The sequence below is a fragment of the Actinoplanes subglobosus genome, assembly GCF_042650585.1.
Lineage (GTDB): Bacteria > Actinomycetota > Actinomycetes > Mycobacteriales > Micromonosporaceae > Actinoplanes > Actinoplanes subglobosus.
Genome location: NZ_JBHSBL010000003.1, coordinates 226803 through 269730, shown reverse-complemented (window position 1 = coordinate 269730; position 42928 = coordinate 226803). Strand labels below are relative to the sequence as shown.

The window sequence follows — 42928 nt, the reverse complement described above, 5'->3', positions numbered from 1 at the left end:
CTAAACATTATTCTTGCGTCCACTGTGTGATTCACAGCAAACGAACAACCACCCCGCCCGGGAGATCCGGGGCTGAACGGGTTGCTGGTTGCACGTGAAGCTGATGGCTGTTTCGGTGGTCATAGCGGAGGGGAAACGCCCGGTTACATTCCGAACCCGGTAGCTAAGCCCTCCAGCGCCGATGGTACTGCACTCGGGAGGGTGTGGGAGAGTAGGACGCCGCCGGACTCAACGTATGGAAAGGCCCACCCGGGCAATCGGGTGGGCCTTTCTGTTTTTCTGGGCTTCTCTGAAACGAACTGAGACGAAAAGGCCGGGCCTCTCCGTGAGAGACCCGGCCGTTGTTGTTTCCGCGTCAGGAGGGCAGGCCCAGCGAGCGCCAGTCGACGTACTTGAAGTTGGTGCTGGTGCGGCCGTCGTTCGGGGTGTTCTCGCCGTCGTGGAGGACCAGGAGGCCCTTCGGGTAGCCGGGTAGGGCGACCGCGGTGACAGCGGCTCCGTCGGAGTGCTGGACGCCGTCGGCGGTGCGGCCGTCGGTGACCGAGAAGATGGTCAGCGGCTTGTTGGTGCGACGGTCGTAGACGAAGAAGCGGCTGTCGCCCTGGCTGGAGACGATCAGGTAGCCACTGCGCCTGCCGGTCGGGTAGATCGTGGCGCCCTCGACGTCGGCGGTGATGCGGCCGCCATAGCCGTTCACGTACTCGACGGTGCACTCCTCCGTCTCCGGGTCGTAGGTGGCGGGCTGGCCGAACTCGCGGACCCGCTCGACGACCCGCGGGATGCTGCTGAACGTGCCGCCGGCCAGGTTGATGCGCCAGAGGGCGACGTCCTCCTGGGCGGCGTAGAGAACGCCCGCCTCCGCGTCCACGACCATGCCCTCGACCTGCGGGTCCTCGCCCGGCTCGGCGCACGGTGACCAGGTGGTGCCGTCCGGCAGGCGGAACTCGCGCGGCAGGTCCAGGGTGTCGGTGGTGCGGTAGGTGACCTTTCCGTTCTTCTCCTCGAGCCGGAAGATGCCCAGCCGGGTGCTGTGCCGGCGGCTCACCACCGCGTAACGGTCGTAGACGGCGATGCCGTAGCCGGTCGCCTGCTCCTCGACCTCGGCCTCGTCCTTCGAGAAGAGCAGCGGGACGTCGGCCGAGGTGATGTCGGTGAGCCCCTTCGCCTCGATCTTGTAGATACGCAGCTTGTCGAGCCCGCGGTCGGTGACGACGGCGATGTCGATCTTCTTCTTGCCCAGCTTGAAGCCGGTCAGGACGTCGACGTTGTTGAAGCGGCCGCCCTCGGGGGTGACGATCGACTGGATCTCGCGACCTCTGAGGTCGTAGACGCGCAGCCCGCCGTTCTTGGCGGTGCCGATGACCAGGCTGCGGCCCTTGTCGGCCGGGTTGATCCAGACGGCGGGGTCGTCGGCGTCCGCGTCACCGCCGGCCTCGTCGTCGAAGAGGCTCGGAGTCTCGACGGTGGCGGTGATCTGCCGAGGCGGGCGCTCCGCCGCGTACGCCGGGAAACCGGCGGCCAGAGTGGTCAGGGCGACGAGCGCGGCAATGCCGGTGGTCCGTTGCATGACCGGTGACGATTCCCGATCCACCTGACCGGGGGATGGCTGGTTGTTGAACACCGAATCCCCCGTTACCTATCCGTGACCATGAATCCCGAACTTTGTTGCCGGGGCGCGCATCGCACCTGATGACGGATTGAACAGTAGCCGAGAGTAGGTAACTAGAGATGCGACGCATGATCGTCTCGATCGTGACCATCGCCGGGGTCGCCCTGATCAGCGGCTGTACCGACAGCCCGCGACGAGTCGACGGCCAAGCGGCGCCGGTGGGTGGCGCCAAGTCTGGTCCGTCCGCCTCCAGCGCGTCGTCGCCCTCCCCCTCGCTCGCTCCCTCCAGCGCCCCGCCGAGCTCGTCGTCCTCGCCCTCCTCCCGTCCTTCCGCCTCCTCCACTTCGCCCAGCCGTGCGCTCGTTCTGGGCCCGGCCGGGCTCGGTCGGCTGAAGATCGGGATGAGCCTGCAGGCAGCCCAGGCGACCGGCGAGCTCACGAATGTCCAGGGCACCGGCGGTGGCTGTGGCTCGGCTGTCGTGAAAGCGGCGAGATCGGACGCCGCGGTGGTGATCTGGTCGTCGACGAAGGGTCTGGTCTCGATTCCCGCTTACGGCCGGATCGCCACCCCGGAAGGCGCCCGGGTGGGCAGCACCACGGATCAGGTGCAGAAGGTCCACCGCGACTTCACGGTGCGGGACACCGCTGACGGATGGGTCGACGGGACCGGGACCGGATACTCCGGATTCAACGACGAATACAAGAACGTCCATTACCGGTTCGCGTTCAAGAACGACAAGGTCGTCGAGATGTGGCTCGAACACGACACCCAGAACTGCTACGAGTGACCCAGGCGCAGTGTGCGGAGGACGTCATCGGTGTGGTCGGGGGCGTGGCCGGGCCGGCTGATCTGTAGATACACGCCCGGGGCACCGGGCCGGGTCAGCAGCACCTCGCTGTACGCCACCGGGCAGCCGGTCCACGGCTGCACCAGGCCGGACAGGCCGGCGACCGCGACCGGGCGGTCCCGGCCCCGCGTGCAGCCCGGATGTGCCGGCAGCACGGCCGGGGACCCCGGGACCAGCCGGCGGCTCACGCCGACGAACACGCCCGGAGCGTCCGTGGACGTGAGATCAGCGCCGACCTGCAGGCCCGGCTCCCGGCCGGCCGGGAGACGAAGCGCCGCGGGATCCCAGCCGGTGTCCCGTAGCTGGCGGGCCCACGACCCCGGCACCGCGACCGAGACGGTGCCCCCGTCGTCGGTGACCCGCACCCAGCCGGCCGGAACCCCGTCCGGGACGGTCGCGCCGGCTGTGAGAGCCAGCGTGGCCGTGGCCAGCAGGGTGCCGGCACCACGGCGCAGAACCCGCAGCGTCCGGCTCGGCGTGGCCGTCGCTGACGCGTCCAGGGCCCGGGCGAACGCCTCAGCCGTCGGCCAGCGCTTGTTGCGGTCAGCGTCGATCGCGCGCAACACGACCCGGTCGACCTGGCGAGGAATGCCCGGGCGCAACCTGGACGGGGCGGCCCGTCCAGGTTGCGGGGGACGGCCGGTCAACATCTGATAGGTCATCGCGCCGATGGCGTGCACGTCAGCCCGTACATCCAGATCGCCGCCCGGAAGTTGTTGCTCGGGTGCCATGTAACCGGGAGTGCCGGCGGCCACCGTGAAACCCGAGGCGTGGGCGATCTCCTTGGCCAGGCCCAGGTCGGCGACGAGGACCCGTTCGGCGCCGCGGACCGTGTCGAAGAGGACGTTCGACGGCTTCAGGTCCCGGTGCAGGATTCCCGAGTCGTGCAGGACGCCCACCGACTGCGCGATGTCGCCGGCCGTACGCAAGGCGGTCCGAACCGGCATCGGACCCCGGGCCAGTCGCTCGGCCAGGGTGCCACCGGACGCGTACGTCATCACCTGGTAGGGGCGGCCGTCCGGCAGCTCGCCGAAATCGTGCACCCGCACCAGCCGCTCCGAATCGGCGCGGCGCAACACCTGCGCCTCCTGCTCGAAACGGGCCCGGACGTCCGGGTGATGCGACCAGTTCTCGGCCAGCACCTTGATCGCCACCTGGGACTCCAGAACATCGTCCGAGGCGAGCCACACGGTCGCGAAGGCACCGGAGCCGAGACGGCCGATCACCCGGTAGCGACCGATCCTGGTTGGCGCTTGCACGTTCGTATTATCAATGTCGATGTGGCTGGTAGCGGGGGCGCACATGCACGACGAACATGAACAACTGGCGGTGCGGGCGGCGGCCGGTGATCGTGCGGCGCTCGACGCGCTGCTCGCCGCGATCCAGCCGAGTGTGTTGCGGCGGTGTGCGCGGTTCCTGCCCTGCTACCAGGACGCCGAGGAAGCCTGCCAGGACGTGCTGATGCAGGTGGCCCGCAACATCGGCGGGTTCGAGGGGCGATCCCGGTTCAGCACCTGGCTGCACGTGGTCATCGCCAACGGGGCGCGGCAGACGTACCGGACCCTCAAACGGCGTGCCGCCGAACAGGGTTACGCGGAGATTCCGGTGGAGGTGCCGGACGCACGCACGACGAGCGTCATCGCCGGGTCCCGGCTCGATCTGCTCGACGCCCTGGAGAAACTGGAGTCCACCCGGCCCGAGCTGGTGGCGCCGATGGTGCTGCGTGACATCTGTCAGCTGGAGTACCGGGAGATCGCCGGCCATCTGGGGATCCCGGAGGGCACCGTGAAATCGCGGGTCCACCAGGCGCGGGGCCAGGTCAGAGGCTATTTGCTGGCCGGTCTCTGACGCGGAATCTCGGAGGCGGACCCACAGCGGTGGGTGCGATGATTGCGTGACGGAGCAGGGTCGGTAATCTTGCATCCGCGGGCTGCTAGCTCAATGGCAGAGCTGTGGACTTTTAATCCATAGGTTCAGGGTTCGAGTCCCTGGCGGCCCACTGTTACAACTGGCCAGTGCTGGATCTCCGGCGCTGGCCAGTTTTGTGTGTGAGGGCTGTGGGTGGTGAGCCGCTCGAGGGCTTGGGTGAGCCTGCGATTCGGGCGGTGACGGGCGTGGTTGGTCTGATGTTGTGGCCGTCGCCGGGTGGGTCGCCTGGATTGGCGCGGGTACCGAACGTGGACGAGCCGTACCGGATGCTCCTGGTCGAGTTTAAGTCGGAAATTTCGGGCTCACCTTTGGGGTGTATTCGCTTGGGGTGGGGGGCTTTGCGTGCCAGGGTCGGAGGCGGGCCGCACGGTGCGGTCTTCAGATCGGAGACAGTTTTGTCGGTTTACGACCCTGGGCAGCTTCTGGCCGGCTATCGGTCCATGAGAATGCTGGCCGGCCTCGTCGAGCGGGGTGGCCGGCCGGCTGCGGTCAGTCCGACGGTCCCGTTGTGGGCCGGTGAGAAGCAGTATGGATGGTTCCCGGTCGACGTCATCGGCGGTGGCCGGCGGCTCGCGGTGATCACCAGCCAGCGGCTACTGCTGGACGACGAGTCGTTCGCGCTGCGGGCGGTGACCGGGCTGCGGCCGCGGCCCGATGAGTGGGCGCTGGCGTTCGACGTTCGCGGGCGCGGGACGGTGGAGATCGTCGGGCCGTGGGTGCCGTGGCTGTCGGTGGTGCTCTGCACCGAGATCCACGGAGCGGCGTGGCCGCCCGGATATGCGCCGATGATTCCCGCGCCGCGGCGGGCCCGGCGGCTGGAAACGGTGCGGTGAACCGCTCAGTACACCCAGACCTGCGTTTTCAGGGGAATGGCGTCGTTCTTCCACAGCCAGTTCATCGCGGAGACGGAGACACGGGCGCAACCGTGTGAGGCGGGATAGGGCGGAACGCTGGGTGCGCCGTGCACCGCGATGCCGCCGTTGAAGTATTTGGGGCGCCACAGCAGACCCAGCGGTGCATTACGCCAGCCGTCGATCTGGCGGCCCACCTTGAACTTCCCACGCGGGGTGTCGGCCAGGTAGGTCACACCCTCCTGCTGGTAATACTCGTTCGATCCGGTCGACGTGTTGAAGGTCTGGGTGACCTGACCGTCGGTCACCAGGAGCAGCAGCTGCTTTTTCAGATCGATCTCGACCATTTTTCCGCTGGTGGAGCGCGCCTCCGGGCGTACACCCTGGTCCAAAGCTTTTTGGGTTTTGGGTCCGACGGTGCCGTCGCGATTGATGCCCGCCGCCTTTTGCAGCGCGAAGACCGCCTGCTGGGTGGTCGAGCCGAATTTGCTGTCGGCCTTGCCGTTCCAATAACCCAGCTCGGTGAGGCGTTGCTGTAGCGCCAGGACGTCGGCGCCCTTGGCGCCGGACTTCAGTTTCCGTTTCGGCTGCGGCGATGCCGGGGCCGAGGAGACAGTGGGTTCGGGAGCCGGCGGCGACGGCGATCCGGTGGGCGCGGCAGGCGACGCCGATGACGGTACGCCCGGAGTCGGCCCCTTCGCAGTCGGTGTCTCCGACTCGCAACCGGCGGCGAGGGTCATCGCCGTCGCGGCCGCAATCGTGATCGCCAGAGCTCTACGCACAGGTGAAGTCTAGAGACTCATTCACAACCGTCCACCGATGAACGGCTTCCGTCCACTCGCGCGGGTGGCGTTCCGCGCAGGTCGGAAAAAGAGCCGAGTAGGGTTTGTTTATGTCATGGAAGGCCAGCGCGCGGCACGGCGTACGGGAGGCGCCGGGCGGATTCGCTCTCATACAGGAGTTGTTGAACACTCGTCCAGCGATGTCGTATGCGCCGGACCTGCTGGCCGGGGTGGAGGACGCCCAGTGGTGGGTGACCGACGCGCTCGGTCTGTGGTCGCATGTCTCGGGGTTGCCGGTGCCCACGCTGTTGCTTTCCGCCGCCGATCTGCGGTCGATGCGCCGCCTGCGCACCGCTTTCGAGCATGTGGTGACGGCGGGGGCGAGCCCGGAGGTCGACGAGGCCCTGCTGCCGCCGGCTGACGTCCAGGTGAGCCTGGTGCCCGACGGGACTGGCTGGGTGCGGGTGGTGCCGACCGGCCGCGGTGTGCGGTGGCTGGCGTCGGCGCTGTGGGCGGAGGCGCTGCTGGCCCAGCAGGCGGGGATGTGGCCGCGGCTGAAACTGTGCAACAACCCGGCTTGCCGCGCCGCCTTCTTCGACACCTCGCGCAACAACAGCGGTGTCTGGCACGACGTCAGCACCTGCGGCAACACGGCCAACCTGCGTGCTTTCCGCGAGCGGCGGCGGATGCTCGGCCACGAACCGCAGTAACCCGGTGGGAACTCGGGCGGCCTCACAGACGACTATCAGGGCATGGCATGTGAGCGGTGGCGCGAGATGCTGTCCGCGCAGCTGGACGGCGAGGACGACCCGGTGCTGCGCCCGCTGGTCGACGAGCATCTCGCCGGGTGCGCGGGCTGCCGGGACTGGCTGGACCGGGCTGCGGTGGTGAACAGGCTGACCAGGACCGCCGCAGTGCCCGAGGTCCCGGACCTGACGGCCGCGATCCTGGCCGCGCTGCCATCGCCGCCGACGCGGCGCAGGTGGCGCCTGCGGATGCCGGCGGCCACGCTGCTTTACGTCGCGTTGGCCCTGGTCGGCGCGGTGCAGCTGATCCTCGGGCTGACGCAGGTCGGTGGCGGGGCGACCGTGGAGCACGCGCACAACGGGCTGGGCGCCACCCAGGGGCACCTCTGGCACGAGTCGGCGGCGTGGAACGTCGCTGTCGGCGCCGGCTATCTCTTCATTGCGCTGCGGCGGACCCGCCCGACCGGTCTGGTGCCGATGCTCACCGCTTTCGTCGGGATGCTGCTGCTGATCTCGGTCAACGACCTGACCGGCGGCCGCGTCGACGTCGGCCGGCTGGTCGGGCACGGCTTCGTGATCGTCGGATATCTGCTGGTGGTGGCCTTGTCCCGGGGGGCCGGCGGTGGAGAGGTGCGGCCGCCCGGCTCGCGGATGGGCGTCGGCTGGCGAGCACGTTTCGACGCGGAGGAGCCTCCCCGGCCGGGCCTGCGGCTCCTGCCGCCGCCACGAGGCCCGCTGACCGCGCGGCATCGGGACGATCACCGGGCCGCCTAGCGGTCGGCCGGGCGGACGGACAGCTCACGCCAATCGTCGGGACCGGAGAGCAGACCGCGGACCATGTCGAGGGCGGCATCCTCGCTGTCGTACTCGAAGAAGTGCGAGACCCCGTCCGAGCCGCCGGCGCGCTGCTCGACATACCACTGATCACCGCTGGTGCGTAAGTAGACGTCCTTGCGGGCCAGCCGCCCCCACTTACTGTTCCACCAGTGCTTACGCTGCTCCATCCCGGCACTGTATCGAACATCTGTTCGAACAGTGCCGGGAGGGCGGATCTTTTCGGCTTTTCAGCGGGGCTGGTCGGGGTGGGAACGCTTGAGGACCTCGTCGAGAGCGCTGTTGGGGACCTGGTTGCCCTGGCCGCGCAACAGCGCGTCGCGGATCTCGGTGAGCAGCTTGACCTCTTCGCTGGGGGCCTTGGGCGGCGGCTCCTCGCCCCGGCGGCGGCGCTCGGCCAGCACATTCAGTGGCATGACCACTAGGAAGTAGAGCACTGCGGCTGTCAGCACGAAGGTGATGACCGCGTTGATGAAGGAGGCGTAGTCGAAGTCGACCTTGTTGACAGTGAAGACGCCGGCTTTGAGGCCCTCACCACCACCCATCAACTGGATCAGCGGCTTCAGGAACGCGTTGGTGAAGCTGGTGACGACAGTGGTGAACGCGGCACCGATGACGACACCGACCGCCAGGTCGACGACGTTGCCGCGCATGATGAAGTCTTTGAAGCCTTGGAACATCTTGCCCATGGGCACACTCCCTGAGAGCCGGGTTCACGATCCGGCGACGGGGTGCCCGTCACCGGTCGACGACAAACTACGCCGACCGGTGCCTCAGTCCAGGGCAGGCTCGTCGGCGGCGACCGCTTCGTCGACGGTGGGGTAGGTGTGCAGTACCTCGACGAGACCACTCACCTCGAGGATGCGGAGCACCCCTCGCTGCGGCGCGGCCAGCCGGACAGTGCCGCCGGCGTCGTCGGTGCTGTTCTTCGCGCGGACGAAGACCGAGAGGCCGGTCGAGTCGCAGAAGGACACCTCGGCGAGGTCGAAGACCAGGCGGGTCCGGCCCTTCTCCAGCAGGTCACTGATCTGATCCTGTAGCTGGGGGGCGGTTGCCATGTCGAGCTCACCAGCGACCGACACGACCACCATGTCGTCGCGTTGTTCCGTTTGTACCGTCAGGGACATTCGCCGACCTCCAGTTATTGCTGAACGGTACTCCACGTACCCGGTGGCGCGCAGAACGGGACGCACCTTTTGGTCTCGGTCCGTTACTTGGCTTACGGCAACTATCGGACCCCCTGATGGTAAAGTCCGGCCGTTGTGCAGGATCGCTGTAGTTGGGGGAGGCACTGATGCCGCTCAGTCCGGACGAGGCGAGACGCTTCGCCGAGCTGTTGGAGGGTCAGGCTGAGCAGTTGGTGGACCGGTGGACCCAGCTGGTCACCGCGAGTCTCCGGGGCCGTCTGAGCAGTGCGGAGCTGCGGCGGCAGACCGCGGATCTGCAGCGCGGATTCCAGCAGGCGTTCGGCGGTGGGGCCGTCGATCTGAGCCACGAGTCGGCCGCCGAGTTGCGTGCCCAGCTCAACGAGTTGTCCAGCCACCGGGCCCGGCAGGGGTTCACCGCCACCGAGACCGCGGTCAGCGTCTACGCCCTCAAGGAGGCGGCGCTGGAGGTGCTCGGCGACCAGAGTGACGCCGCCACCCTGCGTGACTATGTCGCCTTCTCGACCTTCGTTGACCACGCCGCGTTGTTCACCTTCGACAGCTATGTGCGGATTCGTGAGTCGATCATCGCGGATCAGGCCGAGCAGCTGCTCGAGCTGTCCACCCCGGTGGTGAAGCTGTGGGAGGGCGTCGTCGCGGTGCCACTGGTCGGCACCCTCGACTCGGCGCGGGCCCAGGTGGTGATGGAACGACTCCTGCAGACCCTGGTGGACACCGGTTCGCCGTACGCGATCATCGACATCACCGGTGTGCCGGCGGTCGACACCCAGGTCGCGCAGCACATCCTCAAGACCGTGGTGGCGGCCCGCCTGATGGGCGCCGACTGCATCATCTCCGGCATCCGCCCGCAGATCGCGCAGACCATCGTCGCTCTGGGCATCGAGTTCGGCGACATCGCCACCAAGGCGTCACTCGCCGACGCGCTGCGCTACGTGATCAGCCATAACAAGCGGGCAGGACGCTGACGTGGAGCGGGTCCCGGTCCTGAAGATCGGCGACATCCTGCTGGTCTCCATCCAGATCGACATGGAGGACCAGGTCGCCCTCCAACTGCAGGAGGACCTCGCCGACCGGATCGTCGCGACCGGTGCACATGGTGTGATCATCGACATCAGTGCGCTCGACATCGTCGATTCGTTCGTCGGCCGTACCCTCGCGACCATCGCCTCGGTCTCCCGGGTCCTGGACGCCGAGACCGTGGTGGTCGGCATGCGCCCGGCGGTCGCGATCACGCTGGTCGAGCTCGGTCTGTCGCTGCCGGGCATCCGGACCGCCCTCAACGTCGAGCTGGGCATCGCGATGCTCGGCAACCGCGCTGACGGTGACGACGCGCTGTTCGACGACGACGACGAGTCCGGCCCGGCAGTGGTCACCACGCCGTGAACGACGACAGCCAGCGCCTTCCGGTCGTGACGGACCAGGACGTCGTCCGGGTCCGGCAGCTGGTGCGTACTGTCGCGGTCGCCGTCAAGCTGTCCCTGGTGGACCAGACCAAACTCGTCACCGCGGCCAGCGAGCTGGCCCGCAACACGCTGGTCTACGGCGGTGGCGGCGAGGTCGAGGTGACCCGTGTCCACAACGAGCGACGGGCCGGCATCCGGATCGTCTTCGCCGACCAGGGGCCGGGCATCGTCGATCTTCAGCTGGCGCTCACCGACGGCTACACCACCGGCGGTGGTCTCGGCCTCGGACTCAGTGGCGCACGTCGCCTGGTCGACGAGTTCGAGATCGACACCGAGCCGGGCAAGGGTACGACCATTACGATCGTCAAGTGGTGTCGATGAGCATCGCCAACACGGCCTTGTGCCGATGAGCGGAGGCGCGGTGGCGTCCCTACCCGAAGGACTCCTGGACGGAGGAGTCTGGTTCCGGGTGGAGGAGCCGGGGACAGCGTCGGCCGTGCGCCGGGCCGCCGAGCGACTGGCCGAGACCCTCGGCATGCCCGGGCAGCGCATCGCCGATCTCTCCATCGTCGCCACCGAGGCCGCCGGCAACCTGGTCAAGCACGCGGCCCAGGGCACGATCCTGGTGCGTGTGGTCCGTGTCGCCGACCAGGCCGGGGTCGAACTGATCGCGGTCGACAGCGGGCCCGGCATGATCGACGTCCAGCACTCCATCGGCGACGGGCACTCGACGGCCGGCACGCTCGGCATCGGGCTCGGTGCCATCCTGCGCCAGGCCAGCCGGTGGGACCTGCACTCGGTGCCGGGCAAGGGGACCGTGCTGAGCATGCAGGTGTGGCCCGACACGGTGCCGGAGCGCGGCTGGGTGGCGGGGTTGACCCGGCCCCTCACCGGGGAGACGGTCAGCGGGGACGCCTATGCGTTCCGTGAGATCGACGGCCGCCGGCAGGTCCTGCTCAGTGACGGGCTCGGGCACGGCGGCCTGGCCGCGGCGGCTTCGCATGAGGCGGTACGTGGGTTCCACGGTGCTCCGGCAGTGCCTCCGGCCCAGGTTGTGGAGGCACTGCACCGTACCCTCGGGCACACTCGCGGCGCCGCGCTCGCCGTCGCCGAGCTGGATCCGGAATCCGGGGTCGTCCGTTACGCGGGTCTCGGCAACATCTCCGGCACCGTGCTCCTGCCCGAGGGAGGCCGGCGAGGCCTGGTCTCCATGCCCGGCATCGCCGGGCATCAACGACGGCAGATCCGGGAGTACGACTACCCGTTCACGCCCGGTGCGATCCTGGTGATGCACACCGACGGGCTGGTCGACCGGTGGAATCTCACCGACTATCCCGGCCTGATCACCCGTACGCCCGAGGTGATCGCGGCCACCCTCCTGCGAGACGCGGGCACCCGACGCGACGACGCCGGTGTGCTGGTGGCGCGGTTCTCATGACCGCTGAGCCGCTGATGCGTATGCGCCTGCGGGTCGAGCAGGACATCTTCGTGGTGCGGCAACTCGGGCGCGAGGTGGCCCGATCGGTCGGCTTGGAGACGCAGGATCAGACCCGGGTGGCGACCGCGCTCAGCGAGGTGGCCCGGGTGCTGCTCACGGTCGGACACACCGATGTCACGTTCACCATTGAAACGATCGGGGTACCTACCCTCCACGTAGCCATGGCGCACCCCGGAGGCGGGGATACGGCCCGGCTCGCTGAACAGCTGCAGCAGGTCGGCCGCCTGGTCGATACGATGGAGGTCGATGATGACGGGACCGGCACAGTCGTCCGGATGGCCCGGCGGTTGCCGTCGGGCACTTCTCTGCTGACCCCCGACCGTATGGATGAGATCCGTACCGGTCTGGCCCAGCATGTGCCCGGAACTCCGCTGGACGAGCTGGCGGTGCAGAACCAGCAGCTGATCTCCGCCCTCGACGAGGTGCGCGCGCAGCGTGACGACCTGGCCCGGCTCAACGCCGAGCTGGAGGAGACCAACCGCGGCGTGATGGCCCTCTACAACCAGCTCTCCGAGGAACTGGAGGAGACCAACCGCGGTGTCGTCGCCCTCTACGCCGAACTCGACGAGAAGTCGGCGCAGCTCGCGGCGGCCAGCGAGGCGAAGAGCCGCTTTCTCGCCAACGTGAGCCACGAGTTGCGAGCCCCGGTCACCGCCATCATCGGTCTCGGCCGGCTGCTCACCGACTCCGGCTCCGACGATCTCACCAACGAGCAGCATCGCCAGGTCGACCTGATCCGTGGCTCGGCCACCGACCTGCTGACCCTGGTCAACGGTCTGCTCGACCTGGCCAAGGCGGAAGCCGGCCGGATCGAGCCGACCTGGTCCGAGGTGGACCTCAAGGCGGTCTTCGGGCAGCTGCGCGGCACCCTGCGCCCGCTCGCCACCCGGCCCGAGGTCGACTTCATCGTCGAGGAACCGGGTGTGCCCACGCTGCGCTCCGACGAGGTGCTACTCGCCCAGGTGCTGCGCAATCTGCTCACGAACGCGATCAAATTCACCGAGAGTGGATCGGTGCGGCTCAGCGTGCATCAGACCGACGGCGACGCCGAATTCGTCGTCTCGGACACCGGTTACGGCATCCCGCCGGAGCTCCAGGAACGCGTCTTCGAGGAGTTTTACCAGGTCCCGGGCAGTAAGCCGGTGAGCGGCAAGGGCACCGGGCTCGGCCTGCCCTATGCCCGGAGGCTCGCCGGGATCCTCGGTGGCGCCCTGCGGGTCGACTCCACCCCCGGCGAGGGCAGCACCTTCACCCTCCGGCTCCCCCTCACGTCATGACGCCCGCGATCGTCCTCGTCGTCGACGACAGCGCGCCCAAGCGTTACCTCCTGGTCAGCTGGCTGAGCAGGGCCGGTTTCACCGTGATCGAGGCGGAGACCGGCGGCTCGGCGCTCACCCGGCTCCTGGAGACCGAGGTCGACCTGGTCGTTCTCGACGTGAAACTGCCCGACATGAGCGGATTCGACGTCTGCGAGACGATCAAGAGCGATTCCCGGTACGGCGTACTCCCGGTGATCCACGTGTCCGCGCACGCCGTCGACGTCGGTGACCGCACCCAGGGACTGAACCGGGGGGCCGACGCCTACCTCGTCGAGCCGATCGAACCGGACGAGCTGATCGCCACCGCCCAGGCCGTGCTCCGCTATTACCGCGCGCGGCAACGCGCTGAACTGCTCGCCGAACGGATGGTCCGGCTGGCCGAGACCACCCTGGCGATCAACTCGGCGTCCACCCTGCCCGCCCTGCTCGCGGCGGCCGCCGAGGGTGCCGGCAACATCTTCGGCGGACCGGTCGTCGTGGTCGCCGAGACATCCGAGGGCGAGAGCCTGGCCGCGACCGGTAGGCCCACCACCGTCCGGCCCTGGGCCGTCCCCGGGCATCGGGTGGCCGTCGGATCGCTGGTGCGCAGCGACGAGCCGGCCGACTGGGACGTCGTCGACTGGCCGGCCGATGAGAGCGTCGCCGTCGCCGCGGCCCGGCTGCGCATCGACCGGCCACCGGTTTACGTCGCCGTGCCGGGCAGCTCGCAGACCCCCGGTTTCCCCGTCCTCCGACAGCTCTCCCAGGCGGTTGCCGCGGCCGTGGAGGCCCAGCGCTCCTTCGACGAGGAGCACCGGATCGCGGTCACCCTCCAGCGGAGTCTGCTCCAGTCGCGCCTGCCCGAGGTGCCCGGTGTCGACCTGGGGGTCCGCTATGAGCCGGCCGGTGCGCAGACCGAGGTGGGCGGCGACTTCTACGAACTCACGGTGCTCGGGGACCGGCTCCTCGTCGCGATCGGTGACGTGGCCGGGCACTCGCTGCACGCCGCGACGGTGATGGCCGAGATCCGGCACGCCGTGCGCGCCTATGCCGTCGAGGGACACTCGCCCGGAGCGGTGCTGGAGCTGGTCAACAGATTCATGCGGACCGTGCTGCCGGCCGAGTCGGCGACGCTCTGCCTGCTCACCCTGGAGCCGGCCACCGGCCTGATCAGGATGGCCAGCGCCGGGCACCTGCCACCGCTCGTGCACATCGACGGCGAAGTGCGCTATCTCCAGCCACGCGGTGCGCTGCTCGGTATCGCCGCACCACCCCGGGCCGAACTCGAATTCGCCCTGCCGCCGGGTGGCACCCTCGTGCTTTACACCGACGGCCTGATCGAGCGCCGGGACGCCGACCTCGACCAGGGCATGCGCGCGCTCGCGGACTGTGCCGCCCACGTCGACGGCGACCTCGACGCCTTCTGCCGGCGGCTGCTCACCCAGCTCACCGGGACCCGGGAGCAGGCCGACGACATCGCCGTCGTCGCGCTGCGGCGCTCGATCTGACATCTCGTCCTCCTCGAGGTGGTGGCTTGACGACTGCTATTCACTGAGTGAATAGTAGCGCTCATGTCCACGGCGCATGTGCTCCTCGGGTTGCTCGCCGGTGGGCCGCGGCACGGTTACGACCTGAAGCGGGCCCACGACGAGCGGCTGCCACAGGCCAAGCCACTGGCGTATGGCCAGGTCTACTCCACGCTCGGGCGGCTGGAGCGCGACGGGTTCGTCGAGCAGTCCGGCCACGAGCAGGAGGGCGGGCCCGAGCGGACGGCATATGTGCTGACCGGCTCCGGCCGGGACCGGCTCGACCAGTGGCTCACCGAGATCGAGCCGCCCGCGCCCTACGTGACGAGCACTCTCTTCAGCAAGGTGGTGGTGGCGTTGCTCGCCGCTGATGCCGACCGGGCCAGGGATTACCTCACGGCCCAGCGGATCGCCCACATGACCCGGCTGCGTGAGCTGACCGCCGTCAAGTCCGCCCCCGGCGCCACGGTCGGCGATGTCGTCGCCGCCGACTACGCCATCGGCCATCTCGACGCCGACCTGCGCTGGTTGCAGACCACGCTGGCCCGCGTCGCCGACCTACAGAAGGAAGTGACCGCGTGACTGCTCCGCTGCTGACCGGGACAGCGATCACCAAGGACTACGGCGCCACCCCGGCGCTGCGCGGCGTCGACCTCAGCGTCGCCGAGGGCGAGATCGTGGCGGTCACCGGGCCGAGCGGGTGCGGCAAGTCGACCCTCCTGCACTGCCTGGCCGGGATCCTCCGTGCCGACCGGGGTTCGGTCGTCTTCCGCGATCAGGACATCGGGCTGTGGTCCGAGGCGGCGCGGTCCCGGCTGCGGCGGACCGAGTTCGGCGTCCTGTTCCAGTTCGGGCAGATGGTCCCCGAGCTGACCGCTGCGGAAAACGTGGCGCTGCCGTTGCTTCTCGCCGGTTCGGGGCGGCGAGACGCACGGGTGGCGGCGCTCACCTGGCTCGACCGGTTCGGTGTCGCCGACGTCGCCGACCAGATGCCCGGCGCGATGTCGGGCGGGCAGCAGCAGCGATGCGCGGTGGCCCGGGCCATGGTCACCGGGCCCCGGGTGCTCTTCGCCGACGAGCCCACCGGCGCGCTCGACCAGCTCAACGGTGAGCAGGTGATGCAGGCGATCGTGCGAGCGGTGCGCGAGGAGGGCACGGCCGTCGTGCTCGTCACCCACGAGGCGCCGATCGCCGCCTACGCCGACCGCGAGATCGTCCTGTGTGACGGTGCCGTCGACCCGACCGGTCTCGGGGTGGCTGCGCCGTGAGAGCGGGCACCCTGTTGCGTCTCAGCACCTCGGGGACCAGGACGGACACCCTGCGGACCGTGCTCACCGCGGTGAGCTCGTCGCTCGCCACCGTGGCGTTGCTCGCCGCCGCCACGGTGGCCGCCGTCCGGGGCGGAGAGCCGGTCGAGCAGTCCGACGGGAGCACCTGGCTGGCGCCTGGTGCGGAGCAGTACACCAGCCCACTGCTGCGGGAGGCCGGCCTGCGTCCCGGCGTGATCTTCGCCCTTCTGCTGCTCACCCTGCCGGTGCTGGCCCTGGCCGGGCAGTGCATCCGGCTCGGCGCACCGGCCCGTGACCGGCGGCTCGCCGCCATCCGGCTGGCCGGGGCCACCCCGGGGCAGGCGGTGCTGATCGCCGTCGCCGAGACGATCGTGGCCAGTGTCCTCGGCTCGATCGCCGGCTTCGGACTCTTCCTGGCGCTGCGCGAGATCCTGCACCGGCCCGGGCCGGACGGGGCGTTGACGCTGCCCACCGACGCGTTCCCCAACCCCGTGCCGCTGATGACGGCCATCGTGGCGGTGCCGGTGCTGGCGGGCCTGATCGGGCTGATCCTGATGCGCGGAGTGGCGGTCACCCCGCTCGGGGTTGTCCGCCGCCAGCGCAAACACGGGCCCCGGCCGTGGCCCGGGCTTGCCATCGCGGTCGGCGTCGTCCTCTTCAACGTGCCGGTGTGGCTCTCCGAGCGGATGGTGCTGTCCGGCTACGTGTTCGGCGTGCTCATGCTGCTCGGCACGACGCTGGTGATGGTCGGGGTGGTCGTCGGCACCGGCTGGATCTCGTATGCGGCCGGCTGGCTGCTGCACCGATTCGGGCGCGGGCCGGTCACCCTGCTGGCCGGGCGGCGGATGATGGCCGATCCGTGGAACGGTAGCCGGACCCTCGGCGCCCTGCTCGGGGCCGCGGTGATCGGAGGGGCGGCCATGGGCTATCACGCTCTCTTCGTGACCCAGGGGATGGCAGAGGACCGGTTCGGCGCCCTGATCGGGATGCCGCCCGACCCCGGGCATGCCGCCTTCTATGTGAACACCGCACAGCTCGTGCTGGTCGCCGTCGGAGTGGGTGTGGGTGTGTCGGCGGCGGGCATGCTGGTGGCGCTGGCGGAGAGCATCGTTGCTCGGCGGCGGACCTATGCGGCGCTGACCGCTGCGGGTACGCCTGGTCGAGCCCTCTCCGGGACGTTGCTGTGGCAGACCCTGGCACCGCTCGTTCCCGCGCTCGGCCTCGCCATCGTCTCCGGGCTGGTCCTGGTCCGGTCGATCTACAACGAGGTGACGGTCGGCGGGGGACGGACCGAGGCCTGCATCGATCCCGCGGCCGACATGGCGACCTGCGCGCGGACAGTCACGACCGACCCGGTCGTCACCCTCCCCGTGCCGGTGCCGTGGGAGCAACTGACGGTGCTCGGCGCTGGGACCATCCTGGCCATGATGCTGGTGGCCGGGGTCGGGATGCTCGTGCTCCGCCGTAGTACCGACCTCGAAGAGATCCGGACCGTCTGACCATGCCGGTGACTCCTGGAAGAAGTGACACGTCGACCGACTCCCCGATCCGGCCGGCAGTGCTGTTGCGGCTGGCCACGGCCGGTGGACGCAGTGATCGGATCCGGACGGCGCTGACCTCGGTGAGTTCGGCGCTGGCCACGGTGACTCTGTTGGCCGCGGCCACGGTGGCGGCGATCCCCGACGGTGACGCTGCCTACCGGGTCGAGATGATCGCCCGTGGTGAGCAGCGGGCGGCGGTGATCGCGGCTCTACTGCTGGTGGCGGTGCCGATTCTCGTGCTGGCCGGGCAGAGCATCCGTTTCGGTTCGCCCGCGCGGGATCGGCGGTTCGCGCTCCTGCGGCTGGTCGGCGCCACGCCCGGGCAGGCCGTTCAGCTGGCCGTCTGCGAGACGGTGCTGGCCGCGCTCCTCGGGTCGGTGGCGGGGCTTGCGTCCTTCCTGGCGTTGCGGGTGGTCCTCGGCCATCCGGTGTCCGACGGGGCTCCGGCCCTGTCAGCCGATGTGGCCGGTGCGGGCTTGGATCTACCGGCGGGTGCGGACCTTGTGCTGTCAACCGGTGTGTCGGGGGCGGGCTTTGCCTTGCCGACCGGTGTGTCGGGGGCGGACCTTGCCTTGCCGACCGATGTGCTGCCGCCGGTTGTGGTCATGATTCTGATCCTGCTGTTCGTCCCGGTGAGTGCGGCGATCGTCGCGGCGGTTCTGCTGCGGCCGGTGATCATGACGCCGCTCGGGGTGGTGCGACGCGTGCGTGACCGCCGGCCCGCCGGCTGGCCCGGGCTGCTGATCATCGGGGGCGTGCTGGCGCCGGTGATCGTCAATCCGTTCGGCGGCTGGCTCCTGGAGAACGCGGATGAGGCCGAGCCCAGTCCAGGCCTGGCGGCGCTCACCCTGGCCGCGGTCGTCCTGCTGGCCACCGCCGGGGTGCTCCTCGGGTCCGGCTGGATCGCCTACACCTGTGGTGAGCTGCTGCAACGGTTCGGGCAGCGGCCGGGCATGCTGCTCGCTGGGCGGCGGCTGACAGCCGATCCATGGAGTGGCAGCCGGTTGCATGCCGCGCTGTTCGCCGCATTGATCGTCGGTGCGGGTGCCAGCGGGGTGCGCTCCTACGTGGTGGCCATGCAGACCGCCGGGGACCGGATGGCCGACCTGAGCGGCCGTGGACCGGTGCCCGGCGGGGAGTATCAGCTGAACCCGATCACACTGGTCGACCTGGCCGTGACCGCCGTCATCGGGCTGGCCGCGGCAGGGATCCTGGTCGCCCTCGCCGAAGGCATCACTAGCCGGCGGCGGGTCTATGCCGCACAGGTGGCGGCCGGGGTGCCACGCCGGGTGCTGAGCGAGGCGATCGCTTGGCAGGCGCTCGCCCCCGCGGTGCCGGCCGTGCTGATCTCCTTGACGCTCGGGTGGTCGATCGTGCGGTCGCTGGGATCGACGGTCACGGTCGGTGCGGTCGAGGAGCAGGGATTGCGGGTGACGATGCCGATCGCGGTGCCGTTCGCTGACCTGGTGATGCTCGGTGGCGGCGCGGTGGTGGCGTTGGCCGCGGTGGCTGGGATGGGGGCTCTGCTGCTGCGGAGCAACACCGACTTGGAGGAGATCCGGGTGGGCTGAGTCGACCGGGCCGGGACCAGCGTCAACCCGAGGCTGCGACGGGGGTTGCTTGCCTAGGCTCAGGTCTGGGGTGGCCTTGAGTTCGCATCAGCCCGGATGCGGGCGCTGCGGTCCGGTGTGCCGGCTGCGTCGCCTGTAGAGCGGGACGGCCTGGGGTTTCGGGACTGGCTGGCCGTACAACTGGATTGGCTTTGGTGGACGGTGGCGCCGCGGCATCGTGAGAAAGCGGATGCCGCGGCGGCCGGGTCGGTCAGGGGGTTTGAAGGACGTCCAGGATCCAGGCGATGTTGAAGGCCTCTTCCTTCCAAGCGTCGTAGCGGCCGCTCGGGCCCGCGTGGCCGGCGCCCATCTCGGTCTTGAGGAGGTAGGTGCCCTCGGGAGTCACCGTGCGCAGCCGGGCGATCCACTTGGCCGGCTCGTGGTAGAGGACCCGGGTGTCGTTGAGGCTGGTCACCGCGAGGATGCGGGGGTAGGACTGCTTGGTGACGTTTTCATAAGGGCTGTACGCCTTCATGTAGGCGTAGACCTCGGCCGAGTCGATCGGGTTGCCCCACTCCTCCCACTCGGTGACCGTCAACGGCAGCGACGGGTCGAGGATCGAGGTGAGCGGGTCGACGAAGGGGACCTCGGCGAGGATGCCGGCGAAGGCCTCCGGGGCGATGTTGGCGATCGCGCCCATCAGCAGGCCACCGGCCGAGCCGCCGCGTGCGACCAGGCGGTCGGCGGATGTCCAACGGCTGCGGACCAGGGCCTCGGCGGCCGCCACGAAGTCGGTGAACGTGTTGCGCTTGGTGAGCATTTTGCCCTGCTCATACCACTGCCGGCCCATCTCGCCGCCGCCGCGCACGTGGGCGATCGCGAAGACGACGCCACGGTCCAGAAGGGAGAGGCGGGCGATCGAGAAGTACGGGTCGATGGAGTGCTCGTAGGAGCCGTAGCCGTAGATCAGCGCGGGAGCCGAACCGTCCCGCTTCACGCCCTTGCGCGCCACGATCGAGATCGGCACGCGGGTGCCGTCGGGAGCGGTCGCCCACTCGCGGAACTGCTCGTAGTCGCTCGCCTGGTAACCGCCGAGGACCGGTTTCTGCTTACGCAACGTCAGGGACCGGGTGATCAGGTCGACGTCGTAGACCGAATCCGGGGTGACCAACGACGTATACGTGATCCGGACGGAACTCGTCTCATACTCCGGGTTGCCGGCCAGACCGACGCTGTACAGCGGCTCGGGGAACTCCATGTCGTAGGAGGCCGTGCTGCCGTCGGCGATCACCCGCAGACCGGTCAGGCCGTCACGACGCAGCGAGATCACCAGGTGGCGGGAGAAGGCGTCGACCGACTCCAGACGCGTGCCAGGCTGATGCGGGATCATCTCGATCCACTCGCCGGGATTGTCCACCGAGGTCCAGGCCACGGCGAAGTCCTCGGCATCCCGGTTGTGCAGGATCAGGAACCGGTGGCCGTGGTGCTCGATCGAATACTCCACGCCCTGGCGGCGCTCGGCGATCAGGACCGGCTCGGCATCGGGCATGTCCGCCGGGATCACCCGCACCTCGGAGGTGATCTTGCTCTGGGTGTCGATGACGATGAACTTCTCACTCCGGGTGAGGTCGACGCCCACCCAGAAGCGCTCGTCCGGCTCCTCGAAGATCAACGTGTTTTCCGTGGTGCCGACGGTGTGCCGCCACACCCGGTAGGGGCGCCAGGCCTCGTCCACCGTGATGTAGAACAGCGTGCTCCCGTCGGCCGACCAGGCGCTGCCGTAGAAGACGTCGGTCACCTCGTCGGCCAGCACCTCGCCGGTCACCAGGTTTTTGACCCGCAGGGTGAACCGCTCGTCGCCGTCGAAGTCGGTCGAGTAGGCCAGCCAATTACCGTCGGGGCTCACGTCGAACGTGCCGAGCGCGAAGAAATCCTTGCCCTCGGCCAGCACGTTGCCGTCGAGGAGGACCTCCTCGCCGGGCTTGTCGGCATCCATCGGCGGGTCGGTCTCACCTGGGCGCACCGGCACGCGGCACGAGATCCCGTACTGCTTGCCCTCCTCGGTGCGGGTGTAATACCAGAACCCGCCCTTGCGGCTGGGGACCGACAGATCGGTCTCCTGGGTGCGGCCCTTGATCTCCTGGAAGACTGTCTCGCGGAGGCCCGTCAGATGCGCGGTCGCCTGCTCCGTCCAGGCGTTCTCCGCCTCCAGGTGCGCGATGGTCGCCGGGTCCTCCTTGGTCATGAGCCAGGCGAACTCGTCGACAACCGTGTCGCCGTGGAAGGTGCGCTCGGTGGGCGCCTGGCGAGCGGTGGGTGGGCCTTCAATCGTCACCGGAAACACGTTACCGCCCGGATTTCATGGACACACGAACCTCGGTCATTCGAACATGTGTACTATATGCCAGAGTGGACGATCTTCGTTGTGGGGAGGCATCGGAGTGAGCGGTTCCCTGCTTTCTGAGCTCGTCGAGATCTGCGGTCCCGGTGCTGCCCGCGTCGCGCGTGGCGACGATCGGGTCGCCGGGCGCCACGCCGACTACGTCGCCGCGCCGGCGACCTCCCAGGCCGTCTCACGGTTGCTGCGCTTGGCGGCTGAGCGCGGCCTCGGCGTCCGGCCGCGAGGTTCAGGCAGCAAAATCGATTGGGGTACGGGGCCGGAGCGCCTGGACATCATTCTCGACACCGTCCGTCTCCACGGGATGTGGGATCACGACGGATCGGCAGCGATCGTCGCCGCCGGCACCCCAGTCGACGCGGTGCAGGCCGCCCTCGCCCGCCACGGCAGACGTCTCGCTCTCGACCCGCCGTCGCCCGGCGCGACCATCGGCGGTGTGCTCGCGGTCAACGAGACCGGGCCGCTGCGGCACCGGTTCGGGTCGCCGGCCGGGCAGGCCGTCAGCGTCGCGCTTGTCGACCCGCTCGGCGAGACCGTCGACCTGGCCGAGTGGGAGAGTCCGGCCGCCGGGGTGATCACGTCGGCGGTGCTACCGGTCGAGGAGCTTCCCGAGGCGCAACGCTGGGTGATCGGCCCGGTGTCGACGCCGACCGAGGTCAATGACCTGGCCACCCGGGTGGTGGCGCAGGAGTTCGCGTTGAGTGCCGTCGAGGTGGATCTGCCCGCCGTCGGTGCCGGATCGTTCGCCATGCTCATCGAGGGGGCCGCCGGATTCGTCGCGGCCGGCGCCGGGCGACTCGCCCGAGAGCTGGGGTCCCAGGCGATGATCCGGGCGGAGGCTCCGGAGTGGTGGGGGCGATATCCGTTCCGGTCGTCCGATGTGGCGGTCCGGCTCCGGGTTCGGTCGCGTGACCTGCACGCGGTCGGTTTCGTTCTGCGTGACGCCGTCGGATCGGCGGTGTCCGTGCGCGGGTCGGTCGGGGCGGGCGTGGTGCACGCCGTGCTGCCGCGCGGGTTGAGCGCGGCCCGGATCAGCGACATCGTTGCCGGGCTCGAGCAGGTGCTACTTGCTCGGCGTGGGCAGGCGATGATCGTGACCGCTCCACCTGACCTGGCTGAGCGAATACCGATGGCCCGGCCGGAAGACCTGTTCTGAGGTCGGCTGGGGCGGGGGTTGCGAGTTTGGTTCGGCCTGGCGTTGTGGGCCCGCATCGGGTGGACGCCGCGTCGTGGTGGGCCGCGGTGAAGTCAGAAGCGGGTGGGGTTCGAAGTGGGTGGGATTTCGCGGCGGGTGGGTTCGAAGCGGGTGGGACTCCGCAGCGGTTCGACTTCGCGGCGGGTGGATCAGAAGCGGGTGGGACTCCGCGGTGGTTCGACTTTTCGGCGGGTGGGACAGAAGGGGGTGGATCAGAAGCGGGTGGGGATCAAGGCTGCGGTTTCGGAGGCCAAGTGGCGGCCCATCCGGGCTACGTCGCCTACCGCGTAGGTCAGGTAGGCGAACTGGCCTACCTCGTTGACGCCGGTGAGGATGAGGTCGTCCACCAGTAGGCGGCGGCGCAGCATGGGGGTTCCCTCGCCGAGGATGGCGGGGGCGATGCCCAGGATGATCTCGTCCAGCAGGCCCTCGGCTACGAATTGGCTCACCAGATTGCCGCCACCGGCCAGCCAGACGTTCTTGCCCTGGGCGGCGACGATCATGGCTTCGTGCACCCGCCGGACGTCGCCACTGATCATGAACACGTTGGCGTCCGGCACCGGCGGCAGGTCGCGGTGGGTGAAGACCCAACAGGGGACGTCGCCGTACATGTCGTGCCAGTTCTGGGGTTCCTCGAGCAGGTTGTCGTGCTTCAGAACCCATTCGTAGGTGGTCGCGCCCATGGCGAACGCGCCGACACCCTCGAAGAACTCACCGAAGGGGTTTTCGGTGCCTTCGTCGACCTCGAAGAGCCAGTCCAGCGAGTTGTTCTCGTCGGCGATGTAGCCGTCGATGCTGGTGGCGGTGTAGTACTGCGTCTTCGCCATGAGGAACACCATGCCACGCCGGGCTCGGCAAAAAGGGCAGATCGATCAGGACGGGGTTGGCCTTCCGTGGCCGGTGTCGGCTCGTGTCGGCTCATGATGGCCTTGATCGACAAGTCCGCCGGCTCGGTACTCGGGCTGGGCCGGTCTGGCCGTCGCCGTTGTCGGCCCGGTAACTGCCCCCTGTAACTCGTTTCGCATGCCGCCGAGAGGCCTCATACGTCGACTCGACTTGGGCTGGTTCGTGGATGCGGCGCGCCGTGAGGCGTGGCCGTGGGCCAGCGCGGGGTGGGGGCGCGGGCGCTGGGGTGGTGTGGCTTCGGTCCTGCGGGTTGGTGGGAGCGGGGTGGGGGCGCGGGGCGCTGGGGTGGTGTGGCTTCGGTTCTGCGCACCACCCGAGCGTCAAGGAGATCACCGCGATCGGCATCGTCACCCGCAATCCCTGCTCCTCGACCGCACCGACCGTGACCGTCGATCCCAGGTGGTGGGAGTGCGGGGTGCTGGGGCGAGTGGCTTTGACTCGCGGGGTGCTGGGGCGTGTGGCTTTGGATCTGCGGGGTGGTGGGAGTGCGGGGTGCTGAGGCGTGTGGCTTTGGATCTGCGGGGTGGTGGGAGTGCAGGGTGCTGGGGCGTCTGGCTTTGGATCTGCGGCGTGGTCGGAGCGCGGGGTGCCGGTGGCGGGTCGGGCGTTGCCGCACCCAGCCCGCCACCGTCACCGGCTCGACGCCGCGGCCTTGGGAATTCTGGCTGCGGGGTCCCACACCGTACTCCAACGGACGGGGCTGCGGGACCGACTCTCACATCTCGGATCGGCTTCGTCAGGCGCCGAGTCCACACTGCTCAGACGCATGAGAAGAAGGCTGTGCCGGACGGGAGCGGCATAGGTGTCGACGGGCTACGCCCGCCAGGAGAGGAGGCGGGCATGACGCGGCGGGTCGGCGGCGGAACGTTGCAACGGCCGCGGGTTCATGGATCCCGGATGTGGAGGGTGCGCTGGGCGGACCGGACGGATACAGGAAAGGCGACACGCCGCGGGCTGGCCATGTGGAAGTCGGGGAGGTGAGAGCTCAGGCAGGCGGGGGCGGGACGGGCCGATGAGTTCGGGGCAGGTGAGAGCAGGGCGGTGATGCGGTGCCGTGGCTCAGGAAGGCGGTCAGTTCAGAGGGCCACCGGTCGGACAGAGCGGAGCGGTGATGCGGTACCTAATGCAGAAGAGCAGCGGTGGCCAGCGCAGAAGGGCAGCGCTGGGTCTGGAAGGTGGGCGGGTGGCGCGTTGCGGGTGCCGCGGCGCGGTGTGGGCAGGTCTGGGGTGGGTTTGGAAGGTGTGCGGGTGCCGCGTTGCGGGTGGTGCGGCGCGGCGTGGGTAGGCCTGGGGTGGGTCCGGAGGGTGGGCGGGTGGCGCGTTGCGGGTGCCGCGGCGCGGTGTGGGCAGGTCTGGGGTGGGTCCGGAGGGTGGGCGGGTGGCGCGTTGCGGGTGCCGCGGCGCGGTGTGGGCAGGTCTGGGGTGGGTTTGGAAGGTGTGCGGGTGCCGCGTTGCGGGTGGTGCGGCGCGGCGTGGGTAGGCCTGGGGTGGGTCCGGAGGGTGGGCGGGTGGCGCGACGCGGGTGGCGCGGTGCGGCGCGGGCAGGTCAGGATGGTGGGTGGACGTCGTATGTGAGGTAGGCGAACTGGCCCAGCTGGCGGACGCTCGTCAACGTGTATCGGGAAGACGTGATGCGACGGGGCAGGACGGGTGCTCCGGCGCCCAACGTGACCGGGGCGACGCCGAGGATCACCTCGTCCAGTAAGCCCTCGTCGGCGAACTGGCCGACCAGGTCGCCTCCGCCCACCAGCCAGATGTTCTTTCCGGCGGCGGCCGACGTCATCTCGGTGTGGATCGGGCGCACGTCGCCCCGTACGAAATGAAGGTTTGCTCCTGGAATGACCGGCAGCTCACGGTGAGTGAAGATCCATGCGGGTGTGTCGCCGTAGGGCTCCAGCCAGGAGGACGGATGCTCCAGTGCCTTCTCGTGCGCGACCACCCACTCGTAGGTCGTCGCACCCATCGCGAACGCGCCCACGCCCTCGAAGAACTGCGCGAACGGATTCTCGCCGGCCTTGTCGTCGACCTCGAAGAGCCAGTCCAGGGAGTTGTGGTCGTCGGCGATGTAGCCGTCGATCGTGGTCGCGGTGAAGTACTGCGTCTTCGCCATGCCGAACACCCTGCCACGAGGGTCCGACAGAAAATCGGCTCAGGCGTCGTTGCGCAGGACGAGGATCGCGATGTCGTCGCGTGGCTCCTCGACCGAGAAGTTGATGGTCGTCGAGCGGAGCCGGGCCGCCATCACGTCCGCCGGGTAGCCGGCCAGCGGGGCCGTCGCCTCCCGCAGCCGGGCGGATCCGAACAGCTCACGGCCCCTGCGGCGCTCGGTGACGCCGTCGGTGTAGAAGATCAGCGAGTCGCCGGAGCCGAGCGTGATCGTCACGTCCGGTGAGGTGATGGTCTCCAGCAGGCCGAGGGCGGTGCCGCCCTCGCCGACGAACGAGGTCTTGCCGTCGGCACGGACCAGAACCGCCCGATCGTGGCCGGCCAGGTGCAGGCAGACGGTGAGCACACCGCTCGCCTGCCGGGTCACCGAGGCCATCGCGAGCGTGCAGTACCGTCCGCCGCCGCGCTGCACGAGTGTCCGGTTGACCCGCCAGAGGATCTCGCCGAGCGCCTTGCCGTCGTCGACCAGGATCCGGATCACGTCACGGACCAGGCCGGTCACGGTGGCCGCCTGCACACCTTTGCCGGAGACGTCACCGACCACGACTAGCCACTGGTTCTCGCCGGACGGGACCACGTCGTAGAAGTCGCCGCCGACCTCGGAGCCGGTCGGCACATACTCGGCGGCGAAGCCGATGCCGTCGACCCGGGGCAGCGCCGGGGGCAGGAGCGACGCCTGCAGGGTCCGGGCCACGGTGCGCCGCTCGTCGTGGATACGCGCGTTGTCGATGGCGAGCGCCGCCCGGCGGGCCACATCCTCCAGGACGGCGACCTCGTCGGCGTCGTGCCGATGTTTCGGATGCCGGCCGACGGCCAGGGTGCCGAGGCGGGCGCCACGGGCCACCAGCGGCACCGCGTAACCCTCCAGCGGCGAGGTGAACATCACCTGGGTGCCGAGGCGGGACGACTCCTCCAACCGGGACAGCAGCGACTCCGGGCCGGACTCGGCGAGTGTCGCGTGCAGCTGGGCCAGCGCGGACTCGTCGGCGTGGGTGGCGGCGGCCAACTGGAGACGGCCCCACGCGTCGGTGGTGTGCACGGCGCACCACTGGCCGAGCCGGGGCACCACGAGCTGCGGGATCAGGGCCATCGTCAGGTTGACGTCGAGGGACTGGGCGAGCAGCTCGCTGGCCTCGGCGAGGAACGTGATCCATGTCTGGCGGCGGATGTCGGCGCGGCGCAACCGGTCATTTTCCAGGTGCAGGGCGAACCGCTCGGCGACCATGGTGGCCAGGGCCAGGGCGTACCCCTCGGGGGCGGCGTCCAGCTCCAGCTCGCCCGCATAGGGGCGGTGCACGGCCAGGGGCACCCGAATGGTGTCGGCGTTGTCACGGGGCGCCCGCCCGTACCGCGCGAGAAGTTGCCTGCCCATGCCGTCGCCCCGGTCGAGCCGGACCACACCGCCGGCCGCGCCGGTCAGGCGCGCCAGCCGGGAGAGGAGGTCGGCGGCCAGGTCGGCGAGGCCCTCGTCGGAGTGCCGGTCGGTGCCGCTGCGCAGCAGCCCGGTGAGCGCGCCGAGGCTGGGGGTCTCGGAGACGTTGGGCAGGCGCACCGGGACGCCGGCGCCCTCCCGCTGGTCGAGCCGGAACCAGACACCCTTGCCGTCGCCCTCGTGAACGGTGCCCCACCGGCTGGCGAAATGGTCGACGAGCAGCAGGCCGCGCCCGCGCTCGGCGACCTCGCCTATCTCGGAGCTCTCGTTCTTGGGGCCGATGGTGAGCTGCTCGACCGGGCCGGAGGCGAAGTCGGTGACGGTGACGGTGAGCCCGCCCGGGTCGGCCGAGACCTCGATCTCCAGCTCGGTGTTGGCGTGCACCACGGCGTTGGTGGACAGCTCGGTGGTGAGCAGCAGCGCCTCGTTGAGCAGACCGACCAGACCGGTCTCCTCCAGCACCGACCGGACCAGCGCGCGGGCCGCCGCGGGGGTCCGCCGATCGTTGGGCAGCCTGGTCCGGCGCACCAGCGCCTCGGACGGGGCTCCCGACGGGATGCTCGTCCTGGTTCCGACCTCGGCTGGCACCCATGCATCCTCTCCCGTCGAAGGGTGGATGCACAAAGTCGTGTCTCGCATTGACCCGGTCGAGCGAGAGAGGATAGGGAGCCCAACCGGGAGTCGACTGCGAGTGAGGACAGCATGACTGCGGCGAAAGAGGCCAGCGTCGGCGTTCCCGACGAGACCGTTCTGCTCGGCGAGCTGACCGATGCGTTGCGTCGCGTGCGCCGTGGTGATCTGAAGGTGCGGCTGCCCCGGCGCAGTGGGATGGCCGGCGCGGTCGCGGAGGCGTTCAACGAGGTCGTCTCGCTGCAGGAGCGGCAGAACCTGGATCTGCGCCGGATAAGTCGCATCGTCGGGCGCGACGGCCGGCTCACCGAGCGGCTCGACGAGGAGGGTCTGGACGGGTCGTGGGAGGACAGCGTCCGGTCGGTGAACTCGCTGATCGACGACCTGGCCCGGCCCACCACCGAGATCTCCCGGGTCATCGTGGCGGTGGCCGAGGGTGACCTGTCGCAGCACATGGCGCTGGAGATGGACGGCCGGCCGCTGCGCGGTGAGTTCCTGCGGATCGGCCGGACGGTGAACACGATGGTCGATCAGCTGTCGTCGTTCGCCGACGAGGTGACCCGCGTGGCCCGTGAGGTGGGCACCGAGGGTGAGCTGGGCGGCCAGGCCGACGTGCGAGGTGTGGCCGGCACCTGGAAGGACCTCACCGACTCGGTGAACACGATGGCGTCGAACCTGACGCACCAGGTGCGGTCGATCTCGCAGGTGGCGACGGCGGTGGCCCGCGGTGACCTGTCGCAGAAGATCACGGTGTCGGCCCGGGGCGAGGTCGCCGAGCTGTCCGACACCATGAACGGGCTGACCGACACCCTGCGGCTCTTCGCCGAGCAGGTGACGAGGGTGGCCCGCGAGGTGGGCACCGAGGGCAAACTGGGCGGCCAGGCCGACGTGCCGAACGTGGCGGGCACCTGGAAGGACCTCACCGACTCGGTGAACTCGATGGCCTCCAACCTGACGAGCCAGGTCCGCAACATCGCCCAGGTGTCGACGGCGGTGGCGAAGGGTGACCTGTCGCAGAAGATCACGGTGGCCGCGCAGGGCGAGATCCTGGAGCTGAAGGACACCGTCAACACGATGGTCGATCAGCTGTCGTCGTTCGCCGACGAGGTGACCCGGGTGGCCCGTGAGGTGGGCACCGAGGGCCGGCTCGGTGGTCAGGCCCAGGTCCGCGGCGTCTCCGGCACCTGGCGCGACCTCACCGAGAACGTGAACCAGCTCGCCGCCAACCTGACCGCCCAGGTGCGGAACATCTCGCAGGTCTCCACCGCCGTGGCGAAGGGTGACCTGTCGCAGAAGATCACGGTCGACGCCCGGGGCGAGGTCCTGGAGCTGAAGAACACCGTGAACACGATGGTGGATCAGCTGTCGTCGTTCGCCGATGAGGTGACGCGTGTCGCGCGCGAGGTCGGCTCGGAGGGCAAGCTCGGCGGACAGGCCCAGGTCAAAGGCATTTCTGGTACGTGGCGCGACCTCACCGACAACGTGAACTACATGGCGTCGAACCTGACCAGCCAGGTCCGGAACATCGCCTCGGTCACCACGGCCGTCGCGAAGGGTGACCTGTCGCAGAAGATCACCGTCGACGCCCGAGGCGAGATCCTGGAGCTGAAGTCGACCGTCAACACGATGGTCGACCAGTTGTCGTCGTTCGCCGACGAGGTGACCCGGGTGGCCCGTGAGGTGGGCACCGAGGGCAAGCTCGGCGGTCAGGCGCAGGTGCGCGGGGTGGCCGGCACGTGGCGTGACCTGACCGACAACGTCAACTCGATGGCCTCCAACCTGACCAGTCAGGTCCGCAACATCGCCCAGGTGTCGACGGCGGTGGCGAAGGGTGACCTGTCGCAGAAGATCACGGTCGACGCCCAGGGCGAGATCCTGGAGCTGAAGAACACCGTCAACACGATGGTCGACCAGCTGTCGTCGTTCGCCGACGAGGTCACGCGAGTGGCCCGTGAGGTGGGCTCGGAGGGCAGCCTCGGCGGTCAGGCCCAGGTGCGCGGGGTGGCCGGCACGTGGCGTGACCTGACCGACAACGTCAACTACATGGCGTCGAACCTGACCGCCCAGGTCCGCAACATCGCGTCGGTCACCACGGCCGTGGCGAAGGGTGACCTGTCGCAGAAGATCACGGTCGACGCCCGAGGCGAGATCCTGGAGCTGAAGAACACCGTCAACACGATGGTCGACCAGCTGTCGTCATTCGCCGACGAGGTGACGCGTGTCGCGCGCGAGGTCGGCTCGGAGGGCAAGCTCGGCGGACAGGCCCAGGTCAAGGGCGTTTCCGGTACGTGGCGCGACCTCACCGACAACGTGAACCAGCTCGCCTCCACGCTGACCATCCAGCTGCGCGCCATCGCCGAGGTGTCCACCGCCGTGACCCGTGGTGACCTGACCCAGAGCGTGGCGGTCGAGGCGATGGGCGAGGTGGCCGACCTCAAGGACAACATCAACCGGATGATCGTCACGCTCCGCGACACCACGAAGGCGAATGCGGAGCAGGGCTGGCTCGACTCCAACCTGGCCCGCATCGGCGGCCTGCTGCAGGGCCAGCGTGACGTCGGCGAGGTCTGCCGCATGATCATGACCGAGGTGACGCCGCTGGTCGACGGTCAGCTCGGCGCGTTCTTCCTGGTCGACAACGAAGAGGCGGTCATGCGCCTGCGGCTCAACGCCGCCTACGGCTATGTCGCCCGGGACCACGACGTGATCTTCGGGCCGGGGGAGGGCCTGGTCGGCCAGGCCGCGGTCTCCCGCCGGACCATTCGGGTACGAGCCACCCACGACGGAATACTGACGATGCGGTCGGGGCTGCTCGCGATGCCGCCGAACGACCTGGTGGTGCTGCCGGTCCTGTTCGAGGGCGAGATGCTCGGCGTGATCGAGTTCGCGTCGGTCGCGACGTTCTCCGGGCTGCACCTGACGTTCCTGGAGCGCCTGGTCGCCACGATCGGGATCGCCCTCAACACCATTCAGGCCAACCGGCGTACGGAGGAGTTGCTCGCCCAGTCGCAGCGGCTGGCCCGGGAGATGCAGGACCAGTCGGCCGAGCTGCAGCGCACCAACGCCGAGCTGGAGGACAAGGCGAAGCTGCTCAGTGACCAGAAGGCGAACATCGAGCTGAAGAACCGGGAGATCGAGCTGGCCCGGCTCGGCCTGGAGGAGAAGGCGCAGCAGCTGTCGCGGGCGAACACGTACAAGTCGGAGTTCCTGGCCAACATGAGCCACGAGCTGCGGACCCCGTTGAACTCGCTGCTCCTGCTGGCCCGCCTGCTCGCCGACAACACCGAGCGCAATCTGACGGGTAAGCAGATCGAGTTCGCCAAGACCATCCACAGTGCCGGTTCCGACCTGCTGTCGCTGATCGACGACATCCTGGATCTGTCCAAGATCGAGGCCGGCCGGATGGACGTCGAGGCGGACGTGGTCGACTTCGACGGCATCCGGAGCTACGTCGAGCAGGCGTTCGTGCCGCAGGCGGACATCAAGGGCCTGGACTTCCGGGTGGAGGTGGCGCCCGAGCTGCCCGACTCGATCGTCACCGACCCGCAGCGCCTCCAGCAGATCCTGCGCAACCTGCTGTCGAACGCGGTCAAGTTCACCGACAACGGTTCGGTGACTCTGAGCATCTACGCGACGCCGTTGTCCTCCGACGTCGACGCGCCGCCGATGCTGCACTCGGCGCAGCAGGTGGTGGCGTTCGCCGTCACCGACACCGGCATCGGCATCTCCGACGAGAAGCTGGCACTCATCTTCGAACCGTTCCAGCAGGCCGACGGCACCACCACCCGCAAGTACGGCGGCACCGGCCTGGGCCTGTCGATCAGCCGCGAGTTCGCCGCGCTGCTCGGTGGCACGATCGCGGTGTCCTCGGTGCCGGGTGAGGGCTCGACGTTCACTCTCTACATGCCGGAGGCGCTGACACCGGACGCGATTCCGATGCCGGTGCTGCCGCCGGTGCCGGCGAAGGCCGTTTCGGTGCGGCCGGCGGCGTCGTTGGGCCTCCCGCTGATGGAGATGCCGCCGCGCGTCGAGGAGAAGCCGCCGGTGAGCCCGGCCGGCCGGAAACTGGAGGGTGTCACCGTCCTGATCGTCGACGATGACGTGCGTAACGTCTTCGCCCTCACCAGTGCCCTCGAAATGCATGGACTCCACGTGCTGTACTCGGACAACGGGGTGGACGGTGTTCGGATCCTGGCCGAGCATCCGGAGATCGACATCGTGCTGATGGACGCGATGATGCCGGACCAGGACGGCTACGAGACGACTCGGGGTATTCGGCGCAATCAGCGTTTCCGGGACCTACCGGTAGTCTTCCTGACGGCGAAGGCGATGCCGGGGGACCGGGAATCGGCCATCGCGGCCGGTGCGAGTGACTACATCACCAAACCGGTCGATCTGGATGAACTGATCGAGCTGATGGACCGCTGGGTGAACGCGGAGGGAACCGGAGCCCCGAAAGAAGGCTGAAGACGGCCGGAACGGGGTAGCGCCATGGGAGGGAACTACCGGTGGGTGAGGTGAGCACGGGTGGGTGAGCGTGCCAAGGCGCTGCTGGTCGACGACCGGCGGGACAACCTGCTGGCCCTGGAGGCGATCCTCCAGGGCCTGCCCGTCACGCCGGTGGCCGTGGAGAGCGGCGAGGCCGCCCTCAAACAGCTGCTCACCGACGACTTCGCGGTGATCCTGCTGGACGCGCACATGCCCAACATGGACGGTTTCGAGACGGCGAGCCACATCAAGCGGCGTGAGCGCACCCGGCACGTACCGATCCTGTTCCTGACCGCCGCCGACCGTGACGCCCAGCTGGCCCTGCGTGGTTACGCCGTCGGGGCCGTCGACTACCTCACCAAGCCCTTCGATCCGTGGGTGCTCCGGGCCAAGGTCTCCATCTTCGTCGAGTTGTGGACGAAGAATCAGCAGCTCAAGGCGCAGGCTGAGGCGTCCAAGGAGCGCGAGGCCCAGTGGCAGCGGCTGACCACGACGGTCGACGAGGCCGCCCGTGTGCTGCGGTCCGGCGGCGATCAGGCCGCTACCGAGGCGCTCGACCTGCTGGAAAAGGCCCGCTGGGGGGACTGATCCGCACTCAAATGTGACCTGGGTCACGCCCGGCAACCTTGCCGGGCAGCCGCACCACTACCGGGGCGTGATCGCTTGATCATGCGACGTCATCCCCCGAGTAGGAGCAACATGCGGCACGCAATGCCCAACCCGACCCCGAGCCGGCGGCGCCGTCGTCTGGTCATGGGTCTCGGTGCGGCCGGTGCGGCCGGCGCCGTCACCGCGCTGGTCGCCGTTCTCGTCCCGTCGGCCTCGGCCAGCACCCTGTTCAGCGACGACTTCGAGAGCGGCGCGAGCAACTGGTCGAAGTCGGGTGGTACCTGGTCCGTGGTCTCCGACGGCTCCAAGGTCTACAAGCAGGCCAAGGCCGACAGCGAGCTCGCCCGGGTCTTCGCCGGCGACGCCTCCTGGACCAACTACTCGGTCGAGGCCAAGGTCAAGGGGCTCGACCTCAGCAAGGGTCTGGCCGGTGTCGCGGCCCGGGCCAGCGGCTCCTCCACGATGTACCGCCTGGCTCTCACCTCGGCCGGTAAGGCCGAACTCCAGTCGGTCAAGGGCAGCACGATCACCGTCCTCGGCTCGGCCGTGGTCAGCGACCCGGCCGCCTGGCACACCCTCAAGGTCGACGTCTCCGGCAGCGGCATCACCGGCTACGTCGACGGCGCCAAGGTCGCCTCCGGTACCGGCTCGCTGGCCGGGACCGGCCGGATCGGCCTGGTCACCAGCTTCGCGTCGGCCGAGTTCGACGACGTGTCGGTGAACCCGCTGGGCGCCGCCCCGGCCACCTCGGCCACCGCGTCGGCGACCCCGACCGCGACGAAGACGGCGACGGCGAGCCCGACCGCCACCAAGACGGCCACCGCCAGCCCGACCGCCACCAAGACCGCCAGCGCGACCCCGACCGCGACGGCGACGGCGACTCCGGCCCCCACCAGCTCGTCCACCGCGTGGCCGAAGGCGACCGGCGAGAAGGCCGTCACCGCGACGATCGCCGTCTCCGGCACCCTCGACGGCGGCAACGTCCGCTACTTCGGCAGTGGCGCCCTGGGCAGCGACTCCCAGGACGAGTCGCAGGACCCGATCTTCAAGCTCGCCGACGGTGCGGTCCTGAAGAACGTCATCCTCGGCGCCCCGGCCGCGGACGGCGTCCACTGCTCCGGTTCCTGCACGCTGATCAACGTGTGGTGGGAGAACGTCGGCGAGGACGCGGCCACCTTCAAGGGCGGCACCTCGGCGACCTACACGGTGGACGGTGGCGGCGCCAAGGGCGCTGACGACAAGGTCTTCCAGCACAACGGCGGCGGCACGCTGACCATCAAGAACTTCCAGGTCGAGGACTTCGGCAAGCTCTACCGCTCGTGCGGCAACTGCTCGACCCAGCACAAGCGCGCGGTCGTCGTGCAGAACGTGGTCGCCACCGCCCCGGCCGGCAGCCTGGTCGGCATCAACGCCAACTTCGGCGACACCGCCAGGATCTCGGGCGTCACCGTGGTCGGCAAGAAGAGCCTGGACATCTGCGTCAAGTTCACCGGCAACAGCTCCGGCAAGGAGCCGACCAAGATCGGCACCGGCCCGGACGGCGTCAACTGCATCTACAACGAATCCGACATCACCTTCAAGTGATCGCCGGTGGCCGCCGGGGGCCTCCTCCCGGCGGCCACGGCCCGGAAAGGGATGCCGATGCGCGACGCCGCCTTCCGCGAGTACTTCGAGCGGCACCACGACTCGATGTCACGGCTCGCCTATCTGATGACCGGTGAGGCGGAGATCGCCGACGACCTGGCCGCCGACGCCCTCACCGAGGTGTGGCGGCACTGGGACCGGGTCACCGCGGCCGACGACCCGGGCGCCTACGGGCACGGCATCCTGATGAACCTGGCCCGCAACTGGGTCCGGCGGCGCAGCCGGGAACGACTGCTCACCCTGGAACCCCTGCGCCGGGCCCTCGACCCGGACGTGTCGGCCGTCCTCGACGTGCGCGGCGCGTTACGGCGGCTCCCGCACCGGCGGCGGGCCTGCGTGGTCCTCCGCTACTCCCTCGACCTCTCCGAGAAGGAGGTCGCCCAGATCCTCGGCATCTCGGTCGGGGCGGTCAAGAGCGCGACCTCGCGCGGTGCACGGCAACTCGCGGAACTACTCGGCGGCAGCACTGTCGCCCTCGCACGAATCGACGGTTGGGAGGCGGCGCGATGACGCTCATCGAATCAGAGCTGCGCGCGGCACTGCGCGCCGAGGCGGCGGCGCACCGTCCCGATCGGGAGGCGATGCTCGACCGGATCACCCGGACCGCGATGCGCCACCAGGGCGCGCAGGCCCGGCCCGGCCCGCGCCTGCGGATCACCGGTGCCGCCGTCGCGGTCGCCGCGGTCCTCGGTGGTGGGGGCTTCGCCCAGTGGGCGGTGGCCGGCGACGATGCGCCCCGGCCGGAACCCACGCCGACCGTTGTCGTCTCGGTGTCACCGGCCCCGAGCGTCGCGCCCTCACCGAGCGCGACCGGGCCCACGGTGAAACCCAGCCGGTCGCAGCGGTCGCGGCCGCCCAGCCCGTCGGTCTCGACCGGTGGCACGACCACGGAACAGGGGGCCCTGTGGTCCGACGGTTCGGTCGCCACCGACGGCGACTCCCAGGCCAGCAGCGTCGTGACGGTACGGACGAGTGAACGGCTCACCGCACTCGACGTGACGATCCGGCTCCGGCGCACGGACGGCCTGGCGGCTCGCGGTGGCAGCCAGCAGGTGCCGGGCGCGAGCGTGACCAGCACGGTCACCGAGGATCCGGAGGCGTACGTCTACCGCTTCGTGCTCTCGTCCGGGGACACCCTCGACCCGGGGACGTACACGTTCTACGCGCGGTACACGTACCCCGAGGGCGGGCGGGACGCCGGTGGTGACTCCTACGCGGCGACGGCGGCCACCGAGGGTGGCGCGGCACCGAAGGTCGCCGGCGACTTCCGCTGAGTCGTCCGTCATGACTTCCCCCGGCCGACGGGATCCGGCCGGGGGTTTTCTCTCAGTTGGGGCTGATCATCAGAGCGGACCGCAGGCCCGTGATGTCGAGCACACGCATGAGAAAGTCACCGACGTTGGCGAGGGCCAGAACGATCTGCGCATGCTGCGCCTTACGGCTCAGGACCACCAGCGTGCCGAGGCCCTGAGAGTCACAGAACGTCACCCCGGACATGTCGAGCACGATGCGATTGAGCTGGTCATCGACCACCAACTCGTTGACGACCGTGGACAGCTCGGTGACCGTGAGCACGTCGATCTCCCCGGCGAGCTGAATCGTCACCTCGTCGGGTGCGCGCTGAACCGCGATGGACAGCTCGGGTCGCTCCACGCCGGTCAGCCTATCCTCTTCGGGGCGAATCAGCCCGTCCGGCGCGGTCAGACCGGGTGCGGGAGGGACATCATCCGATGACGTGAAGAACCCTCTCGCAATACTCGTTCCATGCCGCTGACAGAATGGGGACTGCTGTGACCACGACATATCCCACCGTCGGGCTTCCGTACCCGGAGGACGCCCCGGTCTCCCAGGCCCTGTTCGACCGCGCCCAGGCCATCGTGCCGGGCGGGGTGAATTCACCTGTGCGTGCGTTCCGCGCGGTCGGTGGAGTTCCCCGGTTCATGGCCTCGGGCTCCGGCCCCTGGCTCACCGACGTGGACGGGCGGCGCTATGTCGACCTGGTCTGCTCCTGGGGACCGCTGATCCACGGACACGCCCACCCCGAGATCATCGAGGCGGTGCAGCGGGCGGCGGCCCTCGGCACCAGCTTCGGCACCCCCACGGCCGGTGAGGTCGACCTGGCCGAGGAGATCGTCCGGCGGACCGCGATCGACGAGGTCCGGCTGGTCAACTCGGGCACCGAGGCGACCATGACCGCGATCCGGCTGGCCCGTGGCTACACCGGCCGGTCCAAGGTGGTGAAGTTCGCCGGTTGCTACCACGGCCACGTGGACGCGTTGCTGGCCGCGGCCGGTTCCGGTGTCGCGACCCTCGGGCTGCCCGACTCGCCCGGCGTCACGGGGGCGGCGGCCAGCGAGACGATCGTCCTGCCGTACAACGACGTCGCCGCGGTCGAAGCCGCCTTCGCGTCAGAGGGCGCCGAGATCGCCGCGATCATCACCGAGGCCGCGCCGGGCAACATGGGTGTGGTCACCCCGCGTGAGGGCTTCAACGAGGCGCTCGCCGAGATTGCGCACCGGCACGGCGCCCTGCTCATCGTCGACGAGGTGATGACCGGCTTCCGGGTCTCCGCCGGCGGCTGGGCCGGGCTGCACCCGGTCGACGCCGACCTGTTCACGTTCGGCAAGGTGATGGGCGGCGGCCTGCCCGCCGCGGCGTTCGGCGGCCGCCGGGAGATCATGTCGCGGCTGGCCCCGGCCGGCCCGGTCTACCAGGCCGGCACCCTCTCCGGTAACCCGCTGGCCTGCGCGGCCGGTCTGACCTCGCTGCGGCTCGCCGACGAGACCACCTACAAGCGGCTGGACGACCTGTCCGGCACGATCGGCTCGATCTGCGCCGACGCACTGGCCGCCGCGGGCGTGCCGCACCGGCTGCAGTACGCCGGCAACATGTTCTCGATCTTCTTCACCGACGGCGAGGTCGTCGACTACGACTCGGCGAAGACGCAGGACGCGGCCGCGTTCAAGGCGTACTTCCACACCATGCTGGCCAACGGCGTCTACCTGCCGCCGAGCGCCTTCGAGTCGTGGTTCGTGTCGACGGCGATAGACGACGCAGCGCTGGAACAGATCGCCGCCGCGGCGCCGCTCGCGGCCCGAGCCGCCGCGGGGGCGCAATCATGAGCGAGCCGACCAAGACCACCGTGCACGTGCTGCGGCACGGCGAGGTCTTCAACCCCACCAAGATCTTGTACGGCCGTCTGCCCGACTTCCACCTCTCGGAGCTCGGCAACCAGATGGCGAAGGCGGCCGCCGAGGTGCTGGCCGGCCGGGACATCACGCACGTCGTGGCCAGCCCGCTGGAGCGTGCGCAGGAGACGGCCGCCCCGTTCGCCGCCGAGTTCAAACTGGACATCGCCACCGACGTGCGCCTGATCGAGAGCGCCAACTACTTCGAGGGCAAGCGGGTCTCGGTCGGCGACGGCGCGTTCAGCAACCCCCGGCACTGGTGGGTGCTGCGCGATCCGATCACCCCGTCCTGGGGTGAGGCCTACCTGGTGATCGCGCAGCGGATGTTCGCCGCGGTGCAGGCCGCCCGGGTGGCCGCCGAGGGCCACGAGGCGGTCTGCGTCTCGCACCAGCTGCCGATCTGGACACTGCGCCGCTACGTCGAGAACAAGCGGCTCTGGCACGATCCGCGTAAGCGCGAGTGCGGGCTGGCCAGCCTCACCTCGTTCCGCTTCGAGGGGTCCAAGGTGGTCGGTATCGACTACTCGGAGCCCGCCGCCCACCTGGTCGCCATGTCGGCGACGGCCAAGACCGCCAAGGGGGCCTGATGCGCCGCCTCGCCGTCGTCGCCGTCGCCGCGGTCACCGCCGCCGGGCTCCTGACCGGCTGCGGCGGCGAGGAGAACTGGGCGAAGAAGTGCTCCACCACCAACCTGGTGGTGGAGTGCACGCCGGACCAGCGGCCCACGGTCACCGGCGTCACCGGCGAACTGCTCGACGGCGGCACCTACGACCTGGAGAACGACCGCGGCAAGGTCGTCGTGGTCAACTTCTGGGGCTCCTGGTGCGCGCCGTGCCGGGCCGAGGCCGACGACCTGGAGAAGACCTACCAGGCGACGAAGGCCAAGGACGTCACGTTCCTGGGGGTCAACACCCGCGACGAGCGTGACTCGGCGAAGGCGTTCGAGCGGGGCTACCAGGTGACGTACGGCAGCCTCTACGACTTCGGCAGCAAGGTCGGACTGAAGTTCGACGTCACGCAGAACGCGATCCCGAGCACGCTGATCCTGGACCGCCAGGGCCGCATCGCCGTCGCCATCCGACGGGCCACGACGCTCGACGAGCTGCAGCCGTTGGTCGAGAAGATCGCGGCGGAGGCGACCGGCTGATGGGCGAGGCGTTCAAGGGTGCGGTGGTCGACGGCCCGCTGATGCTGGCGATCGGCGCGGCGATGCTCGCCGGGCTGGTCAGCATCCTGTCGCCGTGCGTGCTGCCGCTGCTGCCAGGCTACCTTTCGTACGTCACCGGCCTGGCCGGTTCCGACATGGAAGCCGTGATGGGCCGCGGCACGACCACCACGAAGACCCGGACGCTGACGTTGAAGGGCAAGGTCCTGCTCGGCAGCCTTCTCTTCGTGCTGGGCTTCGCGCTCGTCTTCACCCTCGGGGTCACGCTGGTCGCGAACATCACCATGCAGCTGACCGCCAACCGTGACGTGCTGAACACCGTCGTCGGCATCCTGATCATCGTGCTCGGCCTGGGCTATCTGGGCTGGATCCCCGGCTTTCAGCGGGAGGCCCGGATCAGCAAGCTGCCGGCGGCCGGCCTGCTCGGCGCACCGGTGCTCGGAGCGGTCTTCGCGATCTCCTGGACCCCGTGCATCGGCCCGACACTGGGCGCGGTGATGGGCCTGGCCACGACGACCGGCCAGACCGACCGGGCGGCCGTCCTCGCGCTGGCCTTCAGCTTCGGGCTCGGCGTACCGTTCCTGCTGTTCGGGCTCTTCTTCCGCAAGCTGCTCGGCGTCTTCACGGCGATCCGCCGCAACAGCCGCTGGGTGACCCGGATCGGTGGCGGCCTGCTCATCGTCGTCGGGCTCGCCCTGGTCACCGGCGCCTGGGACCACTTCCTCGTCTGGCTGCTGGCCACCTTCGACTTCGGTCAGGAGACGTTGCTGTGACCGTTGTCGAGGATCGGCCCGCCACCGCCGACGCGCCGCCCCCGAAGCGGGTCAACCCGGTGTGGGCGCTGCTGCGCAACTCGTGGCGGCAGCTGACCAGCATGCGGACCGCGCTGATCCTGCTCTTCCTGCTGGCGGTCGCGGCGGTACCCGGCTCGATCTTCCCGCAGCGCGGCGTGAACCGGGAGAACGTCTCCGAGTACTTCGCGTCGAACCCGAAACTGGCGCCGATCCTGGACCGGTTCTTCGCCTTCGACGTGTACGCGTCACCGTGGTTCGCGGCGATCTATCTGCTGCTGTTCACCTCGCTGATCGGGTGCGTCGTGCCTCGCCTCCGTGATCATTTCCGGGCGCTGACGACCGTACCGCCGGATGCTCCGAAGCGTCTTGACCGCCTGCCGCACCATGCCGACGGCGGGCGACGGCCGGAGGAACCCGCGGCCGCAGCCGCGGAACTCGCGAAACGCCTGCGCCGCGGCCGGTTCCGGACCCGGGTGCGGGAGACGCCGGACGGCTGGACGGTCGCGGCCGAGAAGGGCTACCTGAAAGAGACCGGCAACCTGCTCTTCCACTTCGCCATGCTCTCGGTGCTCGTGGGGGTCGGTTTCGGTCAGTGGTACGGCTGGCACGCCAACCGCCTGCTGATCGCCGGCCAGGACCAGGAGTTCTGCAACGCCGTCACGCAGCACGACGAGTCGGTCCTCGGCCCCCGGGTCGATGCGTCCGACCTGCCGGAATTCTGCCTGTGGATGACTGATTTCAGCTCCACCTTCCAGGAGAACGGCATTCCGAAGTCGTTCCGGGCCAGCGTGCAGGTCAGCGAGGACGGTGGCGCCTACCGGCAGACGTCGTTCTCGGTCAACGACCCGCTGCGGCTGGGCGGGGCCAACATCAACCTGATCGGCCAGGGGTACGCGCCGGTGCTGCGCTACACCGACCGGTTCGGCGCCTCGCAGGAGAAGGTGGTCGCGTTCCTGCCCACCGACAACATGCTGACCAGCGAGGGCGTCGTCCAGTTCCCGGACGTCAACATCGACCCGTCCACCAACACCCGCGACCCGAAGCTGCAAATGGGCTTCGAGGGGGTCTTCCTGCCGACCGGCGGCACCGACGGCAGCGCCCAGTCGAAGTACCCGGCCGAGAACAATCCGGTGCTCTACCTGGCCGCCTACCGTGGTGACCTGGGCCTGGACTCCGGAAAACCGAGCTCGGTGTACGCGCTGAACCGCGGCCAGATCCAGGACGGCGACCTCAAGAAGATCAGTGGCGAGCGGCCGTACGTGCTGCGGCCGGGCGAGAAGTGGACGCTCGACGACGGCACCACGCTCGAGTTCGTCGGCACCCGCCGGTTCGCGACGATCTCCATCCGGCACGACCCGACCCAGTTGCTGATGCTGGTCGGAGCGGTTCTCGGCCTAGCTGGGCTGATGCTCTCGCTCTCCGTGCACCGGCGTAGGGTCTGGTTCCGGGTGGTCCCCGCCGAGGGCGGCAGCGCGGTCGAGGCCGGAGGCCTGCCCCGCACCGACTATTCGGGTTTCGGCGATGAGTTCGCGGCGCTCACCCGGCACATCAAGGAAGGGACGCCCTGATGGCGGAGTTGTCCAATCAGCTTATGGCGCTGACCGTGCTGGCCTACCTGGCCGCCATGGTCTGCTACGCCGGGGAGTACGCGTTCGGCAAGCGCAGCCACATCGGCCGCGCCGCGAACCGTCAACTGGTCGGCGCCGGAGCTCCCGTTCCCGGCGACGTGCCGGTCGCCAAGCCCGATGCGGGTAAGGGCGAGCTGGTCGGCCGCATCGCCGTCGTGCTCAACCTGATCGGCCTGGCCCTGCACCTGGGCACCACCGCCACCCGCGGGATCGCCGCCGAGCGGATGCCGTGGGGCAACATGTACGAGTACATCCTCTCCGCGACGCTGGTCGGCGCCGCGGTCTGGGCGTTCGTGCTGCTCCGCAAGCCGGCCGTGCGCCACCTGGGCCTCTTCGTCTCCCTGATCCTGGTGGTGCTGCTCGGCGCGGCGGCCCTGGTCGCCTACACCCCGGTCGGCCCGCTGGTCCCGGCGCTGAACTCGTACTGGTTCATCTTCCACGTCTCGACGATCATCATCTCCTCCGGCATCTTCCTGCTCGGGGCGGTGCCGGCCGCGATGTTCCTGATCAAGGACGGGTGGGATGCGGGTAAGCGCGGCTTCCCGTACACGCTGGGCCGCCGGGTCGGTGATGCCGGCTCGCTGGAGCGGCTCACCTTCCGCCTGCACGCCTTCGCCTTCCCGCTGTTCACGTTCGGCGCGCTGATCGCGGGGCCGCTGTGGGCCGAGGCGTCCTGGGGCCGCTACTGGGGCTGGGACCCGAAGGAGGTGTGGGCGTTCATCTCGTGGATCGTCTACGCCGCCTACCTGCACGCCCGGGCCACCCCGAGCGTGAAGCGGACCACCGCCACCTGGATCGCGATCGTGGGCTTCGTCACGATGCTGATGAACCTGTTCGGTGTGAACCTCTTCTTCGAGGGCCTGCACTCGTACGCCTAGTCGTCGGCGCAGTCGCCGGCGGTCCAGGTGTCGTAACGGGTCTTCCAGTCCAGGCAGAAGCCACCTCGTGAGGGCGCCGCGGTCTCGGTCGCGACGTCCTCACGCCAGTATTGGGCGGGCCCGCCGGCGCCCGGCCGCAGCCGTACGTTGTCCACGGTCACCGTCGGCACGTCGATCTTGGTCTGCCGGGTGGCGTCGACGTGCACCTCGACGTACTGCTCGATCCGTGCGCTGGGGCCGAGCGGCAGCCGCTGCTGGGTGAGCAGGTTCCACCGGTTGTTCCACCAGAGCCAGGCCCGCCAGAGACCGGCCCGGTCGGTGCTGATGTCCAGCCACACCTGGTCGCCGGGGCGGACCGCGTACTGGTCGTAGAACTGCCACCGGTTGGTGTTCGTGTCGAACGTGTAGATGTGCTGGCGCCCGGGGGAGGCCCAGCCGGTCTCCGACCATCCGGCCTCCAGCCAGGCGATCCGCCCGCCGCCCAGGTCGCGTTTCGCCATGAACCGGCCGACCACGAAATCGTAGGTCTGCGGCCGGACCGAGCCGTCCACCACCGAGAACCGGCCGGACACGCCGCCCCACTCGCCGCGGGTCCCGGCGCCGAGGTGGTGGTAGCCGCTCGGGGTGAAGGCGATCCTCTCCGACTCCAGGACCGGACCGGCCCGGCAGGCGCGTGGGCTGTCCACGGTGGCCGGGCCGGTCGGCGGGCCGGTCGAGGCGGGGCCCGGCACGCCGCATCCGGGCAGGCGGGTCTCGGCCGAGGAGACCGCCGGGGTGGTGACCGCGAGAGCCGCGGCCAGACTGGTCGGCAGACACCATCGGGTCACGTTCCACAGCCTCATGAAAGCCCCAACGGGAGTCCCGGATCTCCAGTGACGGAACCTGGTGCCAGACTGGGGGCATGGCGCCGCGTGGATTCCCCTATGCCGATCTGCAG

The 42928-nt window shown here is 69.4% G+C and carries 40 protein-coding genes, 1 tRNA gene and 1 rRNA gene (1 of these 42 running past the window's edge); 30 read left to right on the top strand and 12 right to left on the bottom strand.

Going from position 1 to position 42928, the window contains the following annotated elements:
• The first annotated feature begins 111 nt into the window (after positions 1–111).
• A 5S ribosomal RNA gene (gene rrf, locus ACFO0C_RS03300) occupies positions 112–228 on the top strand.
• 127 nt (positions 229–355) lie between these two features.
• Here the strand turns inward: rrf and ACFO0C_RS03295 are convergent.
• Positions 356–1567 (bottom strand): phytase, encoded by a 1212-nt coding sequence (locus tag ACFO0C_RS03295; RefSeq protein WP_378064967.1) that lies wholly within the window; start codon positions 1565–1567, stop codon positions 356–358.
• A gap of 170 nt (positions 1568–1737) precedes the next feature.
• Between ACFO0C_RS03295 and ACFO0C_RS03290 the strand changes: the two genes are divergently transcribed.
• On the top strand, positions 1738–2397 hold the full coding sequence (locus ACFO0C_RS03290) for a hypothetical protein (RefSeq protein WP_378064966.1): 660 nt from the start codon (positions 1738–1740) through the stop codon (positions 2395–2397).
• Here the strand turns inward: ACFO0C_RS03290 and ACFO0C_RS03285 are convergent.
• A complete protein-coding gene (locus ACFO0C_RS03285) occupies positions 2388–3716 on the bottom strand; it encodes a serine/threonine-protein kinase (protein ID WP_378064965.1) in 1329 nt (442 codons plus the stop codon). The two genes, ACFO0C_RS03290 and ACFO0C_RS03285, sit on opposite strands and share 10 nt — an antisense overlap.
• 19 nt (positions 3717–3735) lie before the next feature.
• On the opposite strand from ACFO0C_RS03285, the gene ACFO0C_RS03280 reads away from it, so the two are divergent.
• The 3 genes from ACFO0C_RS03280 (at position 3736) to ACFO0C_RS03270 (ending at position 5219) form a co-directional block, all read left to right on the top strand.
• On the top strand, positions 3736–4305 hold the full coding sequence (locus ACFO0C_RS03280; RefSeq protein WP_378064964.1) for an RNA polymerase sigma factor: 570 nt from the start codon (positions 3736–3738) through the stop codon (positions 4303–4305).
• A gap of 79 nt (positions 4306–4384) precedes the next feature.
• A tRNA-Lys gene (locus tag ACFO0C_RS03275) sits at positions 4385–4456 on the top strand.
• A gap of 370 nt (positions 4457–4826) precedes the next feature.
• Entirely contained in the window at positions 4827–5219 is a 393-nt protein-coding gene (locus tag ACFO0C_RS03270; protein ID WP_378064963.1) for a hypothetical protein, read from the top strand.
• Between the two features lie 5 nt (positions 5220–5224).
• Here ACFO0C_RS03270 and ACFO0C_RS03265 read toward each other — a convergent pair whose 3' ends face one another.
• On the bottom strand, positions 5225–6019 hold the full coding sequence (locus ACFO0C_RS03265) for a L,D-transpeptidase family protein (RefSeq protein ID WP_378064962.1): 795 nt from the start codon (positions 6017–6019) through the stop codon (positions 5225–5227).
• A 182-nt stretch (positions 6020–6201) separates the two neighbouring features.
• On the opposite strand from ACFO0C_RS03265, the gene ACFO0C_RS03260 reads away from it, so the two are divergent.
• Together ACFO0C_RS03260 and ACFO0C_RS03255 are read left to right on the top strand one after the other, a co-directional pair.
• A complete protein-coding gene (locus tag ACFO0C_RS03260; protein ID WP_378064961.1) occupies positions 6202–6729 on the top strand; it encodes a CGNR zinc finger domain-containing protein in 528 nt (175 codons plus the stop codon).
• A 42-nt stretch (positions 6730–6771) separates the two neighbouring features.
• Positions 6772–7539: a zf-HC2 domain-containing protein gene (locus ACFO0C_RS03255; protein ID WP_378064959.1), complete on the top strand. Its 768-nt coding sequence runs from the start codon at positions 6772–6774 to the stop codon at positions 7537–7539.
• Here the strand turns inward: ACFO0C_RS03255 and ACFO0C_RS03250 are convergent.
• The 3 genes from ACFO0C_RS03250 to ACFO0C_RS03240 form a co-directional block, all read right to left on the bottom strand.
• Positions 7536–7769 carry a hypothetical protein gene (locus ACFO0C_RS03250; protein ID WP_378064958.1) on the bottom strand — a complete coding sequence of 78 codons (234 nt, stop codon included), beginning with the start codon at positions 7767–7769 and terminating at the stop codon, positions 7536–7538. The genes ACFO0C_RS03255 and ACFO0C_RS03250 overlap by 4 nt on opposite strands.
• Before the next feature lie 60 nt (positions 7770–7829).
• A complete protein-coding gene (gene mscL, locus ACFO0C_RS03245; protein ID WP_378064984.1) occupies positions 7830–8279 on the bottom strand; it encodes a large conductance mechanosensitive channel protein MscL in 450 nt (149 codons plus the stop codon).
• A 93-nt stretch (positions 8280–8372) separates the two neighbouring features.
• Positions 8373–8726, bottom strand: coding sequence for an STAS domain-containing protein (locus ACFO0C_RS03240; RefSeq protein WP_093620005.1), 354 nt, complete (start codon positions 8724–8726; stop codon positions 8373–8375).
• 167 nt (positions 8727–8893) lie between these two features.
• Between ACFO0C_RS03240 and ACFO0C_RS03235 the strand changes: the two genes are divergently transcribed.
• The 10 genes from ACFO0C_RS03235 to ACFO0C_RS03190 all read left to right on the top strand — a co-directional run bounded on the left by ACFO0C_RS03235 (position 8894) and on the right by ACFO0C_RS03190 (position 18891).
• Positions 8894–9730, top strand: coding sequence for an STAS domain-containing protein (locus ACFO0C_RS03235; RefSeq protein WP_378064957.1), 837 nt, complete (start codon positions 8894–8896; stop codon positions 9728–9730).
• Position 9731: 1 nt separating this feature from the next.
• Positions 9732–10148, top strand: a complete 417-nt coding sequence (locus ACFO0C_RS03230; RefSeq protein WP_378064956.1) for an STAS domain-containing protein — start codon at positions 9732–9734, stop codon at positions 10146–10148.
• On the top strand, positions 10145–10549 hold the full coding sequence (locus tag ACFO0C_RS03225) for an ATP-binding protein (RefSeq protein ID WP_378064955.1): 405 nt from the start codon (positions 10145–10147) through the stop codon (positions 10547–10549). The genes ACFO0C_RS03230 and ACFO0C_RS03225 overlap by 4 nt, the downstream gene beginning before the upstream one ends.
• A gap of 25 nt (positions 10550–10574) precedes the next feature.
• Positions 10575–11606 carry a SpoIIE family protein phosphatase gene (locus tag ACFO0C_RS03220; RefSeq protein WP_378064954.1) on the top strand — a complete coding sequence of 344 codons (1032 nt, stop codon included), beginning with the start codon at positions 10575–10577 and terminating at the stop codon, positions 11604–11606.
• Complete coding sequence (locus tag ACFO0C_RS03215; protein WP_378064953.1) at positions 11603–12943, top strand: sensor histidine kinase; 1341 nt, start codon at positions 11603–11605, stop codon at positions 12941–12943. Before ACFO0C_RS03220 ends, ACFO0C_RS03215 begins: the two co-directional genes overlap by 4 nt.
• Entirely contained in the window at positions 12940–14472 is a 1533-nt protein-coding gene (locus ACFO0C_RS03210) for a SpoIIE family protein phosphatase (protein WP_378064952.1), read from the top strand. The genes ACFO0C_RS03215 and ACFO0C_RS03210 overlap by 4 nt, the downstream gene beginning before the upstream one ends.
• Positions 14473–14535: 63 nt before the next feature.
• Positions 14536–15072: a PadR family transcriptional regulator gene (locus tag ACFO0C_RS03205; protein WP_378064951.1), complete on the top strand. Its 537-nt coding sequence runs from the start codon at positions 14536–14538 to the stop codon at positions 15070–15072.
• Positions 15069–15758 (top strand): ABC transporter ATP-binding protein, encoded by a 690-nt coding sequence (locus ACFO0C_RS03200; RefSeq protein ID WP_378064950.1) that lies wholly within the window; start codon positions 15069–15071, stop codon positions 15756–15758. The genes ACFO0C_RS03205 and ACFO0C_RS03200 overlap by 4 nt, the downstream gene beginning before the upstream one ends.
• Positions 15755–17278 (top strand): FtsX-like permease family protein, encoded by a 1524-nt coding sequence (locus tag ACFO0C_RS03195; RefSeq protein WP_378064949.1) that lies wholly within the window; start codon positions 15755–15757, stop codon positions 17276–17278. The genes ACFO0C_RS03200 and ACFO0C_RS03195 overlap by 4 nt, the downstream gene beginning before the upstream one ends.
• A gap of 2 nt (positions 17279–17280) precedes the next feature.
• Entirely contained in the window at positions 17281–18891 is a 1611-nt protein-coding gene (locus ACFO0C_RS03190; protein ID WP_378064948.1) for an FtsX-like permease family protein, read from the top strand.
• A 250-nt stretch (positions 18892–19141) separates the two neighbouring features.
• Here the strand turns inward: ACFO0C_RS03190 and ACFO0C_RS03185 are convergent, their stop codons facing one another.
• Positions 19142–21205: a S9 family peptidase gene (locus ACFO0C_RS03185; RefSeq protein ID WP_378064947.1), complete on the bottom strand. Its 2064-nt coding sequence runs from the start codon at positions 21203–21205 to the stop codon at positions 19142–19144.
• Between the two features lie 106 nt (positions 21206–21311).
• Between ACFO0C_RS03185 and ACFO0C_RS03180 the strand changes: the two genes are divergently transcribed.
• Positions 21312–22424: an FAD-binding oxidoreductase gene (locus ACFO0C_RS03180; protein WP_378064946.1), complete on the top strand. Its 1113-nt coding sequence runs from the start codon at positions 21312–21314 to the stop codon at positions 22422–22424.
• Between the two features lie 251 nt (positions 22425–22675).
• Here ACFO0C_RS03180 and ACFO0C_RS03175 read toward each other — a convergent pair whose 3' ends face one another.
• From ACFO0C_RS03175 to ACFO0C_RS03165, 3 genes are all read right to left on the bottom strand, one after another.
• Complete coding sequence (locus tag ACFO0C_RS03175) at positions 22676–23290, bottom strand: dihydrofolate reductase family protein (RefSeq protein WP_378064945.1); 615 nt, start codon at positions 23288–23290, stop codon at positions 22676–22678.
• 1625 nt (positions 23291–24915) lie between these two features.
• The gene (locus tag ACFO0C_RS03170) at positions 24916–25479 is read right to left on the bottom strand and encodes a dihydrofolate reductase family protein (protein WP_378064944.1); all 564 of its coding nucleotides are present in this window, start codon (positions 25477–25479) and stop codon (positions 24916–24918) included.
• 39 nt (positions 25480–25518) lie between these two features.
• Positions 25519–27555, bottom strand: a complete 2037-nt coding sequence (locus ACFO0C_RS03165) for a SpoIIE family protein phosphatase (protein WP_378064943.1) — start codon at positions 27553–27555, stop codon at positions 25519–25521.
• Positions 27556–27669: 114 nt separating this feature from the next.
• On the opposite strand from ACFO0C_RS03165, the gene ACFO0C_RS03160 reads away from it, so the two are divergent.
• The 5 genes from ACFO0C_RS03160 (at position 27670) to ACFO0C_RS03140 (ending at position 35612) form a co-directional block, all read left to right on the top strand.
• Positions 27670–32064: a HAMP domain-containing protein gene (locus ACFO0C_RS03160; protein WP_378064942.1), complete on the top strand. Its 4395-nt coding sequence runs from the start codon at positions 27670–27672 to the stop codon at positions 32062–32064.
• Positions 32065–32124: 60 nt separating this feature from the next.
• Positions 32125–32673 carry a response regulator gene (locus tag ACFO0C_RS03155; RefSeq protein WP_378064941.1) on the top strand — a complete coding sequence of 183 codons (549 nt, stop codon included), beginning with the start codon at positions 32125–32127 and terminating at the stop codon, positions 32671–32673.
• Between the two features lie 111 nt (positions 32674–32784).
• Entirely contained in the window at positions 32785–34278 is a 1494-nt protein-coding gene (locus ACFO0C_RS03150; RefSeq protein WP_378064940.1) for a pectate lyase, read from the top strand.
• A gap of 57 nt (positions 34279–34335) precedes the next feature.
• Positions 34336–34848, top strand: coding sequence for a SigE family RNA polymerase sigma factor (locus ACFO0C_RS03145; RefSeq protein WP_378064939.1), 513 nt, complete (start codon positions 34336–34338; stop codon positions 34846–34848).
• Positions 34845–35612 carry a hypothetical protein gene (locus tag ACFO0C_RS03140; protein ID WP_378064938.1) on the top strand — a complete coding sequence of 256 codons (768 nt, stop codon included), beginning with the start codon at positions 34845–34847 and terminating at the stop codon, positions 35610–35612. Before ACFO0C_RS03145 ends, ACFO0C_RS03140 begins: the two co-directional genes overlap by 4 nt.
• 52 nt (positions 35613–35664) lie before the next feature.
• On the opposite strand, the gene ACFO0C_RS03135 is transcribed toward ACFO0C_RS03140, so the two are convergent.
• On the bottom strand, positions 35665–35991 hold the full coding sequence (locus tag ACFO0C_RS03135; RefSeq protein WP_360286742.1) for an STAS domain-containing protein: 327 nt from the start codon (positions 35989–35991) through the stop codon (positions 35665–35667).
• 125 nt (positions 35992–36116) lie between these two features.
• Between ACFO0C_RS03135 and hemL the strand changes: the two genes are divergently transcribed.
• From hemL to ccsB, 6 genes are read left to right on the top strand one after another with little or no spacing between them, the layout of a single operon-like run.
• The gene (gene hemL / locus ACFO0C_RS03130) at positions 36117–37460 is read left to right on the top strand and encodes a glutamate-1-semialdehyde 2,1-aminomutase (protein ID WP_378064937.1); all 1344 of its coding nucleotides are present in this window, start codon (positions 36117–36119) and stop codon (positions 37458–37460) included.
• Positions 37457–38113 carry a histidine phosphatase family protein gene (locus ACFO0C_RS03125; protein WP_378064936.1) on the top strand — a complete coding sequence of 219 codons (657 nt, stop codon included), beginning with the start codon at positions 37457–37459 and terminating at the stop codon, positions 38111–38113. Before hemL ends, ACFO0C_RS03125 begins: the two co-directional genes overlap by 4 nt.
• A complete protein-coding gene (locus tag ACFO0C_RS03120; RefSeq protein ID WP_378064935.1) occupies positions 38113–38673 on the top strand; it encodes a TlpA family protein disulfide reductase in 561 nt (186 codons plus the stop codon). The genes ACFO0C_RS03125 and ACFO0C_RS03120 overlap by 1 nt, the downstream gene beginning before the upstream one ends.
• Entirely contained in the window at positions 38673–39464 is a 792-nt protein-coding gene (locus ACFO0C_RS03115; RefSeq protein ID WP_378064934.1) for a cytochrome c biogenesis CcdA family protein, read from the top strand. Before ACFO0C_RS03120 ends, ACFO0C_RS03115 begins: the two co-directional genes overlap by 1 nt.
• Complete coding sequence (gene resB, locus ACFO0C_RS03110) at positions 39461–41053, top strand: cytochrome c biogenesis protein ResB (RefSeq protein ID WP_378064933.1); 1593 nt, start codon at positions 39461–39463, stop codon at positions 41051–41053. The genes ACFO0C_RS03115 and resB overlap by 4 nt, the downstream gene beginning before the upstream one ends.
• Positions 41053–41991: a c-type cytochrome biogenesis protein CcsB gene (gene ccsB, locus ACFO0C_RS03105; RefSeq protein ID WP_378064932.1), complete on the top strand. Its 939-nt coding sequence runs from the start codon at positions 41053–41055 to the stop codon at positions 41989–41991. The genes resB and ccsB overlap by 1 nt, the downstream gene beginning before the upstream one ends.
• Here the strand turns inward: ccsB and ACFO0C_RS03100 are convergent.
• Complete coding sequence (locus ACFO0C_RS03100; RefSeq protein WP_378064930.1) at positions 41988–42818, bottom strand: hypothetical protein; 831 nt, start codon at positions 42816–42818, stop codon at positions 41988–41990. The two genes, ccsB and ACFO0C_RS03100, sit on opposite strands and share 4 nt — an antisense overlap.
• A 74-nt stretch (positions 42819–42892) precedes the next feature.
• On the opposite strand from ACFO0C_RS03100, the gene ACFO0C_RS03095 reads away from it, so the two are divergent.
• A protein-coding gene (locus ACFO0C_RS03095; RefSeq protein WP_378064928.1) for a menaquinone biosynthesis decarboxylase crosses the window boundary here: on the top strand, positions 42893–42928 show its beginning. 1425 nt of this gene lie beyond the right edge of the window; the window shows 36 of its 1461 coding nt (coding positions 1–36); its start codon is at positions 42893–42895; its stop codon lies beyond the right edge, outside the window.

Coding starts and splice junctions, on each gene's coding strand:
- ACFO0C_RS03295 (WP_378064967.1), bottom strand. CDS start 1,567: ATGCAACGGACCACCGGCATTGCCGCGCTCGTCGCCCTGACCACTCTG.
- ACFO0C_RS03290 (WP_378064966.1), top strand. CDS start 1,738: ATGATCGTCTCGATCGTGACCATCGCCGGGGTCGCCCTGATCAGCGGC.
- ACFO0C_RS03280 (WP_378064964.1), top strand. CDS start 3,736: ATGTGGCTGGTAGCGGGGGCGCACATGCACGACGAACATGAACAACTG.
- ACFO0C_RS03270 (WP_378064963.1), top strand. CDS start 4,827: ATGAGAATGCTGGCCGGCCTCGTCGAGCGGGGTGGCCGGCCGGCTGCG.
- ACFO0C_RS03255 (WP_378064959.1), top strand. CDS start 6,772: ATGGCATGTGAGCGGTGGCGCGAGATGCTGTCCGCGCAGCTGGACGGC.
- ACFO0C_RS03250 (WP_378064958.1), bottom strand. CDS start 7,769: ATGGAGCAGCGTAAGCACTGGTGGAACAGTAAGTGGGGGCGGCTGGCC.
- mscL (WP_378064984.1), bottom strand. CDS start 8,279: ATGTTCCAAGGCTTCAAAGACTTCATCATGCGCGGCAACGTCGTCGAC.
- ACFO0C_RS03240 (WP_093620005.1), bottom strand. CDS start 8,726: ATGTCCCTGACGGTACAAACGGAACAACGCGACGACATGGTGGTCGTG.
- ACFO0C_RS03235 (WP_378064957.1), top strand. CDS start 8,894: ATGCCGCTCAGTCCGGACGAGGCGAGACGCTTCGCCGAGCTGTTGGAG.
- ACFO0C_RS03220 (WP_378064954.1), top strand. CDS start 10,575: ATGAGCGGAGGCGCGGTGGCGTCCCTACCCGAAGGACTCCTGGACGGA.
- ACFO0C_RS03215 (WP_378064953.1), top strand. CDS start 11,603: ATGACCGCTGAGCCGCTGATGCGTATGCGCCTGCGGGTCGAGCAGGAC.
- ACFO0C_RS03210 (WP_378064952.1), top strand. CDS start 12,940: ATGACGCCCGCGATCGTCCTCGTCGTCGACGACAGCGCGCCCAAGCGT.
- ACFO0C_RS03205 (WP_378064951.1), top strand. CDS start 14,536: ATGTCCACGGCGCATGTGCTCCTCGGGTTGCTCGCCGGTGGGCCGCGG.
- ACFO0C_RS03190 (WP_378064948.1), top strand. CDS start 17,281: ATGCCGGTGACTCCTGGAAGAAGTGACACGTCGACCGACTCCCCGATC.
- ACFO0C_RS03175 (WP_378064945.1), bottom strand. CDS start 23,290: ATGGCGAAGACGCAGTACTACACCGCCACCAGCATCGACGGCTACATC.
- ACFO0C_RS03170 (WP_378064944.1), bottom strand. CDS start 25,479: ATGGCGAAGACGCAGTACTTCACCGCGACCACGATCGACGGCTACATC.
- ACFO0C_RS03160 (WP_378064942.1), top strand. CDS start 27,670: ATGACTGCGGCGAAAGAGGCCAGCGTCGGCGTTCCCGACGAGACCGTT.
- ACFO0C_RS03150 (WP_378064940.1), top strand. CDS start 32,785: ATGCGGCACGCAATGCCCAACCCGACCCCGAGCCGGCGGCGCCGTCGT.
- ACFO0C_RS03145 (WP_378064939.1), top strand. CDS start 34,336: ATGCGCGACGCCGCCTTCCGCGAGTACTTCGAGCGGCACCACGACTCG.
- ACFO0C_RS03140 (WP_378064938.1), top strand. CDS start 34,845: ATGACGCTCATCGAATCAGAGCTGCGCGCGGCACTGCGCGCCGAGGCG.
- hemL (WP_378064937.1), top strand. CDS start 36,117: ATGGGGACTGCTGTGACCACGACATATCCCACCGTCGGGCTTCCGTAC.
- ACFO0C_RS03125 (WP_378064936.1), top strand. CDS start 37,457: ATGAGCGAGCCGACCAAGACCACCGTGCACGTGCTGCGGCACGGCGAG.
- ACFO0C_RS03120 (WP_378064935.1), top strand. CDS start 38,113: ATGCGCCGCCTCGCCGTCGTCGCCGTCGCCGCGGTCACCGCCGCCGGG.
- ACFO0C_RS03115 (WP_378064934.1), top strand. CDS start 38,673: ATGGGCGAGGCGTTCAAGGGTGCGGTGGTCGACGGCCCGCTGATGCTG.
- ccsB (WP_378064932.1), top strand. CDS start 41,053: ATGGCGGAGTTGTCCAATCAGCTTATGGCGCTGACCGTGCTGGCCTAC.